This window comes from Paenibacillus sp. DP01 (assembly GCF_044784315.1).
GTDB classification, from domain to species: domain Bacteria; phylum Bacillota; class Bacilli; order Paenibacillales; family Paenibacillaceae; genus Paenibacillus; species Paenibacillus polymyxa.
The window spans coordinates 4,911,346-4,969,016 of sequence record NZ_CP173059.1 but is presented as its reverse complement, the minus strand read 5'-3'; the positions used below and the strand labels follow the sequence as shown (position 1 = coordinate 4,969,016).

Genomic DNA, 57,671 nt, shown 5'->3' with positions numbered 1-57,671 from the left:
TCCGGGACATCTTAGAGCAAGTCAAGCGGCAGATCGAAGCGGAGGCCGGGGTACTGCATGGAAGCTGACCGACAGCCGTCTGTTCAAGAACAAGGCACAGCGGCGCCTTTCAAGCGCCAAACCGCTTACGCCGCCTGGAAAGCGTTCCGCTGGCTGATGTCCTATGTAAGCCGTCACAAAGGCTGGATGATCGTCGGTGTCTTGTCCGCGATTGCCGCCGCCGTTATTGAGATATGGACGGGAAGTTTGATCGAGCAGCTGACCACCCAGGCCGAGAAGGGGGCGGGGCCAATCGTTCTGCAAATCGTGTACGCGGTCTTTGTGGTCATCTTGATCGGTGTGCCGGCGAAGTTTTTCATGAGCTTCGGCGTGGAGCGAAGCAGCGCCTCTGCGGTGCAGGATATCCGCAACCATGTCATGCGTCATATCGGTAAACTCCCGGTCTCCTATTTAGAAAAGCAGCACTCCGGCGACGTATTGTCGCGGATCAACAACGACCTGCAGCTCATCCAGCAGTTTATGATTCGGGACCTCGCCCAGTGGTTTTATCATCCGCTGTTGTTCATCGGCTGTTTCGCTTATTTGCTCTACCTCCAATGGGAGCTGATGCTGTACAGCCTGCTGTTATTTCCCGTAGCGCTGCTGGTTTCCCAATGGATCGGCAAGCAGTTGGAGCGGTTGACGGAGGAAGCCCAGACGAACATGGGCCGAATGAACGTCAACCTCCAGGATACGCTTGGGGGCATGCCTATTGTAAAAAGCTACCTGCTATCCGGCATGTTATCTCGCTCCTACCAAGTGCTGCTGCAATTGACGGCCCAAAAAAAGCTGGCCGTGAAAAAGCGGGAAGCCTGGGTCAACCCGCTGCTTTCCACGTTGATGATCAGCCCGATCATTTTCGCCGTCAGTTACGGAAGCTATTTGATCTACAAAGGGCAGCTAGGAGCGGGAGAGCTGATCGCCTTCCTGTACTTGCTGAATCTGTGTCTGGAACCGCTGGAGCATATTCCCGAGCTCATCACGCGGACGTTCGAAATGACCGGTGCCCTGAGAAGGGTCTCCGAAATCGTCGAGCAGCCGACCGAAATGGAAAATGGTCGTTCGCTTCCGAAAGCGAGCGCCGCCCCCATCGAGTTTCAGAACGTAACCTTCGGGTATGAGGAGAGCTCCCCGATCCTGCGGAATGTTAGCTTCTCGGTGCCGGAAGGGAAGACGATCGCGCTTGTCGGAGCGAGCGGCGGAGGGAAGAGCACGGTATTTAAGCTTGTATGCGGCTTTTATCCGCTTGCGGAGGACCAGGGCGAGATCCGCGTGTTCGGCAGCCTGATCCACGGCGCCGATCCGGAGCAGCTTCGGTCGCATTTTTCCGTGGTAACCCAGGATTCATATTTGTTTAGCGGCACGATCGCTGAAAATATCGGCTACGGGCGGGAAGTAGCGTCGATGGACGAGATTATCGAAGCCGCCAAAGCCGCTCAGGCGCATTCCTTCATTATGCAGCTTCCCGACGGCTACCAGACGTATGTCGGAGAGCGCGGAGGCTTTTTGTCCGGCGGGCAGCGCCAGCGCATTGCAATGGCCCGGGCTTTTCTGAAGGATGCTCCCGTTCTGCTACTGGACGAGCCAACGTCGGCTCTTGATCCGGAGTCGGAAAGCGCGGTTCAGGAAGCGCTGGGCGTATTGATGAAGCAGAGAACGACGATGATTATTGCCCACCGGCTTTCTACAGTACAAAACGCCGACGAAATTTGGGTCATGGAACAGGGGAGTATTGTTGAAAAGGGCACTCATGAACAATTGCTGAAGATGAAGGGACTGTACGCCCAGTCGTACTATCAGGAATTTACCGAGTCTGCCGAACGCAGGGAGGTGGCGTACACATGAAAAAGGGCGGATGGCTCTCGCAAGTGAAAGAACTAAGCTACTTGCTGATGTTTATGAACCGCAAGCGCAAAACCCAGTACGCCATTGGCCTGGCAGTGACGGCGCTCACCCAGACATTGTTCCTGATCGCCTTCAGCTTGGTCGTACATAACTTGGTTGATTTCGCCGTGTCCCGAGATACGTCCCTGATAGTGGAAGCCTTTATTATTTTGGGCGCGGCCTTGTTCCTGGAAAATGTGATTTCTCCCTGGTTCATTTACTTATACCAGCGTAGTGTCGAGCTGACTGTGCTGAATATCCGCGAACGTCTTTATGAAAAGCTGTGCCGGGTGCGGCCGAGATTCCTGGAGCAGACGCACCATGGGGACTTGCTGTCGCGGGTGAACAATGACGTAACGACCGTTGAGTTTACATTCTCGCAGGTTTACTTTGTTTTGCTGCTTCAAGTTGTCTTTTGCATCGGCTCCATTGTCTCCATGGTGTTGATCGATTGGCGGTTTGCCGGTGTATCCTTCGTCATTCTGCTGCTGTCCTCCGTGGTCAGCCTGAAATTTGCGCGGGATATTCGCGCCTTGTCCGAACAAGGCTTGCAAACGCTCGGTAAAATGACCGAAAAATTCAAAGATTTTATGGGCGGCATTCAAATTGTGAAGCTGTTCCGCATCCGCACGATTTACGGCCAGTACGAGGCGTTGAACGAACAAATGACGCAGACGCTTCGGCAAACCGCGCAGAAGAACGGCATGCAGGCTGCGGTGAATCATTTTATCAGCTACGTCACGTTCTGCGGCATCATCGTCATCGGCAGTCTTCTTTATGCCTACGGACTGATGGGAATGGGAAGCGTCGCCGCCCTGGCGGTTCTGCAAGTGAATCTGACGCACGCCTTGTTGAACTTGGGGACGGTTCTGTCGATGACCCAAAATTCGCTCGCGGGCGCTCACCGGATTCAAGAAGTACTAAGAGAGGAAGAGGAACCGGAGCGTTTGGGATCTCCTCACAGCGAGCTCGTGTCGGAGGCTGCGGTGGAGTTTCGCGATGTGGAATTTTCCTATCAGGCGGATAAAAAGGTGCTTGTCGACATCTCCATGCAGGTGTTTCCCGGACAGGTCGCCGCTATCGTGGGGGCCAGCGGCAGCGGCAAAAGTACGCTGATCAAGCTGCTGCTCGGCTTTTATCCTGTGGACAGCGGAGAAATCCTGCTCCAAGGCAAACCGTTCGGCCATTACACGCTGGACGAAATCCGCAGGCAGATTGCATACGTTCCGCAGGAGCCGTTCTTGTTTACCGGCACAATTGAGGAAAACATCCGCTACGGCAACCTGGATGCAACGGATGAAGAAGTGATCGAAGCGGCCAAAGCGGCGTACGCTCATCATTTCATTCAGGAACTTCCTGAACAGTATAAAACGCCGGTGGGAGAGAGAGGAGCGTCGTTGTCGGGCGGACAAAGGCAGCGAATTGCGATCGCACGGGCGATTCTCAAAAATGCCCCGATTCTGCTGCTGGACGAAGCGACTTCCGCGCTGGATAACGAATCCCAGCATTGGGTACAGCAGGCCCTGAACGTATTGATGAAAGGGCGCACCACCATCCTGATCGCCCACCGTCTCAGCACCGTGGAACATGCGGATTTGATTACCGTCATGAACCAAGGGACGGTCGTCGAGCGGGGCTGCCATCAGGACCTGATTGCGCTCGGAGGTTATTACGCCCGGCTGTACGGCTAGACCCGCTTTACGGCGGGCGGCTTCTTGCTCGCGAATGCGACAGAGTCTTTTAGCAATCCAAGGTATTACTTTATAACCGGTAGTTACCAGAAAACGCAGACACGAAAAAGGAGGAAGAGTCCGAAGGAGCCGTTCCGGGAATGGCCTGCGCGGTTCTTCTAAGAGTGACTAAGTGACATCTAGGTACAAAGCCTATCTATAAAGAATCTCTAAACCGGGAGTGTGTCGATGTGAGAGAGGATACCAACGAGCAATATGGATTAACGCAAGCCCAGCGCCGAATATGGTTCATGGAAATTATGAATCCGGGAACGTCCATCACGATGCTTTCCGCGACCTACCAGATTACGGGCGAGATCAACACACAGCTTCTGAAGCAAGCGGCGGCAGAGATCGTCAAAACCTATGACGTTTTCCGAATCCGCATTAGCGGGGATTTGCAAAATCCAACGCAGTGGTTCGAAGAGCCGGAGAATGTCCAAGCTAGGATAAGCCGCCTCGAAATAGGCACAACCGAACAATTCTATGCTTGGGTGAAAGAAGTAAGCGAAAAACCGGCCAGCGTGTTCGACGAACACCTCTACCAATTTACGATTATCCATTTTGCGAACGGCCAAGTATGGCTCAATTTGACGGTAAATCATATTATTGCCGACGGCTTGTCCGTCAATGCTTTGCTGCATGCGGTGATGGAAAAATACCTGGAACTGCGCAAAGGCATCTCCAGCAGTTACCAGCCCCCTTCCTATCTAGATTATATTTCCTCGGAGCGTGAATATGAGCAATCGCAGCGTTATCAAAAAGGCAAGGAATACTGGCTGACAAAGTACAACACTTTGCCTGAAACGACCGGCATTAAATCGTATCCGCCATTCTCGATCGGCAGCGAATCCAATAAACTGTCCATCACTTTGGACGGTTCCCGGTATGAACGCATTCTGGCCTTCAGCGAACAATATCAGGTCAGCTTATATACGTTATTTCTGTCCGCCATGTACGCCTTATTGTACAAGCTGACCGACAGCACCGATGTTCCGGTCGGCACGGTTTTCGCCAATCGCACCAGCAAGAAGGAAAAAGAAACGATCGGCATGTTCGTCAGCACCGTGGCTACGCGGATTCGTCTGAATCCAGACAGGAACGTGCTTTCCTTGATCCAAACGGTTTCCAAGGAAAATACGGCGGATCTGCGGTATCAGAAATACCCTTATAACCAATTGATCCAGGATTTACGCGAACAACACGGCCGCAACGATCTTTCGGGGCTGTTCCGCACGTCTCTGGAATATCTGCCTTTGAAAATCGTGGAGTACGAAGAAATCAAGGTACGCCTGGAGGCTCACTTCGCTAGGCACGAGATGGACGATTTGCTGCTGCGCTTCGACCATATGCTGAATGAAGGCCATGTAATTCTCCATGCTTCCTATCGTACGGGTCTGTTCGAGACGGCCGAGATTGATCGGATTATGGAACAGTATGTAACCGTTCTGGACCAGTTTCTTCAGAGTCCCGAACTGCCGGTACGCGAGATTTCTCTGCTGAGCGATGAGGAGAGACACCGCATTCTCAATGTTTTTAACCCGCCGGTGGCAGGGCTGAGCGAGGGAGAAGCGTTTCATCGGTATGTTGAAAATTTTGCTCGGGAAATTCCAAATCATCCGGCAGTCGTCTACATGGACAAACAGCTGACCTACGGCGAATTGAACGAACGCGCCGAGCGGCTGGCTTCTCTCCTTCGCGAACAGGGCGTGGGAAGGGAGACGATTACGGGGATCTGGGCGGAGCGTTCGGTGGAACTGCTGGTCGGGGTGCTCGCCGTTTGGAAAGCCGGCGGAGCCTATGTACCGCTGGACCCCGATTATCCGGCGGAGCGGATTGAGTACATGCTCAGCGATAGCGATGCATCGGTGCTGCTTACGCAGCGTCATCTGTTGGAGCGGGCCGGAGGTTGGTTGGCCGATGACCAGCTGAAGCTTCAAGCTGTCTATGCCATGGACGATGAACAGATTTATAACGGGGATGCCTTAGCCGTGGAATTTGAATCTGCCGACAGCGCCCCGCAAGACTTGGCTTATGTGATTTACACCTCGGGTACGACGGGACGCCCGAAAGGCGTCATGATTGAGCACGGTAGTCTCGTGAATACGGCGGATGCGTACCGTCGCGAGTACCGGTTGGATCAGTTTCCGGTGCGGCTGCTGCAGCTGGCCAGCTTCTCGTTTGACGTGTTCGTCGGAGACATTGCGCGGACGCTGTATAACGGAGGCACGATGGTGATTGTGCCGAAGGATGACCGGATTGATCCGAACCTCTTATACGGCTGGATTCGGGACCAAAACATTACGGTATTCGAATCGACGCCTGCGCTCATCCTGCCATTCATGCAGCATATTTATGAAGAAGGGCTGGACGTTAGCTCCATGCAGTTGCTGATTACCAGCTCGGATGCTTGCAGTGTCACCGATTACCGATTGCTGCAGGAAAGATTCGGCGGACAATTCCGCATCATCAACAGCTATGGAGTTACCGAAGCGGCCATTGACAGCAGCTTTTACGGTGAGCCGCTGGATAAGCTGCCGCCGTCGGGTCATGTGCCGATCGGCAAAGCTTGGCTGAACGCCCGGTTTTACATTGTCGATGCTGCGTTAAAGCCGGTTCCTGTAGGGGTTCCGGGCGAGCTTGTCATCGGCGGCGCCGGGGTGGCGCGCGGGTACTGGAACCGTCCGGATCTAACCGCCGAGAAGTTTGCGGACAGCCCGTTTGTGCCGGGCGAACGTCTGTACCGGACAGGCGATTTGGCCCGCTGGCTAGAAGACGGGAACGTGGACTTCATCGGCCGGATCGACTATCAGGTGAAAATTCGCGGGTTCCGGATCGAACTCGGCGAAATTGAAACGGCCCTGCTGCGTTTCCCGGGCGTCAAGCAGGCTGTGGTGACCGACCGTACGGATGAGCAGGGACAAAAGTATTTGTGCGGTTACGTGGGGGCGGATGCTTCCTTGCAGCTGAGCGATCTGCTGTCCCAATTGAAGCAAGAGCTGCCGGCTCATATGGTCCCGGCCCGGCTGGTGTCTCTTGATAAGCTTCCGCTCACGCCGAACGGCAAAATTGACCGTAAAGCGCTGCCTGAACCGACCGGAGAGGTAGAAGTAGGCCGTGAGTATGTGGCTCCTCGCACAACGCTGGAAACAAGACTTGCTCTCATTTGGCAGCAGGTGCTGGGTATTGCGCGAGTAGGAGTTCAAGACGATTTCTTTGACTTGGGTGGTCATTCCTTGCGGGCCTCCACGCTGGTTTCCAAGATTCGGAAAGAGCTGCAAGTCGAGGTTCCGCTGCGGGAAGTTTTCCGCTACACCACGATCGAACAGCTGGCCCAAAGAATCGGCGGTTTAAGGCAGCAGGAGACGTATGAGATTACAAAGGCGGCTGAGGCCGAGTACTATCCGGTTTCATCCGAGCAAAAGCGTCTGTACGTCCTGCGCCAGCTTGACGGGGCCGAGCGCAGCTACAATATGTCGGCGGCGCTTCTTCTCGAAGGCAAGCTGGACCGCACGCGCGTCGAGCACGCGTTCCGGGCGCTGATTCAGCGCCATGAGACGCTGCGTACCGGGATTGAGCAGGTTCAAGGCGAGCTTGTCCAGCGCATCTATGACGGGTTGGATTTTGCTGTAGATTATTTCCAAGCGAGCGAGCGGGAAGTGGAGCAAGTGGTGGAAGCTTACTATCACCCGTTTGATCTGACTAAGCCGCCACTTCTCCGCATCGGTCTGATCGAAGTCGCCGAGGATCGCCACATTCTGCTGTTCGATATGCACCATATTGTCTCGGACGGCATTTCGACAGCGCTGCTCTTCGACGAGTTCAGCCGCCTGTATCGGGGCGAGGAGCTGGCCCCGCTGCGCATTCAATACAAAGATTATGCCGTTTGGCAGCATTCCGAAGCTTACGGGCAGATGCTCCAGCCGCAGAAGGAGTATTGGCTAGAACAGCTGTCGGGCGAGCTGCCGGTCTTGGAGCTACCGACGGACTTCCCGCGGCCTGCGGTGCAAAGCTTTGACGGCCGAACCGTGAAGTTTTATATCGAGAAAGATCGGACGGAGAAGCTGAAAGAACTAGCGGCACGGACAGGGACGACCCTGTACATGGTGCTGCTGTCGGCTTACACCATCCTTATGCATAAATATTCGGGTCAGGAAGATCTGATCGTAGGAACGCCGATTGCCGGAAGAACGCAGGAAGAAGTGCAGCCGATCGTAGGGATGTTTATCAACACTCTGGCCATTCGCAGCCGTCCGGAGCGTTCCAAGCCGTACCTTTCGTACCTGGAAGAAATCAAGGACATCACGCTCGGGGCTTTCGAACACCAAAATTATTTGTTCGAAGACTTGGTAGAAAGTCTTCACATTCCGCGCGCGACCGGCCGGAATCCGCTCTTTGACACGTTCTTCTCCCTACAAAATACGGAGAACGAGCAAATTGTCATCGAGGGGCTGGAGCAATCGTTTTATCCGCTGGAAAACCGAACATCCAAGTTCGAGCTGCTCTTGGACATTTCGGAGATGGACGGTCAGCTCGAATGTCGGTTGGAGTACGCTACGGCTTTGTATAAACAGGAGACCGCGGAGCGGTTCGCCAGACATTATGACAAGCTGCTCGAAACCATCGCAGCAGCGCCGGACGGGGATATTGCCTCGCTGGAAATGCTCACGGAGGAGGAAATCCGCGAGCTGATGCGCGGTTTCAACGATTCAGAGGCGGACTACCCGCGGCAGCAGACGATTCACGGCTTGTTCGAAGAGCAGGCGGAGCTTTACCCGGACAACGTGGCCGCCGTCATGAACGAGCGGCAGCTGACCTACCGCGAGCTGAACGAGCGATCCAACCGCCTTGCGCGGAAGCTGCGGGAGACGGGAGTAGAAGCGGACCAGCTGGTAGCGATTCTGGCCGAACGCTCGCTCGATATGGTCGTCGGCATTCTGGCGATTCTCAAAGCAGGCGGAGCATACGTGCCTGTCGATCCCGACTACCCGGAGGAGCGCATCCGCTTCATGATCGAGGATTCGGGTGCGCCGTTATTGCTGATTCAAAAGCATCTGCACGAGAAGACCGACTTCGTAGGAACGCGCCTCGAATTGGACGATTTCGTTTGGGGCGACAGAGGGGCGGACTCCGAAGGTGCGCTGGACGCTTCGAACCTGGAGCCGATTTCCGGGCCGCTCAACCTGGCTTATGTCATCTACACGTCGGGAACGACCGGCAGACCAAAAGGAACGCTGATCGAGCATAAGAACGTCGTGCGCCTCCTGTTCAATGACAAAAACCTGTTCGACTTCGGGCCGTCCGACACGTGGACGCTGTTCCACTCGTTCTGCTTCGATTTCTCCGTTTGGGAAATGTACGGAGCGCTGCTGTACGGAGGCAAGCTGGTCATCGTACCGTCGTTCACGGCGAAAAATCCGGCCGATTTCCTGGCGCTGCTGGGCCGCGAACAGGTTACCATTTTGAACCAGACGCCAACGTACTTCTACCAGCTGCTGCGCGAGGTCTTGACGGACCATCCGTACGATTTGCGGATTCGCAACGTAATCTTCGGGGGCGAAGCGCTGAGTCCGCTGCTGCTCAAGGGCTTCAAGACGAAGTACCCGGAGACGAAGCTGATCAATATGTACGGCATTACCGAGACGACTGTTCACGTGACGTATAAGGAAATAACGTGGGTCGAAATGGAGGCGGCGAAGAGCAATATCGGCAAGCCGATCCCGACGCTGAGGGTGTACGTCCTTGATGAAAACCGTCGGCCTGTGCCGATCGGTGTAGCGGGCGAAATGTACGTGGCCGGGGAAGGCCTTGCGAGAGGATACCTGAACCGCCCGGATCTGACGGCGGAGAAGTTCGTCGATTCCCCGTTTGCGGAGGGGGAGAAACTGTACCGCTCGGGCGACTTGGCGGCTTGGCTGCCGGACGGCAACATCGAATACCTGGGCCGGATCGATCATCAGGTGAAAATCCGCGGGTACCGAATCGAGCTGGACGAAATCGAGACGCAGCTGCTGAACGTCGAGGGCGTGGAAGAAGCGGTGGTGCTTGCCCGTCAGGACGGCGGGGGCGAGAAGGCGCTTGTCGCCTACTTTGTGGCGGATCGGACACTGACGGTCAGCGAAATGAGAACCTCGCTGGCCCAGGGAATGCCGGGGTACATGATCCCGTCGTACTTCGTGCAGCTGGAGCGCATGCCGCTGACGGCCAACGGCAAAGTAGACCGCAAAGCGCTGCCGGAACCGCAAGGCAGCTTGCAGACGGGCGTCGAATATGTAGCACCGCGTAACCGGATGGAGTCCCAGCTTGTGAAGATCTGGGAGGAAGTGCTGGGCTACTCCGGCATTGGAGTCCTGGACAATTTCTTCGAGCTCGGAGGCCACTCCTTGCGGGCGACGAACCTTGTCAGCAAGATTCAGAAGGAAATGAACGTCGAACTTCCGCTGCGCGATGTGTTCCGCTATACGACGGTAGAGTCGATGGCTGGGGCTATTGCCAGCTTGGAAGAAACGCGGCACAGCTCAATTCCGAAAGCGGAAGAGAAAGCGTACTATCCGGTTTCCTCCGCGCAAAAAAGGCTGTACGTCCTGCACCAGCTGGATGGCTCGGAGCTGAATTACAACCTCCCAAGTGCCTTGCAGTTGGAAGGGGCTTTGAACGAGGCCAAAGTGGAAAAGGCGCTGACTACTTTGGTGGCCCGGCATGATATGCTGCGCACCGGTTTTGAAATCGTGAATGGGGAGCCGGTTCAGCGTATTCATCCGCTCGTAGCTTTCAAGGTCGAAAAGCTTCAAGCAAGCGAAGATCAGGTTGCGGCCATTCTTGAAGGCTTCATTCAGCCTTTTGACTTGACCCAGCCGCCTTTGCTGCGCGCCCTGCTGATCGAACTGGAGAAAGAGAAATTCCTGCTCGCACTGGATATTCATCATATTGGTTCCGACGGCCTTTCCATGGACGTGCTGCTGCGCGAATTCGTGCGGCTTTACAATGGGGAAGAATTGCCGGAGCTGCGGATTCAATACAAGGATTACGCCGTTTGGCAGCAATCCGAGGAGCAGCGCCAGCGCATCAAACGGCAGGAGGAATACTGGCGTGGGGTATTCAGCTCCGAGCTTCCGGTTCTTGAGCTGCCTCTCGACTTCTCCCGCCCGGCCGTGCAGCAGTTTGACGGTCAAACGCTCACGTTTACGCTGGATGCGGAGAAAAGCGAAGCTCTCAAACGGCTTGCCGGCGATTCAGGGGCGACGCTGTACATGCTTCTGCTGGCTGCGTACTCCGTATTGCTTCATAAATACGCGGGACAGGAAGATATAGTGGTCGGCACTCCGATTGCCGCCCGTTCTCACGCCGACCTGCAGCCGATTATCGGTATGTTCGTCAATACGCTGGCCCTTCGCTTGGGTCCGGCGGCGGAGCGGACGTTCCTGGATTACTTGCAGGAAGTGAAGGAAACAACGCTTGGAGCCTACGAGCACCAAGACTATCCGTTCGAGGAGCTGGTGGAAGCTCTTCAGGTGAGCCGGGATTTAAGCCGGAATCCTCTGTTTGACACCATGTTTTCTTTGCAAAAGCACGAAAGCTTGGATTTAACCCTGGAAGGCTTGCAATGGTCGCTGTTCGACATCGAGGAAAAGACGGCAAAGTTTGACCTTAGCTTTGATATCGTGGAAGCCGATAACGAACTGGTTTGCAAGATCGAGTACGCTACCTCGTTGTTTAGACAGGAAACGGTGGTACGGCTGGCAGGTCATTACGAGCAGCTTTTGACGTCGATCCTGGCTCAGCCGGGTGCGCGGATTTCGGATTTGGATGTCTTGACGGACAGTGAAAAACATGATTTGCTGGTCGGGTTTGACGTGTCGTCTTCGGCTCTTGCGAAGCAACCCGCCGCAGAGGGTACAGGTTTGGAAGCGGATGAGTCGTGGAGAGAGAGAACGTTCCACGAGCTGTTCGAGGAGCAGGCGGAGCGCACTCCGGAAGCGCTGGCGGTTGTCTACGAAGACAGCAAGCTGACGTATGCGGAGCTGAACGCCAAAGCGAATCGTCTGGCGTATGCACTGCGGGCGCGCGGGGTGAAGCCGGAGCAGGTGGTCGGCATTCTGGCCGATCGTTCGGCGGAGCTGTTGATCGGGGTGCTCGCCGTATGGAAAGCGGGCGGCGCTTATGTGCCGCTCGACCCGGACTATCCGGCGGAGCGGATCGAGTATATGCTCGCGGACAGCGGGGCGTCGGTGCTGCTTACGCAGACCCGCCTGCTGGAGCAGACGGAAGCTTGGCGCAGCGACGGAGCTCTAGTGCTGCAAACGGTGCTTGCGCTTGACGACGCCGCGACGTACAGCCTCGGAGCGGCGGAAGCGGCTGTGGGTGTACAATCTTTGGGCGAAGCAGGCGCAGAGGCGGAGGCTTTGGCGCAAGCGGCTGCTGCCGAAACGTCCGCCACGGCAGAAGCCGAGAAGAACGTACTAGCGGCAGATCTCGCATCGAATCCGGCGAATGTGAACAAGCCGCGCGATTTGGCTTACGTCATCTACACCTCCGGTACGACGGGCAAGCCGAAGGGCGTGATGATCGAGCACCGCAGCCTGGTGAACACGGCGGCGGGCTACCGGCGGGAATACCGGTTGGATCAGTTCCCGGTGCGGCTGCTGCAGCTGGCAAGCTTCTCGTTCGACGTGTTCGTCGGCGACATTGCGCGGACGCTGTACAACGGCGGCACCATGGTCATCGTGCCGAAGGACGACCGGATTGATCCAACCCGCCTCTACGGCTGGATTCGCGACTACGCCGTGACGGTGTTCGAATCGACGCCGGCGCTGATCGTGCCGTTCATGGAGCATGTGCATGCCGAGGATCTGGACCTCAGCTCGATTCAGCTGCTGATCACAAGCTCGGATGCGTGCAGCGTAGCGGATTACCGCACCTTGCAGGAGCGCTTCGGCTCGCAGTTCCGTATTATTAACAGCTACGGCGTAACGGAAGCGGCGATTGACTCCAGCTTCTATGACGAGCCTCTGGAAAAGCTGCCGAAGACGGGCAGCGTGCCGATCGGGAAAGCGTGGCTGAACGCCAAGTTCTACATCGTGGATGCGCATCTGAAGCCGGTGCCGGTCGGGGTGCTAGGCGAGCTGGTCATCGGCGGAGTCGGAGTGGCGCGCGGGTACTTGAACCGTCCGGAGCTGACGGAAGAGAAGTTCGTAGACAGCCCGTTCGCCGCGGGCGAGCGGCTGTACCGCACGGGAGACTTGGCGCGGTGGATGGAAGACGGGAACGTGGACTTCATCGGCCGGATCGACAACCAGGTGAAAATCCGGGGGTACCGGATTGAGACGGGTGAAGTCGAAGCGAAGCTGCTGAGTGTAGGTGGCGTGAAGGAAGCGGTCGTCATCGTCAGGGAAGATCAAGAAGGTCAGAAAGCTTTGTGCGCTTATTATACAGCGGAAGAAGACTTGACGGCGGCGGACCTGAAGCGGGCGATTGCCAGCGAGCTGCCGGGGTACATGATCCCGTCGTACTTCGTGGAGCTGGAGTGCCTGCCTCTAACGCCGAACGGAAAGATCGACCGGAAGGCGCTGCCGGCACCGGAAGGGGGAGCAGGCGGAGGCCGCGAATACGTGGCGCCGCGCACCGAACTGGAGGCGAAGCTGGCCGCCATTTGGCAGGATGTGCTTGTTCGGGAGAAGGCGGTAGGCGTAACGGACAACTTCTTCGACCTCGGCGGGCACTCCCTGCGGGCGACGACGCTGGTCAGCAAAATGCATAAGGAGCTAGGCGTTGAATTCCCGCTTCGCGACGTATTCCGCTACTCGACGGTTGAAGAAATGGCCGCGGCTATGGAGCGGCTGGAGATCGGCTCGTTCACGGCTATTCCGGCTGCGGAACCTAGCGAGTATTATCCGCTCTCTTCCGCTCAGAAACGTCTCTATATCTTGAACCAGCTGGAAGGAGCCGAGCTGAGCTACAACATACCGGGAGCTATGCTGCTCGAAGGGGAGCTCGACCGGCAGCGGTTTGAAGAAGCGTTCCGCGGGCTCGTAGCTCGTCATGAAACGCTGCGTACCGGCTTTGAGATGGTAAAAGGCGAAGCGGTTCAGCGGATTTACGAAGAAGCCGCCTTCCAGGTGGAATATGTGCAGATCAGCGAGGAGCAGGCAGAAGAAACGGTGCGCCAATTCGTTCGTCCGTTTGATCTAGCGAAGCCGCCACTTCTGCGGGTAGGCCTTGCTGAACTGGCGCCGGACCGGCACATTCTAATGTTCGATACGCATCATATCGTATCTGACGGCGTTTCGGTTGACGTACTGATCGAAGAGTTCGTCCGCTTGTACAGCGGGGAGCAGTTGGAGCCGCTCCGCATTCAGTACAAAGATTATGCGGTATGGCAGCAATCGGACGAGCAGAAAGCTCAGCTTGCCAAGCAGGAAGCCTACTGGCTCGACATGTTCCGCGGAGAACTGCCGGTTTTGGAATTGCCGACGGACTATCCGCGCCCGGCTATGCAGAGCTACGAGGGCCGCACGCTGCAATTGTTTATGGATAGCGAGAAAAGCGAGGGTCTGAAACGGCTTGCAGCCGAGAACGGCGCAACGCTTTACATGGTTCTGCTTGCTGGTTATACAATGTTATTGCATAAGTATACAGGGCAAGAAGACGTGGTGGTCGGTACGCCGATTGCGGGAAGAAATCACAGCGACGTTCAGCCGCTGATCGGGATGTTCGTCAATACCCTGGCCATCCGCAGTTATCCGGCTGCCGGTAAGACGTTCCTTGACTACTTGAAGGAAATCAAGGAGACGACGCTGGGCGCTTTTGAACATCAGAATTATCCGTTTGAGGAACTGGTGGATAAGGTGAATGTGGCTCGCGATTTAAGCCGCAATCCGCTGTTCGATACGATGTTTGCTTTGCAGAATACAGAGAATTTGGAAATCCAGCTCCCCGGACTCCATTTGTCGACGTATGCCAGCGAAGAAATTGTTTCTAAATTCGATCTCAGCTTGGACGTCACAGAGATCGAGGAAGGCTTGGAATATCTGTTTGAATACGCCACTGCTCTTTATAAAACTGAAACAGTGGAAAAATTGGCCGCTCACTACTTGCAGCTGCTTGAATCCATTCTCGGCAACCCGTCGGCGACGATTGCCGAGCTGGGCATTTTGACACCGTCGGAAAAAGAGCAAATTCTTGGCGCGTTTAACCCGGCGCAGCCGGAAGCGGCTCCTGCGGCCGCGTTCCACCGGCTGTTCGAGGAACAGGCGGAGCGCACGCCGGAAGCGGCGGCCGTCGTGTACGAGAACGACCGGCTGACGTATGCGGAGCTGAACGAGCGGGCGAACCGCTTGGCGGCTACGCTGCGCACAAGCGGCATCGGCCGGGAGACGATCGTCGGCATTCTCGCCGAGCGTTCGGTGGACTTGCTGGTGGCCGTGCTGGCCGTCTGGAAAGCAGGCGGGGCGTATGTGCCGCTCGACCCGGATTACCCGGCGGAGCGCGTGCGGTTCATGCTCGAAGACAGCGGAGCGAAGGTGCTGCTGACGCAAACGGCGCTGCGAGAGCGCGCCGAAGCCTGGCTCGGCGAAGAGGAGCTGGCGCTGGCGGCGGTGCTGTACCTGGACGACGAAACTTCGTACAGCGAGGAGCGGATGAATGCCGACAGCTTCCATGAAGCCCGTTCGGAGGATCTGGCGTACGTGATCTATACGTCGGGAACGACGGGCAAGCCGAAGGGCGTGATGATCGAGCACCGCAGCCTGGTGAATACGGCGGCGGGCTACCGGCGGGAATACCAGTTGGATCAGTTCCCGGTGCGGCTGTTGCAGCTCGCAAGCTTCTCTTTTGACGTGTTCGTGGGAGATATCGCGCGGACGCTGTACAACGGCGGCACGATGGTGATTGTGCCGAAGGACGACCGGATTGATCCGTCTCGTCTGCACCATTGGATTGAGCAGGAGCGGGTCACCATCTTCGAATCGACGCCGGCGCTGATCGTGCCGTTCCTGGAGTACGTGCACGAGCATCAACTGGATATGAGCGGGATGGAGCTGTTGATCACGAGCTCGGACAGCTGCAGCGTGGCGGATTACCGGACCTTGCAGGAACGCTTCGGCTCGTTGTTCCGGATCATCAACGCATACGGCGTGACGGAAGCGGCGATCGACTCCAGCTTCTACGACGAGGAGCTGGCGAAGCTGCCGCAGACAGGCAATGTGCCGATCGGCAAAGCGTGGCTGAACGCCAAGTTCTACATCGTGGATGCGCATCTGAATCCGGTGCCGGTCGGGGTGCTGGGCGAGCTGGTCATCGGCGGAGTCGGAGTGGCGCGCGGGTACTTGAACCGTCCGGAGCTGACGGAAGAGAAGTTCGTAGACAGCCCGTTCGCCGCGGGCGAGCGGCTGTACCGCACGGGAGACTTGGCGCGGTGGATGGAAGACGGGAACGTGGACTTCATCGGCCGGATCGACAACCAGGTGAAAATCCGGGGGTACCGGATTGAGACAGGCGAAGTCGAAGCGAAGCTGCTGAGTGTAGATGGCGTGAAGGAAGCGGTCGTCGTCGTCAGGGAAGATCAAGAAGGTCAGAAAGCTTTGTGCGCTTATTATACAGCGGAAGAAGGCTTGACAGCGGCGGATCTGAAGCGGGCGATTGCCAGCGAGCTGCCGGGGTACATGATCCCGTCGTACTTCGTGGAGCTGGAGCGCCTGCCTCTGACGCCGAACGGAAAGATCGACCGGAAGGCGCTGCCGGCACCGGAAGGGGGGGCAGGAGGCCGCGAATACGTGGCGCCGCGCACCGAACTGGAGGCGAAGCTGGCCGCCATTTGGCAGGATGTGCTTGTTCGGGAGAAGGCGGTAGGCGTAACGGACAACTTCTTCGACCTCGGCGGACACTCCCTGCGGGCGACGACGCTGGTCAGCAAAATGCATAAGGAGCTAGGCGTTGAATTCCCGCTTCGCGACGTATTCCGCTACTCGACGGTTGAAGAAATGGCCGCGGCTATGGAGCGGCTGGAGATCGGCTCGTTCACGGCTATTCCGGCTGCGGAACCTAGCGAGTATTATCCGCTCTCTTCCGCTCAGAAACGTCTCTATATCTTGAACCAGCTGGAAGGAGCCGAGCTGAGCTACAACATACCGGGAGCTATGCTGCTCGAAGGGGAGCTCGACCGGCAGCGGTTTGAAGAAGCGTTCCGCGGGCTCGTAGCTCGTCATGAAACGCTGCGTACCGGCTTTGAGATGGTAAAAGGCGAAGCGGTTCAGCGGATTTACGAAGAAGCCGCCTTCCAGGTGGAATATGTGCAGATCAGCGAGGAGCAGGCAGAAGAAACGGTGCGCCAATTCGTTCGTCCGTTTGATCTAGCGAAGCCGCCACTTCTGCGGGTAGGCCTTGCTGAACTGGCGCCGGACCGGCACATTCTAATGTTCGATACGCATCATATCGTATCTGACGGCGTTTCGGTTGACGTACTGATCGAAGAGTTCGTCCGCTTGTACAGCGGGGAGCAGTTGGAGCCGCTCCGCATTCAGTACAAAGATTATGCGGTATGGCAGCAATCGGACGAGCAGAAAGCTCAGCTTGCCAAGCAGGAAGCCTACTGGCTCGACATGTTCCGCGGAGAACTGCCGGTTTTGGAATTGCCGACGGACTATCCGCGCCCGGCTATGCAGAGCTACGAGGGCCGCACGCTGCAATTGTTTATGGATAGCGAGAAAAGCGAGGGTCTGAAACGGCTTGCAGCCGAGAACGGCGCAACGCTTTACATGGTTCTGCTTGCTGGTTATACAATGTTATTGCATAAGTATACAGGGCAAGAAGACGTGGTGGTCGGTACGCCGATTGCGGGAAGAAATCACAGCGACGTTCAGCCGCTGATCGGGATGTTCGTCAATACCCTGGCCATCCGCAGTTATCCGGCTGCCGGTAAGACGTTCCTTGACTACTTGAAGGAAATCAAGGAGACGACGCTGGGCGCTTTTGAACATCAGAATTATCCGTTTGAGGAACTGGTGGATAAGGTGAATGTGGCTCGCGATTTAAGCCGCAATCCGCTGTTCGATACGATGTTTGCTTTGCAGAATACAGAGAATTTGGAAATCCAGCTCCCCGGACTCCATTTGTCGACGTATGCCAGCGAAGAAATTGTTTCTAAATTCGATCTCAGCTTGGACGTCACAGAGATCGAGGAAGGCTTGGAATATCTGTTTGAATACGCCACTGCTCTTTATAAAACCGAAACGGTGGAGAAATTGGCCGCTCACTACTTGCAGTTGCTTGAATCCATTCTCCGTAACCCGTCGGCGACGATTGCCGAGCTGGGCATTTTGACACCGGCGGAAAAAGATCAAATTCTCGGCGCGTTTAACCCGGCGCAGCCGGAAGCGGCTCCTGCGGCGGCGTTCCACCAGCTGTTTGAGGAACAGGCGAAGCGCACGCCGGAAACGGCAGCTGTCGTGTACGAGAATGACCGGCTGACGTATGCAGAGCTGAACGAGCGGGCGAACCGCTTGGCGGCCACGCTGCGCACAAGCGGCATCGGCCGGGAGACGATCGTCGGCATTCTCGCCGAGCGTTCGGTGGACTTGCTGGTGGCCGTGCTGGCCGTCTGGAAAGCGGGCGGGGCGTATGTGCCGCTCGACCCGGATTACCCGGCGGAGCGCGTGCGGTTCATGCTCGAAGACAGCGGAGCGAAGGTGCTGCTGACGCAAACGCTGCTGCGAGAGCGCGCCGAAGCCTGGCTCGACGAAGAGGAGCTGGGGCTGGCGGCGGTGCTGTACCTGGACGACGAAGCGTCGTACAGCGAGGAGCGGGCGAATGCGCCGCTGGAAGCGGATGATCACTTGCACGAATGCCGTCCGGAGGACCTGGCGTACGTGATCTACACGTCGGGAACGACGGGCAAGCCAAAGGGCGTGATGATCGAGCACCGCAGCCTGGTGAACACGGCGGCGGGCTACCGGCGGGAATACCGGTTGAATCAGTTCCCGGTGCGGCTGCTGCAGCTCGCAAGCTTCTCGTTTGACGTGTTCGTGGGAGATATCGCGCGGACGCTGTACAACGGAGGCACGATGGTGATTGTGCCGAAGGACGACCGGATCGATCCGTCTCGTCTGCACTACTGGATCAGCCAGCAGCAAGTGACGATCTTCGAATCGACGCCGGCGCTGATCGTGCCGTTCCTGGAGTACGTGCACGAGCATCAACTGGATATGAGCGGGATGGAGCTGTTGATCACGAGCTCGGACAGCTGCAGCGTGGCGGATTACCGGACCTTGCAGGAACGCTTCGGCTCGTTGTTCCGGATCATCAACGCATACGGCGTGACGGAAGCGGCGATCGACTCCAGCTTCTACGACGAGGAGCTGGCGAAGCTGCCGCAGACAGGCAATGTGCCGATCGGCAAAGCGTGGCTGAACGCCAAGTTCTACATCGTGGATGCGCATCTGAATCCGGTGCCGGTCGGGGTGCTGGGCGAGCTGGTCATCGGCGGAGTCGGAGTGGCGCGCGGGTACTTGAACCGTCCGGAGCTGACGGAAGAGAAGTTCGTAGACAGTCCGTTCGCCGCGGGCGAGCGGTTGTACCGCACGGGAGACTTGGCGCGGTGGATGGAAGACGGCAACGTGGACTTCATCGGCCGGATCGACAACCAGGCGAAAATCCGGGGGTACCGGATCGAGACGGGCGAGATCGAGTCGCAGCTGCTGCGGGTGGAAGGCGTGCGCGAAGCGGTGGTGCTGGTTCGAAGTGACGCGAACGGGCAGAAAGCGCTGTGCGCGTACTACACAACGGATGGCGAACTGACGGTGGCAGACCTGAAACGGGCGATCTCCAGCGAGCTGCCGGGGTACATGATCCCGTCGTACTTCGTCGAGCTGGAGCGCCTGCCTCTGACGCCGAACGGGAAAATCGACCGGAAGGCGCTGCCGGCGCCGGAAGGGGGAGCAAGCGCAGGCCGCGAATACGTGGCGCCGCGCACCGAACTGGAGGCGAAACTGGTCGCCATCTGGCAGGGCGTGCTCGGGCCGGTCACGATTGGCGTGACGGACAACTTCTTCGACCTCGGCGGGCACTCCCTGCGGGCGACGACGCTAGTCAGCAAGGTGCACAAGGAACTGAGTGTGGACCTGCCACTGCGCGATGTGTTCCGGCACTCGACCATCGAAGCGATGGCCGAGGCGATCAGCCAATTGGAGCGGCAAGAACACCTCTCCATTCCGGTTCTGGATAAGAGGGATTACTATCCGCTTTCCTCCGTGCAAAAACGGCTGTACATCCAGCAGCAGATGGAAGGCGCCGAGCTTAGCTACAACATGTCCGGCATGACGGTTCTCGTCGGGCGCTTGGAACGGAATCAATTCGAGGCGGCGCTCAATGGATTGATAGCTCGTCACGAAATTTTGCGAACCGGCTTCGAAATGGTCGACGGCGAACCGGTACAACGGATTTATCCGGACTTGAAGTTTGCCGTCGAGTATACGAAAGCGACGGAAAGTGAAACGAAGAGCATCGTAGACGGCTTTGTGCGCGTCTTTGATTTGGAGCGGCCGCCGCTGCTGCGTGTGGGCTTAGTCGAATGGGAAGCGGAACGGCATCTACTCATGCTGGACATTCATCATATCGTCACGGATGGCATGTCGATGGGCATCTTCGTCGAAGAGCTGCTGCGCCTGTATAACGGTGAGACTCTGGAACCGCTTCGGATTCAATACAAGGAATTCGCCGCTTGGCAGCAGTCAGAACCTGTAAAAGAGCGGCTGAAACGTCAGGAAGCCTACTGGCTGGACGTGCTGGAAGGCGAACTGCCGACGCTTGAACTGCCTACGGACTTTGTCAGACCTGCCGCTCGCAGCTTTGAGGGAGATGTGCTGCCTTTCAGCATCGACAAGCAGATGACCGACAGCTTGCAGCGCATCGCCGATGAGAACGGTGCCACCCTTTATATGGTGTTATTGGCGGCCTATTCAATCCTGCTCAGCAAGTACTCGGGACAAGAAGACTTCATTGTAGGCATGCCGGTTTCGGGCCGCACACATGCCGACCTGGAGCCGCTCATCGGAATGTTTGTCAACACTTTGGCGATTCGCCATTATCCGTCCGGGGAGAAGGCGTTCCTCGCTTACTTGAACGAAGTCAAAGAAACGATGCTGGGGGCCTACGACCACCAGGATTATCCGTTCGAGGAGCTTGTGAAAAAGCTGCAGGCGCCGCGAGATCAAAGCCGCAATCCTGTATTCGATGTCATGTTTGCTTTGGAAACCAAGGAAGATAACGTTCAAAGCTTCGGGGATATCAAGATCGAATCTTATCCGGAAACTCATACGGTTTCCCAATTTGATCTTACCTTGGTCATTTCGTTGCTGGATGAGGGAATGAACGGGCAGTTTGAATATGCCACCAAGTTGTTTACGCGCAATCTGATCGACAATTTCGCTCAGGACCTGCTCGTAATCATCACCCAAATTTGCGAACAGCCTTCGGTGCTGTTGAAGGATATTTCCCTGAACGGGCAATTCGAACAGGAGCAAGATGTGCTAGAGGCCATTGATATTATTTTCTAATCCCTTACCCGGCTTGGGTGTATGCCGTATTTCTCTCGGCACGCATCCTGCCGGGTGTTTTTTTAAAAATGAAAAAGAAAAATCCACCACAGGAATCTGACGTCAAGTGCCACTGAGTAACTATTTCGATTTATTGGAAAATCGACAAAACACAACAGAAATCGTAGTTTACCTTTGGTATACTAAGAATCAAACCATTTAAACAGAGATAATTCCACCATAAAATCCGAATACCCGAAAAACGAAAAGAAGTAATTGCCGATCATTGCAGACGAGTTTAATTTTTTGACTATGACACCAGAAGAACAACAAAAGGCACACGAAGACTACAGGAAGAAATACAGATATCTAAAACGTGCGCCGCGGCTACTCGTTTACTACTAACTTGGAAGGATGTGCCGAATAGCTATTGGGCAGCGCGCGACATCGCAGCTGCTGCGATGTCTCTCAATAGCGCAACAAAAAACGAGTAGCAACCGAGAGTCGACAATATGACGTTTTTAAGAGGGGCTACCGCTATGTACTCGGTAGCCCCTCTTGTGAGCAAAAAGCCATTAATGTGTCATTCAATCGGGAAACTGTACCTGTCACTTAGAGCATCTTTCCTCAACTCGAATTTCTTCATCATAAAAGAAACGCCCAAGTGGAGAGCAACAAATCACCTGTAACCCCACTTACAGTTATTTCTTTCTAAGTATTACTCCAATAACCCCAGTTCCTTTTATACATTTGATCAGACTCTCCTAATACATGTCCATATATTGTTAATTTTGTGCCTAGGGGGACCAGATTGTATAATTCCATGACATCGTGGTTCCGCATTCGAATACAACCATGGCTCTGATGCTGTCCAATAGAATATGGTAGGCTTACCACAAAAAAACACTTTCAAGGTTGTGCCATATCTTACGACATGGTGCATTTTCTTGAAGGTGTTTTTCAGTCTCGCTCTATTTATTTTAAAAAGACAGCACTTCGGCATATGATCAGCCTTTCATGCCCTCGGAAAGTTAAGGATTATCATCCGGCGGTAAAGGGAATGAAGCTCGAATATAAGTTGTTGGAGCTATTTTTTGATGAACAGGCAACAACCGTTCATGTAGGTTCTTCTGGGATAACGATTTATAAAGTATAGATATAGCTGCAGCGGCTATCTGCTCAGATGGTATATCGATGGCCGTAATGGGTGGTGTAGAATACTGGGTAGCGTCTGGTCCGGTCATCCCGATCGATATGATAGCAACTTCCTCAGGGATTTTAATTTTCAAACGGTTAAATTCATGGATCATTCCCATAACGATAGTATCCGATTCACAGAATATCGTTTTAGGTCTATCCGTCATTTGAAGATATCTCTCTGCAGCTGTAACTCCTCCGGCAAGCGAATTCGGTGCTGTTATAATGTGTGATTGATCAACCACAATATGCTGCTTCCTGCACTCTTCAAGAAAAGCATTTATACGCTGGTTGGAAGCAACATAAGGACTTTCCACTGCGACTACTCCGATATGTTGTACCGACTGCTTAGTAAGCAAAGAAACCGCCTCTATTGCAACTTCGCCAGAGTCAACATAAACTGTGGAGAATTTTTTAGACTGGCGATTAATCAAAACGATTGGCATGCGGGGCGACAATGACTCCAAATACGCCAGATCTGCCTCGGAAGTAGCACCAATAATAATTCCATTATACGTATTATTCATGATCTCTTTAGCGTCTTTGGCGATTTGATCGTTCGTATAAATACGTATAACAAGCTCGAAATCAAATTGTTTTTTTTCTATTTCGGATTGAATCCCTGCCAACAATGCCGCCAGCATGTTCGTCCGGGCATCTAATGTCCAATATAAGGCAATGATCGGCTTGGCCCGATCTAAATTGCGCAGACGTCTTGCACTAACATTCGGCTGATATCCCAATTCATCTATGGCTTTCATGACTTTATTGTAGGTTGTCGAGGGAATACTTCGTTCCTTAGATTTGCCGTTAATGACAATGGAAACTGTCGAAACAGATACCTCAGCCAACTTAGCAACATCTTTCAGTGTAACCATCTTAGGTCTCCAATCTAATAACTAATTGGTCATACTTTCCTTAAATATAATCATAATCTAATTTTCTGTAAATGTGAACAATTGTGAAAAATAGAACATGTCCTTGATTTGCTCATTTTATTGATATAAAATGAATTTGTCAACGAGTACAACGTTATACTAAAACGTTGTACTCAACTTAATTTCAAAATGTGTCCGAAACCTTAGAAAGGAGAAGCGTGAATGCCTTATGTGTAGTGGATAGATAAGAATATTGATTTTTAAGTACAACGTTGTACTTACTGTGTAATCGTAATTATTGTTATGTTTCGGCAAATCCAAGGAATATAACGGTGATCTCTTTGGATGATTAAAAATATGATTCCGTAATATTAAAAAGAGAAGATGAGGTAGATGGCATACAATATCTCGGTTATTCATGGAGATGGTATTGGCAAAGAAATCGTTGACCAAGCGATCAAAGTAATGAATGAAGTCGGCAACGTATTTCATCATACCTTTCATTTTGAAAGATGTGAAGCCGGAACCGAGGCCGTTCAAAAATACGGTGAACCCCTTCCTGATAAGAGCCTAAGGCAATGTCAAGAAAGCGACGCGATATTACTCGGAAGCCTGTGGCTCGACAAGTATCCGGAATTGCCACAAGAAAAGCGTCCAAGCTATGTTCTTTCTCTACTTAGGAAAAAGCTAGAGCTTAAGATAAATCTTCGGCCGATCTCCGTGTATAAATCATTGGCGGAATTGAGCCCACTGAAAAACAGTATCATTGGCGAGGGATTTAATATTCTTATGCTTCGTGATCTGGCCGGCGGCATGCTCATGTCCCAAAGATACCGAGGAATCGGGGATTATGGCAAAGAAGCATTCGATAAAGAGTACTATAACGAAGAAATGATCAAAGCGAATGCTTGCGCTGCGTTTGAAATTGCTCGTGGGCGCAGCAAGAAGGTCACAAGTTTGGATAAGGCGGTCATCCTGGAAAGTTCGAAGTTGTGGCGTGAGGTTGTCCAAGAGGTTAGTGCAGATTATCGGGATGTAGCTCTGGTGAATCAGTACATTGATGATGCAGCCGCGCAGGTCATTACCGATCCTCATAACTATGACGTTATTCTAACGTCTGGCATGTTCGGAGATATCCTTTCGGATGAAATATCCGCATTGGCAGGAACACCGAATGTACTTCCGTCAGCGGAGCTCAATCGCCAGGGCAAAGGTCTGTTTACACCTAACCAAATACACAATAAAGATTATTCCATTGTAGGCAAGGATATCGCTAATCCAATCGGATCTATTTTATCCGGTGCGATGATGCTACGTTTTGCTTTTGGTTTGGAAGAAGAAAGCCAAGCCATCGAGGGAGCGGTTAAACGGGTACTAGATGAAAAATACGCAACAAAGGACATTTGCTTACCGGGAAGTAAACGGATTGGGACAAGCGAAATGGGGTCTATCATATCCGAAAAGATAAGAGAAATTGGGAAGGAGCTAGTTTGATATGACGATGATCGAATCCATTTTGAACGAAAAGTCCGGAGTAACCACAGTTATTGAACCGAACTATATCGTTTTAAGTGACAGTTTACCATTAGAAATTGTAAATGAATTAGAAAATATAAAGCGGCTTGAAGCGCCTGAGCGGGTGATCGTAATGCTCTATTTTGACACTCCCGCTGGGAATTTCATATCAGCTGAAATACAGAAAAAACTCATCCAGTTTGCTCGCAAGCACGAACTGAAATTTGTCCAATCCCAAGGCATCGAATATCACATTCTGCTGAATCAATATGTAAAACCTGGTGACATCGTTGTTTCTTCAGGTAAGCATAACAGCATTTTCGGTGTAAAGCAGGCTCTCGGAATACATGTGAATCCATCCGAATTGCTTCATGTGTGCACAAACGGCAAGATGAATATAGTGGTTCCGGAAACCGTGTACATCGAACTTACGGGCCAACTAAAATCAGAAGCGTCCATCAAAGACTTCGTAATCTCCTTTTTAGCATCAAATGAACTTAAATACGCTGGCAAAGCCATCGAATTTTATGGAGAGGGCTTAAATTCCTTATCCCCGAAAGAAACAACAGATCTTTGCCAATTGGCTTCGAGAAGCGGTGCTGTGACAGCATTTCTTCATATGGATTTTCAAGGACCGGGCCAAGAAAGCTATGATTTAGGAGATGTGCAACCCATGGTTGCTCTGCCGGGGTCGATCCATCAATCGCAACCTGCGGCTGAATTGGCAGGTACTCCATTATCGGCTTGTTTCATCGGCGGATGCACAGGAGGCAGTATTGAGGATTTGAGAACAGCCGCAGCGATTTTGAAAGGAAAACGGATTCCCATAAATATGCGGTTATCGATTGGACCACAAACTAATGAAGTTTACAAGCAGGCTATTTCCGAAGGGTTAATTCAGACCTTTATCGATAGTGGTGCGCAAATTTTGAGCACAGGCTGTGCCAGCTGTGTGACAACGTCAAAAGGTGTTATTGCCGAAGGCGAAACGATGCTATCGGCTAGTTGCTGGAATTATAAGGGATGCAACGGCTCAAAGGACTCGCTGGTTTACCTCGCTTCCGCAGAATCCGTCGCTAACTCCGCGTTGAAGGGCTGTATCACATTAAATTCGAAGGGATGAGAAGATTTATATGGAAAAGAAATTTAACGGAAAGTTATGGAAACTCCCAGATGATGTCGATACAGATACTATTATTGCAGGCCGGCACGGAGTTATTCTCGATAAAAAGGAAATGGGCTCGCACTGTCTTGAAACCCTTCGCCCCGAATTTGCATCCCAGGTACAACCGGGAGACATTATTGTAGCTGGCAAAAATTTTGGCTGCGGATCATCGCGGGAAATGGCCGCCGAAGCGATCAATGTACATGGTGTTTACTGCATCATCGCTAAATCCTTTGCCCGCATTTTCTTTAGAAATGCGATCAATAACGGCATGCTACTGATTGAAAATGCAGAAATACCTGAGCACTGCGAAGAAGGGGACATCCTGACCGTCGAAGTGAACCAGTCAGTTACCGTCAACGGCAAGAGCTTCAGCATTCCCAAGGTGTCCAATAATTTGTTTGAAATTATTCAAGATGGCGGACTAATCCCCAATATCATTAAACGCATGGAAAAAGCCGAGGCAGAAGGGAGATAACAAAACAATGGGACATACACTGGCTGAAAAACTATTAATGAAAAATACGGGAGAACAAAGTCTGGCCCCTGGTGACATGGTAATCGCTCGGCCCGATCGATATATGATCCATGATATTTATACCTCGTTCCTGAAGCGCGCGTTAAAGGATATGCATGTGACCAAAGCGATCTACCCGGACCGCGGAGTAATCATCTTTGACCATTTGATGCCGACCAACCAGGCGGATACCGATCCTGCCCATTTTGTGGATGGACTTGAGCTGGCTGAAAAATTTCAAATTAAAAATGTTCATAAGGGCGAGGGAATCTGCCACTCTCTGATGCATGAACTAAGATACGCAAGACCAGGTGAAATCGTCGTAGCGACAGATAGCCATACAACGACCTATGGCGGGGCAGGTTGTTTCTGTACTGGCATTGGACATACCGAAATGGCAGCAGTTGTGGCAACGGGCGAGATCTGGCTCAAAGTTCCTTCGGCCATCAAGATTGTGCTTGATGGTGAGTTTCCGAAAGGTGTCGGAGCAAAAGATATTATTTTAAGAATCCTTGGTGACATCAAATCGGACGGCGGTCAGTACAAGTCGATGGAATTTACAGGAGCTGCCGTGCGCAGCATGAGTATGCAGTCACGATTCACTATAGCCAACATGGCTTTGGAAGCCGGTGCAAAGGTAGGATTATTCGAAGCAGATGAAAAAACAGCCGAGTATTATGACATGGACTATAATGATATTTCCTGGCTGAAAGTAGACGAAGACGCCAAGTATGAACAAGTTCTTCATTATGATGTCAGTAAGCTTGAGCCCCAATTGTCATGTCCACAAGGCGTTGATAATGTTCATCCTATTTCCGAAATCGAAGGAACGAAACTGAATCAGGTTTATATTGGTTCTTGCACCAACGGTAGCATTGAAGATATGGAGATGGCAGCTAAAATTCTTGAAGGTAAAAAAATTGCTCCTTTCCTGAAAATGATTGTGATTCCGGCAACCATCAATATTTACAAAGAAGCGATGGAACGCGGTTATATTCAAACCTTCATCGATGCCGGTGCCAGTGTATCGCACCCTTGCTGCGGATTATGTTGCGGGCAACCCTATGGTCTAATGAGCGACGATGAGGTGGTACTAGGTACTAACAATCGCAACTTTATCGGTAGGATGGGAACCAAGAAGTCGCTAATTTATTTGTCTTCCCCGGCAGTGGCCGCGGCATCCGCCTTAACGGGGGTCATCACTCATCCAGCTAAACAATTTGCGCTATAACAATAATCAGATGGGAGTTTACTATGGATAAGCAAATTGGGGTTACCGCCATTCCGCCGAAGTCAAATTTCATAGCTCAATTAAAAAAAATAAAGATTTCAGGCTTGTCGTTAAAATACTATATTCCCTTTTCTATCATCATATTGCTTGCGGTCTATACCGGGAATTTGAATAAAGATATTATCGGTTCAATTGCATTTCTCTTGATGGCTGGTGGTTTGTTTTCATATGTTGGAGGCGTCATTCCCATTTTCGGCAGTTGGATGGGAGGGGCGATCCTCCTGCCGTTATTCGGTGGCTCAGCACTCGTGTATTTTGGTCTGATTCCGGATTACGTACAGACGAATATTTCGGGTTTGATCGGATCGGGCTTTGTTAATTTATTTTTGTCGGCAATCATCATCGGTTCGATCCTTAGTATGGATCGGAAGGTGCTCGTCTCCATCTCATTACGGCTATTACCGTGCATTATTGGTGCTCTGGCCTTTGTATTCATCTTCTTAGTTCTAGGATCGCTCTTAACAGGCTCAACGTTGCTGGAAGGTCTGTTTATGATCGGTTTGCCGAATTATTCTGGAGGCTCTTCTGGTGCAATCGCCGTTGTTCCGTCCATTTACAGCCCAATTTTTCACAAGCCGGCAGGAACTTTTTCGGGGCAGTTCCTAGTATACATGAACATTTCGAACCTGATTTGCGTCATTTTCGCTGGCTTGTTGCATAAACTTGGTAAGCGTTATCCTTCGCTAACAGGTAATGGCGAATTGCTGAAGAATGTGCGCAAAAGTGCAGACCAACCTGCACAAGAAAAAGCTAAAGTCTCGAGTGATTTGAAAAAAGATATTACAAAGTTAGGTACAGGGTTGTTTGTTTCGGTTGTTTTTATAATCGCCGGTAACATTTTGCAGAGCATTATACCACAGCTTAACTTTATAGCCTGGGCTGTAATTTTGGTCATTATCGTGAAAGCAACAGGCTTTTTGGATGATACCTTGTGCCAATCTAGTGACTATTGGCAAGGATTTATGGTTCGAAACTTTTTACCGTTCCTGATCACGGGGATTGGGATTGCATCGCTTGATTTGAGCCAAGTGTCCTCCTATTTTACAGTTTCGAATTTTATCATTATCATTTTTGGGGTTATCGGTTCTGTGGTAGGTTCATTAATCGTCGGCAAGTTTATGAAATTCCACCCCATTGATTCGATGATCGCCGTAGGTCTTAATTTAGGAAATCTGGGAGGAACCGGCGCTATCGGGGTATTATCAACTTCAGAGCGGATGGGGATGATGCCATTTGCAACGATCGCCAACCGGATCGGCGGAGCCATAATGGTTATTGTTATCAGTTTGCTGTTGCCATACTTTTTATAATGCACAAATTAAAAATGTTTCCGCTATTCGGCTGACATTGGACGATATATGGGCAGTATTAATGTGAAAATGTTCACAATTTACTGCCCGATAATAACGCATTTCCATTTTCCATTATAAGGCCAATCACCGAAAGGAGTTTTCAACCTTGAATAAAATCGTAGTTTATCAAGCTCGTCCTGACGAAGCGGCATACTTCAAAAAATTTGGGAATGAGTTTGATTTGGATATCAAATATGTGAATCAAGAGTTAAATGCCGAGACCGCAATTCAAGCGCAAGACGCTGAGGCTGTAACGATACAAGGGAGCAATAAAGCGGATCGAGCAACTTTGCAAGCTTTAAGTAAGGTTGGGGTCAAGTATCTCGCTTTAAGAAGCGCCGGATACAATTATATAGATAGAGCTGCAGCTAAAGAGTATGGCATTCGCTTTTCTAATGTTACCTACTCGCCCAATAGTGTCGCGGATTTTACTACGATGTTAATTCTAATGTGTGAACGTAAAGCACAACAAATTTTAGCGCGAGGCGCCGTACAGGATTACACTTTGGCAGGTATTCAAGGTAGAGAAATCAGAAACTTAACAGTGGGGATTATAGGTACTGGCCAGATCGGAGCTACTGTTGCCAGAAATCTTTCTGGATTTGGATGTAACATTATAGGTTACGATATTTACGAAAATGATAATCTAAAGGATTTGATAGAGTATGTTTCGCTGGAAAAGCTAATCTCCACTAGTGATGTGATCAGCCTGCATGCACCATTATTCGACAGCAACTACCATATGATTAATCGGGAAAGCATCGCTAAAATGAAGGATGGCGTCTGCATCGTGAATTGTGGGCGGGGACCACTAATTGATACCGAAGCGCTGATTCATGGCATTGAGACAGGCAAAGTAGGGGCTGCAGGACTGGATGTCATAGAAGATGAATTGGGAATATTTCATGAGGATCACCGTTTGAATGTTCTGAACAATCACCAACTGGCTATTTTAAAATCATTTCCCAATGTCATTGTAACGCCACATATGGCATTTTATACTGATCAAGCGGTGAGTGATATGGTAGAAATTGCGCTAAAATCGCTCAACTCTTTTATGAATAATGGCACGAGTCAGTGGGAAATCAAGAGTTAGTTATCTTGACTCAAGTGGTCATTTTCATTTTGGGTAGTACCAGCGCCGTTGATACCACTCGCAAATGTGTGGGTTAAACTAGGGATTTATTAAACACCTAATTATATTCAAGCTACGCATCGGTGATCGCCAGCTTTGAATAGACTTTCAGCGATTTTCTTTACGGACGGAGCATGGCTGAATCAATGCATCAAAAAAAGCAGCCACTACAGGCTGCTTTTATATTACAGGCTAATTGCTCGTGTCTTTACCTAAAATTCAATATCTATTCAGAACTCGTTAAGCCACGCTCCATTTTGCCATCGTTAGTAAAATTGACGTTGTTGGAACGCCAAGTGCAATTAAACATGTTCCCATTTGAATATCCATCCGCTTTTTTCATGCTTTTTAGTGATTATGAACTGGAGCTTCTATCTGTAGGTAAGTTCAACTGAAATATAAATGTGTTATTGGTGTGATTGAGCGTTAAGGTGCCTTGATGTAACTCAACAATATTCCTTGCTATGGAAAGTCCTAGCCCTGCTCCTGTTTGGATACCTTCGCTGCTTCTTGAGTGGTCAACTTTATAAAAACGGTCAAACAGCTTCTCTTTTTGATCTTGCGTGAGAGGAATTCCTTCATTTTCGACCTCAATCGTAATTTGCTCAGGAGTTGCTTGTAGTCGAATGCAAATGCGTCCCGGCTTTAAGGAATATTTTAAGGCGTTCATGAGAAGATTATCGATTGCTCTGGCCATTTTATCGCTGTCAACGGAGGTAATGATCGAGGAGTCACCGATATCCTTTACGATATATACACCGTTTTCTTGAGCAATGGGTTCGAACTCGAACAACAATTGATCCAAAAGTTGAAATAAATTGATCCTTCTCAGATTTAAATGGGTATCGACCGAAGTGAGCCGTGTATATTCAAACAAGTCATCCAGCAACTTCTTCAAATGAATCGCTTTGTTATAGGTGTTCTGAACAAAGCGCGTATATTCATCTTTATCTTGATATGAGTCTGTTCTTAAAAGCTCGATATAGCCGATAATGCTGGTCAGAGGCGTACGCAAGTCATGTGAAATACCAGTGATCAGCTCCATCTTGGATTTTTCTATTTCACGTTCTTTTACAATCTGCTGCTCTAAACGTTCGGTCATTCGATTGATGTTGTGCGCGACCCGTCCAAGTTCATCTTGCCGAACCACAGGTACCCGATAATGTAAATTGCCTTCAGAAATAAATTGAAGCCCTTGCTCCAATGTAATTAAGTCTCTAACGATTCGTCGTGTCAAAACTAAAAAAGTAAAGATAAACGTAACCATAAACAAGGGGGTAAGAAGATAAGGAAAAAAATTGCGAAACCAATGCCATTCCATGACATTGCTAATTTTCAGGAAAAGTAAAATGAGAATATCATTTATAGCAATAGCGATAATGAGACTCAGCACCATCCTGATTAAAATGTTGACCTGGATGCGTTTTTTTCGTTTTGGCTTTTGTATATGTTCATTCAATTTTGTAGCCAACTCCCCACACCGTTTTAATATATTGTGGATTTCTTGGGAATTGCTCTAATTTTTCTCGTAAATTACGAATATGAACCATCACCGTATTGTCAGAGAACCCGTATGGCGCTTTCCATACATTTTCGTAAATGTGCTCTGAACTAAAAACCTGTCCAGGGTGGCTGGCAAGCAAGATCAGGATAGAAAACTCTAGAGGAGTCAGCGAAATTTCATTCCCCTTTAACTTTACCGAATGTTTACTCTTATCAATCACCAGGTCCTTAATAAGGATAAGCGAATTAAATTCTTCTTTTCCTATTAATGACTGACGCCGTAGCTGCGCTTTTACGCGAGCAAGCAATTCTAACGGATTAAACGGTTTGATCATGTAGTCATCGGCCCCGGTAGTCAGCCCATTGATTTTATCAATATCTTCTTCTTTGGCTGATAGCATGATAATCGGAATATTCGAGATTTCCCTTATTTTAAGACATGCTTTGATCCCGTCCATTCGTGGCATCATGACATCTAGGATAACCAGATGAATTGATGTTTTCTTTATAGCATTCAGAGCTTCCTCCCCGTCAGCCGCTTCAATCACCTGGTATCCTTCATTGCGTAGATATACATGAATGACATCTCGAATTTCGGAGTCATCATCCACAACAAGGATTGTATTCATTACTGACTGCTCCTTTTTTAAAAATTGGTAGATTTAAGAGATTTAAGGTGCCATATTAAATTGTTATCCATAATTAGCCCACGTTCATTCCACCGTTTACATCGTTTCCCTTTTACGACAAACGTAAACGAAAGCAGGAGGGATATTGAGAGGCACCCAATCAATTTTTTCGATGATAAATTTTTCGGAAAGCTGCTTTTTCATTTGAAGTGAATATTGAAAGGCGATAAATAGGCCTCCAGGTTTGAGAGCTTTATAAATCTGTTCAACCAAAGTATCTCTCAATTCACGCTCAAAATTAAAAAAAGGTAGCCCGCTAAAAATACAATCCAACTGTTGAATGTTCTCTTGCTTCATTGCGTCTACTAAACGTGCAGCGTTCGGATGACAGGAGAAGTCTGGATATTCTGTCTGTAAATTATTCCTCATCGTCTCATCCATCTCAAATAATAACACTTTTGTTGCCTCACTTACCTGGGTATTGATACAACGTGTGATGGCACCAGTACCCGAACCGAGCTCTGCGACTGCCCTAACCTCGTTCCAAGGCGCTTGTTTAACCATTTTGGTCGCCAGAAACCGGGAGCTTGGTATAACACTTCCCACATTTTTTGGACTGTGAATAAAGCTTCGCAAAAATAAAAGATTTTCATTGAGTTTCAACCGATTATCCTCCATTACGGTTTATATACACAAATCATATTGAAAAAAACTAAGGAATTTATGAGTATATTTCTAAAGAAAATCTAAAGAATTCATCTATGGAAGGCTTAAAGTCTATGTCATCCAACCCAAAAAGCCTTACCAATCAAGTTGGTAAGGCTTTTTTATAAGAAGAAACAGTTAATTACTTTAGAATTTCTTTAGAAATATCCCTATAATCTCCTAAGATTTTTATACTAATATACTCTCATCGACATAACGAGGAGGTTAGAACATGATTAGCGATATTGTCTTACAGCTAGTCGATCATTATGGATATTTGTTTTTTTTCCTAGCCTTCTGCCTAGGCCCATTTGGGATTCCGGTTCCTAATGAGTTAACTATACTAACAGGTGGAATTTTGAGTAACAACGGAGTTTTAAACCCGTGGATTGTATATATGGTTATTCTCGCTGGTTTGTTTGTAGCAATTACATTTGCTTATTTTGCAGGCAGAATTTTTGGAGAGAAATTCAAACCAAAGTTTCAAAACAACCGTCATTTCTTGAAAGCAGAGAAACTTTTTGAACAACACGGAGATATTGCAATGTGTCTTGGAATGTTAATTCCAGTCGTTCGGTATATTCTGCCTGTGTTTGTTGGTCTCAACGGTGTCTCGTACAAGAAGTTTGCTTTGATTTCGTATTTGAGCGCGTTTGCTTGGACCACTACATTCTTTGCTTTTGGCAAATTCTTTGGACATCATATATTAAATTTGCTAGATACAATCGATCCTAAATTAGCCGTGGCTGCCCTAATAATAGCCGTTGGCACTTTTATCATAACGAAGTGGTTCAAGTTGATCTTTACTGCATGAGACGATGAATGAAATAAATAAGACAACACGGTTTGATTTTTTGAAACGATATAAGGAGAACTGTAATCAATGAAAAAAGTAATCTATCCCTATACCGATCAATATATCGTAGGCTCCAAAATTGTTCGTGATTCTTTGATTCAGTTAGGTGTTGAAGAGATGCAGATTTCGGATACAGGAATTCCTATTCGGCCGCAATTTTCTCAGTCCATGGAAAGAGTGAAAACGGCAAAGAAGCATGGTTTAGATCCTTATATGCCTACTGTGCTTGTGATGGGAGGAGGTTGCGGCATGATTGGCGATGGAAGCTCTACGATTCAGGAATTTGATCAATTGCCTCAACCTGTACAATTCATCATTGTTTGTGGGCATAATGAAAAGCTTCGAATTAAATTGAGTGAGAAGCTGAAAGGTTCCAAACATCGCATCCATTTAACAGGTTATATTCATTATGTTCATGAATTAATGGCCGTATCTGACATTATGATTACTAAGCCAGGAGGAGTTACGACTTTTGAGGCGATTGCTATGGAGCTGCCGATGCTACTTTGTAAGCCAATTCCTGGTCAAGAACAGGATAATGCCGATTTTTAGTTCGCTCCGGTGTAGCCATTCATGCAGAGACATCTCGGGATTTAACAAAGCAGCTATCGAAATTGCTAAATGATGCAAAACTTCTTCAGGAAATGAAGACAAATACTAAACGGTTCCATCCTAAAGAGTCCGCGTTTGCGTCATTAGAAGTTATTTTTGGAATTGTGAAAATGAACAATAGAGTCAATGGAATAAATATATGCTCCTAAAGAAAGACAAGCATTGATTCATTACTGTTAAAAAGGAGCAGGATTATGGAGCAGACATTCATAATTATCATCAGTGGATTACTCATCTACACGATTATTCCAACCCTTATGGTTCGACTATTTGGAATCGGGGTTTATAAAAGAGGAACGAGCAAGCAGCCCATTGCTTTGACCTTTGATGACGGTCCAGACCCAGAATATACGCCTCTTTTGCTTGATTTATTAAAGAAGCACAATATAAAGGTAACCTTTTTTGTCCTTGGTCGAAAAGCAGAGCAATATCCCGATCTAATCCAACGAATGCACAATGAGGGACATCTTGTTGGAATCCACAATTACGTGCATTGGTCCAATGCCTTGATGAGTCCTAAGAGGGTCCGTGAGCAGGTTAACAAAACGGCCAACGTCATTGATCGTATTATTGGGAAAAGAACCTTTTACTATCGGCCCCCATGGGGAGTTATCAACCTGTTTGACTTTTTTTTGATGAGGCAATTTCGTATGATTCTTTGGTCTGTTATTGTAGGTGATTGGAAAAGCTCTGGCGGCAAGCAAAAAATTAAGCAAAGGCTGCTGTCCAAGCTAAAGGGGGGAGCTGTCATTGTCCTTCATGATAGTGGACAGACGTTCGGAGCAGACAGGGAGGCACCTGCATATATGTTGGAGGCACTAAATGAATTTATCACTGAAGCATTATATACAGGGTATTCCTTTCATAGAGTAGATGCTGATCGTTAAACTGGCTAAGTACATGAGTTCGAGAAAAATTGAATCGAAAGGTTCTAAAATAAAACTTAAGCCAGGAACACATTTTGTTCGGGCTTAAGTTTTTTTACTTAGGTCTTTGATGAGGACCATAGGGGTGTCAGACATTTTCCATATTTTAATACAAGCCTTTTATGACAAAGTATCCCTCATTGCGCAAATATGCATGAAAAACGTCTTGAATCTCTGAATCGTCAGCTACAACAAGTATTGTATCCATTACATGGCACCTCTTTTTTTGCGACAGATATATACAAAAGCAGGAGGGAAATGCAGTCCAGCTGGCCGATGTCATCGTGATTTAATTTTTTAACTAATTGGCAAGCATTAGAATGGCACACGAAATCCGGGTATTCTGCCACTTTTGTTGATCCAGTTAATTGTGTCTTCATGCAACGTGTGATAGCACCTGTACCTGACCCAAGCTCTGCAACTGTCTTTACCTCATCCCAGGGTACAGACTCAACCACTTTAGCTGCCAAAAATCGAGAGCTAGGTATGAGGCTTCCCACTCGTTGTGGATTTGTGAGGAAACCTTGCAAAAAAAGTAGATATTCTTTGAAATTCATTTGTTTCTTCTCCATGATTTATTTTCTCCCTATTTTTTTCGTTTCGATATAAAAATAGTAACGAAAAAATCTAAGGATTTTACGAGGATATATCTAAAGAAAATCTGAAGAAAGAAACCCTGATATACGCTCGACGGGCTCTATAAAACTTAAGGAAATCTAAACATAATAGAGTTTAATGTTTAATTTGTCGAGTTTTTATGTAAACGCTATCATTATATAATTTTACTTAGAAAGGAGGTGAAAGTAAGAAAACACGGAATATGGTACACATAAGCGATGTACTGCAACAGAGAATCGAATGAAAAGCAGGTGTAGAATGCAAATATAAAAATTTCAGGAGGTAAAGTATGATTAAATTTAGTAAGAAAATGTTAACGGTAGTTCTTGCAGCTTCCATGAGTTTTGGGGTGTTTGCAACAACCTCAAGTGCAGCGACAGACTATTGGCAAAATTGGACCGATGGTGGTGGGACGGTCAATGCTGTTAATGGATCAGGCGGTAATTACAGCGTAACATGGAAGGATACCGGGAATTTTGTTGTCGGTAAAGGCTGGACTACTGGATCGCCCAACAGAACGATTAACTACAATGCCGGTGTCTGGGCGCCGTCTGGTAATGGATATTTGGCTCTCTACGGGTGGACGAGAAACTCACTTATCGAATACTACGTCGTGGATAGCTGGGGAACTTATCGACCTACCGGAACGTATAAAGGTACGGTGACCAGTGATGGAGGCACATATGACATCTACACAACAATGCGATACGACGCACCTTCCATTGAAGGCCAAAAAACGACGTTTATTCAGTACTGGAGTGTTCGACAGACGAAAAGACCGACCGGGGGCAACTCCACGATCACTTTCAGCAACCACGTGAACGCATGGGCGAGCAAAGGAATGCATCTGGGGAACAACTGGTCTTACCAAGTGTTAGCAACAGAAGGATATCAGAGTAGTGGAAGCTCTAACGTAACGGTGTGGTAACCACTCAACTGCAAACGGTTCAACGAACGGGAGCGATTGGCATTTCGTCACGGGGAAAGCAGGATGAGGGCTTAAAACCGTATTACAACATAAACAGGGAAATAACGCCGGAGACAAATACTTATCTGGAAACTGTATACGAAAACCCAACGAATTAGGAATTTGCGATATGTCTGGCAATGTAAAGGAATGGTGTTGGGATTGTTACGGAGACTAAAGGGATACGGTAGTTAATGAAACAGCGACAGTTGAGGACGAGTTCTCGTCCACGGCTGTCGCTGTTTTATGTATGGGTTAACATAATACCTAAGGTTGTCGAAAAGATGAGGAGGGGGTATAGTTTATATGTATGTATTTTGCTCGGGAAGAGGTTTATATGGCAACAATTCATGATGTGGCGTTAAAAGCGGGCGTGTCGGTCACTACAGTATCTCGTGTAATGAATAACCGGGGCTATATCAGCGAAGCTACACGCAAAAAAGTGTTCGATGCAATGGAAGAGCTTAATTATCAACCAAATGAAATAGCACGGTCCCTGCTACGCAAGCAGTCCAATATCATCGGTCTTATTATTCCCAATGTCTCTCATCCTTTCTTTAGTGAGCTTGCTAATCAGGTGGAGTATTATGCCTATCAGCAGGGGTGCAAGGTTCTACTCTGCAATTCGCATATGGACCCTGTGAAGGAAAAAGTATATATCGATATGTTAAAACGAAACCGGGTAGACGGCATCATTATGGGTAGCCATACCTTGGAAGTAGAAGAGTACCGACATTTGAATTCACCAATTGTGACATTTGACAGACAGATTGATCCACAAATCCCGTACATATCTTCGGACAATTATCGCGGAGGTGAGCTGGCTACGGAACTGCTCATTCGCAAAGGGTGCCGGAAAATTGCGCATATATGTGGAAATCTGGAGCTGAACATGCTGTCCAATGAGCGGACCACAGCTTTCCGGGATGTCGTGAACAGGAATAGTGTCGAGCATGTAATCGTTCAAACAGACCTGAATGTGTTCGACCAAAAGGAGTACGAGCGATTGATTTCCAAACTCGTTCATGAACATCCAGATGTGGATGGGGTGTTTGCAACAAGCGATATTATTGCAGCCTTTGCGCTGAAAGAATATATCCGCGCCGGACGGCATGTACCGGAGAATGTGCGTATTGTAGGCTTCGATGACGTGAGCGCTGCTTCCTGGCTGACGCCTGAACTTACATCGGTAAGACAGCCAATTGCAGAGATCGGCAGGTTGGCGGTCGAGCTGATTCGTAGACAGGCAGAGGGAGAGCAGGTACAGCCTGTTAATCGGCTGCCTGTTGAACTGATTGAGCGTGCAACGACCTGAATGAAATCTGTTCCTCTAACAAGGGGAACAGATTTTTTTTAGAGAATGTTAAAGGTTTAACATGTCAAACGATTGACATAGAATGATTCTTTGACATATAATCCGTTTGTAAGCGTTTTATTTAAGCGTTCAGAGCCATTACAGAAATAGGGGGATGACAACAGTGAGGAAATTCAAAAGAGTTCAATGGATGGTAATGCTGCTTCTTTTGGTTATGGTGGTGTCTGCATGCGGCGGCTCCGGAGGAGAAGGCAATTCAGCTTCTGGAGAGGGATCAGCGGATTCAGGAAATGTGAAAATTACACTTTTGAACTCTAAGGGTGAAATCCTTTCACAACTTGAGGATGCCGCCAAGGCGTTCCAGAAAGACAATCCCGGCATTACTGTTGAAATCCAGCCGGTTCCGGCCGGTGGATCGCCTTTTGAGCGTGCCTCTGCATTGTATGCATCCGGAAACCCGCCGACCATGATCATGCTTGATACAGGTGATGTGGAGAAATTCAAGGATCGTATCCTCGATCTAAGCGGAGAAAAGTGGAATGCGGACACTGTTGAAAACGCTACCACAACGACGACGTTTGACGGTAAAAATTACGCGTTTCCGCTGGCTGTTGAAGGCTACGGATTCATCTATAACAAAGCGGTTGTTGATAAAGCGGTAGGCGGAAGCTTTGACCCCACCACAATTAAAACCCGAAATGATCTTGAAAAGCTGTTTCAGCAAATCGAGGCATCTGGGAAGAAAGCATTGGTGATTTCACCAATGGATTGGTCCCTAGGCGCTCATTATTTGCCACTTGCTTATGCAGGCCAGAACAAAGACATGGCTGAAGTGGACAAATTTATGGCATCACTGAAAGCGGGCCAGGCTAACTTGGCTACCAATCCAGTATTTAACGGACTTATGGATACATTCGACGTCATGATGAAATACAATATCGATCAGGCTTCCCCACTGGCAGGCGCTTATGAGCGTGGACCAGAACTGCTTGGCAAAGGCGAAGTTGGTGTTTGGTTCATGGGCAACTGGGCATGGCCGCAAATCAGCGGTTTTGATACGGCTAACAAAGAATATGGTTTCTTGCCTGTACCCATCAGCAACAATGCTGATGACTACGGTAATCAGGAAATTTCATCCGCTGTTTCCAAGCGTATTGTCATTGACAAGGAGAAGAGTACGCCGGAGCAGCAAGAGGCAGCGAAGAAGTTCCTGAGCTGGATTGTCTATGATGCGAAAGGTCAGGATTTCCTCGTAAACAAAGCGAACATTATCCCAGCGTTCAAAAATATTACACTGCCTGCGGCCGATCCACTTGGCAAATCCATTCAGGATTATATTGCAAAAGGCAAGTCAGAGCAGTCGATGAGCTTGCTGCCGGCCGATCACTGGTCTAAGCTAGGATCTTCCATGCAAAAATATCTGGCGAAGCAGGGCGATCGCGCAACACTGGCTAAGGAAATCGAAAACTACTGGAAAAGCGTAAAATAAGGCTTATTTCAAATTACCCGGAAATAGAGAGAGAAATCCGAAACAAAGAGAGGGATCACCATGATTGCGGAAAAAGGAGTATGGAACCGGCTACGGTCACGGCTGCTGTTCACCGGACCAACCTTGTTTGCCTTCATAACGGTAATGATCATTCCATTTTTGTACGGCATTTATTTGACGTTCACAAACTGGGATGGTATTTCCACGACACTAACGCTGGTTGGCATCCAAAACTATCTGGCCGTTTTTCGGGATATTGAGTTTTGGAAATCGTTCGCCTTGACGCTCAAATATGTATTTTATACCGTTGTTCTTATCAATGTCATCGCTTTTATGCTGGCTTATGTGCTGACTAAAGGGTTAAAAGGACAGAGTATTTTCCGGGCAGGATTTTTCCTGCCCAACCTTGTCGGCGGTATTGTACTCGGTTTTATCTGGCAATTCATCTTCAACAACGTGCTGGTCTATTTGGGGCAACATGCCGATATTCAGGCGCTCAGCACGACTTGGCTGGCTGATCCTGACAAAGCGTTCTGGACACTCGTGATTGTAACCGTGTGGCAGAACGCGGGTTACATGATGGTCATTTATATTGCAGGATTGACGGGTGTACCGAATGATATTATGGAGGCTGCAAGCATTGACGGGGCGAACAGTTGGACCAGACTGCGGAAAATGGTGCTGCCCTTGATGGTTCCTTCTTTCATCGTATGTATATTTTTGTCCCTGCAGCGTGGGTTTATGGTCTATGACGTCAACCTCGCACTTACGAAAGGCGGGCCGTTCAGTAGTACTCAAATGGTGTCGATGCATGTGTATGAAAAGGCATTCCTTTCCCGTGATTATGGTGTAGGGCAGGCAGAGGCATTCGTACTGTTCCTGATGGTTGCTCTCATCACTCTGCTCCAGGTTTATTTTAGCAAGAAGTTGGAGGTGGAGGCGTAATGGCAAGCAAAAAAATCGCTTCCTCCATGATCAAATTCATTGTGCTAACAGTCCTACTCATATTATTCATCGTACCGTTCGTCTTTCTGCTGATCAATTCGTTCAAGGAAAATATAGCGATTACCTCAAATCCGTTATCGCTTCCAGAGAGCTTCAATATGACCAACTATATGAATGCATTTGATAAAATGAATTATATCACTGCATTCACTAACTCATTGGTCATAACGGTGTTAAGTGTCTTGTTTATCTCCCTGTTCGCGGCGATGACGGCTCATTATTTTGTCAGAAACAATACCAAGTTCAACCAATATACATTTATGCTGATGGTAGCTTCCATGATTATTCCATTCCAGGCCATCATGATTCCATTGGTGAAAATTTACGGCTCACTTGATCTGCTGAACAGCAAATGGTCGCTGATTTACATGTATATCGGTTTTGGTAGCTCGCTGGCCGTCTTCATTTATCATGGATTCGTAAAGAGTATTCCGAAGGAACTGGAGGAAGCGGCGCTGATTGACGGCTGCACGCGAATTCAAACCTTCTTCCGCATCGTGTTTCCGGTATTGATGCCTACGACGGCCACTATTTCCATTCTCAATGTACTGTGGATCTGGAATGATTTTCTGCTGCCTTCGCTCATTCTGGTCGATCCTGAGCAAAGGACGCTTCCGCTGTCCACGTACAACTTTTATGGAACCTACACAGTGGATTATGGGCCATTGATGGCAAGTTTGGTCCTAACCATATTTCCGATCATTATCATCTATCTGTTTGCCCAAAAATATATTATTCAGGGTGTTATGCAAGGTTCGATTAAATAACTGTAGGAGTAGGATGCCTTATCAAACATACTAGAGTGTATACGAGAGAAAATGCTGATCAATTTATTTCCCAATCCAAGCATATGCTTCGGCCGGATTATCGGCTGAACTATCATTTAATGGCTGAATTTGGCTGGATGAATGATCCGAACGGTTTCATTCAATATAACGGGCAGTATCACTTGTTCTATCAACATTATCCGTATAAATCGGTGTGGGGACCGATGCACTGGGGACACGCAGTCAGCCGCGATCTTATGAAGTGGGACTATCTACCGGTTGCTTTGGCTCCGGACGGTGAGTTCGACCAGGATGGCTGCTTCTCCGGCAGTGCGGTTGAGCAGGACGGGAAGCTTGTCCTGATGTATACCGGACATGTTGTAACCGGGCCCGACAAAGATCAGGATTACAAGCAGTCACAGGGAATTGCAGTATCAGAAGACGGAGTGACATTCGAAAAGTGGGAGGGCAACCCGGTCATCGGTTATGACGCCATACCGGACAGGGTCAGCCGCAAAGATTTTCGTGATCCCAAGGTGTTCAGGCACGAAGATCAATACTACGTCGTGCTTGGTTCTAATGACGCCCAAGGGAACGGGCTTGTACTGCTTTACCGATCTAAAGACTTGAGAAACTGGACGTATGTCAATGTGCTGGCTGTGAGTGACGGACGCTACGGCGATAATTGGGAGTGTCCGGATTTGTTCCCGCTCGGCGATCGGCACGTATTCATGCTATCTCCACAGCGCATGCCTGCCCAGGGGGAAGCTTACCGTAATCTGCATTCCACCATGTATGGTATAGGTGATTTCAATGCCGTGAACGGAACATTTACGGCAGAGCGGTATGCTCAGGTAGATCACGGATTCGATTTCTATGCCCCGCAGTCAACCTTGGATGATCAAGGGCGGCGTATCATTATCGGATGGATGGATATGTGGGAGTCGGAGATGCCAACCCAGCAGGGGCATCATTGGGCTGGTGCGATGAGTCTTCCGCGGGAAGCGGTGATCGACCACGACAGACTGCTGTTCCGTCCGCTTGAAGAGGTGGAGAATTACCGATCCAATCTGTTCGAGCAGCATGATATCTTACTGACAGGCGAGCATATTATGGAAACGTCCGGAGATAGCTACGAACTGAAGGCGGTATTTGAGTTCGAGGCTGGTAATACTGATGAATTCGGCTTGAAGCTGAGAGTGGGCGACGAAGAGGAAACGGTACTGTCGTATCGTCCCGATGACGGTCTATTCCGTTTTAACCGTGAGCGTGCTGGTATCGGACCGGGCGGAGAGAGAAGAGTACCCTTGGGCTTACAAGAGGGACGTTTGGAGCTGCGTATTTTCGTCGATAAAAGCTCTGTGGAAATATTCATCGGTGACGGTGAATACGTCCTCACAGGAAGAGTGTATCCCGGAATGGAATCAACAGGTATTCGTGCGTTTGCGAGCGGAAAATGTACGATGGTCTCGTTCCAGAAATGGGATATTCTCACATAGAATCGCATGACAAACAGGAGCCTGACCGTTGATGGTCAGGCTCCTGTTTTTTGTGGCCATTTTGCTCGTGGGATTTTAGGCGCGCTTATTTTGCAGATAAGCATCAAGATAAGCATCAATTTTGATGAGGGCTTCTTCTGTACCGCCGGATTGCTGGAAGCTATTATTTATTTTTTGTACGCCCTCTTTATACGCTGCGTTTGACACGACCTCACGTACGGCATCTCTTAACGATTGTGCATTGATTTGATCTTTAGTTATTCGATAGCCAGCCTGAAGTTCAGTTAACCGCTGTGCGACCATGGGCTGATCTTTGTCCTGAGGCAGCACTACCAAGGGGACATTAAAGTGAATTCCTTCATTCACACTGTTCATTCCACCATGAGTAATAAATACATCTGTATGACGTAATACCTCCAATTGAGGTACATAGGGTGAGATGATAAAGTGCCCAGGGGCTGGATTAATTTTGGTAAAGTCAGCTTTTTCGCCAGCTGCAATCACGACGATGCCTTCAAAATCGGAAAAAGCCTCAATGCAGGTGTTAAAAAAGTCCTCAGTATGGTCTAGAACAGTTCCCATCGAAATATACAAAACCTTTTTACCCTGTAGTCTGTCTAGCGGGAATGAATTTTCTCTTTTGCGCTCCGGGAAGCTGGGGCCAATAAAAAGATGCTCGTCCCCAAATTGTTCACCATTCGGTTGAAAATATCTGCTCGTATATACGACATTCAAAGCTCCTGAATTGTTCATAAATTGAACCAGCTCTTTGGGAGCAACACCGAACCTTTCTTTCATGAGATGCAGTGAAGATGTGACTTGTTCATCAGGCTGAAACGGTACTTTAGCGTCGGAGCGGAAGAGATTGGCGGCCATCAGATGATTTGAAATGAGAAAAGATGGGGATGAAGAAATGCCTGGAATATTCAAATAATCTCTTACTAATTCACCAGCTCCGAATCGATCATAGAACACCAAGTCAAATTGAATACGCTCGGACAGCTCCTGAGTGATGGCTAAGATGTCCATCGAAGTCTGGATATGAATATTCAAAAATGCGTTCAGTCCTGCCGGAGTGTTGGTATCAATGGAAGCAGTCCTGACCAGATCAGGATGCAGGTGAACCTTCGCTCCAACTGCTTCGAGTCTATTCTTGTATTTCTCAGTTGTAATGTAATGAACCTGGTCCCCTCGTGCTGCAAAGGCTTGTGTGATCCCAAGCGTGGGGTTTACATGTCCTTCTGCCGGAAAATTAACCATTAATACATTTAACATCCATCCTTACTCCTTTCCTTCTCTTTCATTTAAGATGCAGTTTTAACTGAATCTCTCAATCCATAATAACAATAATATTTATTTTTTCAAATGATATCCTTTCATGATTGCGTTTTAAAACAGTCAATATAATTCAAAAGAATAAGACAAGGACATGTTGGCATGAAATGTGTATAACAAATATTTACCTCGTGCATAGTAAAGACGAACCTATTTAGCGAGGGAGGTTTTTTCTAAATGAATGTCCAAAGAGCACAAGAAATAGCGTCCTCTTCCATCATGGCAAATGTGTTGTGCGATGGGTTACCCATCTACATTCAGCATGTGAACGAACAACGTGAGACGGCACGGATCTATGCGCTGAACAATCCGGAAGAGGAACGGGAAGTGCCTTTGTACGCGTTAACAGAACGAGATCAAACCCTTGAATAGAAAGGAGCGACATGAAAAGTGAAACCCAATCAACAGAAAGAGATCGAGGCAGATCGTTTGAATTTTCGTGATGAGACGGACGATGTGGTCAGAGAAGTACCGGCCACAACAGATGCCAGCGAAGCTGTTGCAGCAATGACCTCGCACATCAATAAATATGATGTACCAGATGAGTTGGAAGAAGAATAGGGAGTGGACAAGCGCGCACAGGATAACCTGCTGCGTGCTTTTTATATGACGTATAATTGGATCGTATCGAACAAAAAGTATTCAATGCCCAAACGTACAAGTGAAGTTGCCCGTGTGTACGTTTTTTTCTTTTCGTTTTTTTGTAAAATAAGTTATACATGATTTGTGTTCAAACGAAATGGACCCGCTGCTCATAGCAGCATTGTCTCTAATAAGTTGAAAAGCATGAATTCAGAATTGTAGGAGGGAATTATGAACGATGAATTCAATGTACAGGTTCAAAATCTAGATCCGGAAATAAGTGCAGGTGAAGTTGAGAACAAGGACATTTCGAAAATATTAACTATTATATGGATTTTTATAATTTATAGTGAGTCTGTCATTCTTCAACATTTGTTCGGTGGTTTATATCTGCTGCAAATTTCCTTGTTTACTGTAATCATCATATTGCACATCCTCTTGTACTTGCATGCTCATAGAGTTGCAAAATATTTTTCATGGGCTTATTTTGTTGTACAAGGGGGCTTGATCTTTGCAAGTGCATTTCTTCTACCTGACAGTTTCTCCATAGTACTGGTGGGGCTAATGCCCGTTTTGGTGGGTCAGAGTATAGGTATTTATTATAAGCCGCTCAAGGTTATTCTTGTATTTTTGATCTCCTATGTGCTTTTTTGTGTGGCTGTGGTCTCTCACAATGAGGGCAGGCAATTTGTGTTGTTCATCCCGCTATTTTTTCTAATTGTCGTTGTTATAGTAGCTTATGCGGTTCTTTTTCTCAAACAAGTCAAAGCACGAATCCGCACGCAAAATGTTCTGAAAGAGCTTGAAGCCGCACATCAAAAGGTGGAAGAACTTACAATTGCCAATGAACGACAACGTATGGCTCGTGATCTGCATGATACGCTGGCTCAAGGGCTTGCTGGGCTAATCATGCAGCTTGAAGCCATTGATGCTCATCTGACAAAAGGAAGTACGCAAAGGGCTCAGGAGATCGTCCAACAATCGATGTCACAAGTGCGAAGAACATTGTCTGATTCGAGACGAGCTATAGACAATCTGCGTTCGAAAACCATCTCGGAGGTTGATTTTGCAGAGGCCGTGGAGGAAGAAATACAGCGATTTACTATGGCTACGAGCATTCGAGTAATACGCAACATCAAAATTAAAGCTTCCGTCCCCAGACTGTTGTTCGAACATGGATTGTTTATAATAAGCGAATGTTTAACCAATGTAGCGAAGCATTCACATGCGAATACCGTATGGATTCATATTTTAGATAACGAAGGCAAGATTGAAATCGAGATTCGCGATGATGGCAAAGGATTTGATAAGGATATTATTGCCAAGCAGACAGGACATTACGGAATTATAGGTATGCATGAACGTGTACGGATGCTGGGTGGAAACATAAATATCAACAGTATAGTTCAAGAAGGTACAGCTATAAAAATAGAGGCGCCTCTTACTAAAGGAGACCTATCATGAAATACAAGATTTTAATCGTCGATGATCATTGGGTCGTTAGAGAAGGGTTAAAGCTGGTGTTGGAGACCAATGACAGCTATGAAGTTATTGGTGAAGCCGGAGAAGGTACAACAGCTCTTAAACTGATCAAAGAACTCCAACCGGATGTCATATTGTTGGATTTATATATGCCACAAATGAGTGGTTTGGAAACTATGAAAGCCCTCAGAGAAAAACAAAATGAAACGCCAGTCATTATCCTGACTACCTATAACGAAGATGATCTCATGATTAAAGGACTTTCTTTAGGGGCAAAGGGATATTTGTTAAAAGATACCAGTCGGGAAAACTTATTTCGCACGATTGAGTCAGCACTTAGAGGCGAAACGTTGCTTCAGCCAGAAATAACAGCTAGGGTGTTCGCTGCAACGAATAAGAAAGAAGCCAAGCCAGAGCCGCACGAAAGCAGCTTAGTTCTTACTGATAAGGAAAGGCACATATTAAAGTCGGTTGCACACGGTTTTAAAAGCAAAGAAATTGCCTTTGATATGGGGATTTCCGAGCGTACCGTCAAAGCGCATTTAACGAATATTTATAACAAGCTTGGTGTTGATTCTAGATCCGAAGCCGTTGCTGTTTCGTTGGAGCGTGGTATTTTACAGCTTTAGAGATGTTAACTAAATATATGTTATTTCATTGCCCAGTCGTACATAAGGTGCTTGCCCCTTTGTACGATTTTTTTGTGTGTTCATTGTTATAACATGAAACAAGAAATGAAAAAGTTTACTTGACCCACGGGTTGCTGATAGCACCTTTAGAAGAGAGAATCAGGGAGGATGACATGAAGTTGAAGAGAAAAGGAATCAGGATCATGATTACAGGGATTGCATTAGCTATAGTAGCTTCCGGTTGCTCCAGTGCAACGGAGAACTCTGTAACACAAGCCAGTCACCCAGTAAAAGTAGAGAAGCTTGTAATGAAACCTTTGGCCAATGATTTTAATTTGGCAGGAACATTACAGGCAAGTAATGAAGCTAGTGTTTCCTTTGAAGCGGATGGACGTATATTGAACACTATGGTGGAGGTAGGGGACTCCGTAGAAAAAGGGAGCGTCCTTGCGAAGTTAGATACATCTGCCTACCAGTTGCAGCTGGATCGGGCCAAGGCAACCATGGAGAAGGCAAAGGCCGGTCTTAGCCAAGCGGAGGCTTCCATTCAATCGGCACAGGCTGGTATCCATAGTTCGCAATCCCAGGTCGATGCGGCCCAATCGAAATTGCAGGAATTGAACAATGGCGCCAAAAAACAGGAAATTGCCCAGTCACAAAATGCGGTTACTGCGGCAACCAATGCTTACAATAAGAAAAAGGCGGATGCCGCACGGACGCAGAGCCTGTTCCAGGCAGGCGCAGCATCATTGTCGGAAAATGAGAATGCACAGCTGGAATTAACGAATGCACAAAAAAGTTTAAGTGACGCACAAGAGCAGCTGTCTCTCTTGCTTGCAGGCGCCTCGCAGGAACAACGTACCCAGGCTTCAGCTGGTATAGAGCAGGCCAGAGCAGGGCTGGAGACCGCTATTGCTACGAAACAGCAAGGGCTAGCCAGTAAAGCTCAAGCGCAGGCTACCTATGAGGATGCATTGGCTGCTTATGAACAGTCATCCTTGTCACTTAAAAAAGCGACTTTAACCTCCCCGATCACTGGCGTGGTCATTGAAAAAAAAGTAGCCGATGGTCAACTGGGCTCCAGTGGAAGTGAGGCATTCATTGTCGGGAATATCAAGACCTTAAAAGTACTTCTGCCCGTACCGGACAGCGAAATCTTATCATGGAAGAAAAACCAAAAAGTAAATATTTCTCTCTATGATGAAATTAGAACAGGGACTGTTACTCAGATTTATCCATCCACGAATACCAAAACGGGCAGTATTAATGTGGAAGTCAGCATTCCTAATTCTGAACTGAATTGGAAACCTGGTCAAGTCATCAGCGCATCTAAAAGTGTGAATCAAGCGGAAGCACTGTTAGTGCCTGTGGAAGCCGTGATTAGCAATGGAAGTGACCCTTATATATTTAAAGCTGTGAATGGTAAGGCTGTTAAAACCACGATTAAAGTGGGAAAAGTGACGAATAATCAATTCGAAGTTCTCTCCGGACTACAGGCAGGCGATCAAATCGTTACACAAGGAGCAGGAACCTTATTTAATGGCGATTTAATTGGGAATGATGTGCTTGGGAAATCGGAGGAGTCGTCCGAATGATTAAATATATTGTTAAAAAGCAGAAAATTACGCTTATTTTCTTTGGCATGTGCATACTGCTAGGGCTCTTCAATTTTACATCATTACCCAAACAGGAGCAGCCTGATGTTATTCCTATGACAGCTAGTGTTACAACGATCTATCCGGGTGCCTCACCTGAAAGAATCGAGCAAACCATTACTAAGATCATGGAACAGAAAATTAAAGCAGTACAAGGTGTCAAAACGATTTCCTCTACTTCATCGAAAGGCCAATCCAGTATCATCATAGAAGCTTTGAATGATGCGGACCCGACCAAAGTATGGGCTGATCTTCGTACGAAGGTGCAGGATGCACAATCTGAGCTTCCAGAGGATGCGATGCAGCCTATGATCAATGATAGCATGACTAGCTCTTTCATTGGTTCATATGCGATTACTTCTGATAAGGTGGAGGATTTATATTCGTTAAATGAATTAATGAACAAATGGAAAGATCAATTAAAAACAGTCCCTGGTATTTCGCAGGTCAATATTCAAGGAGTACCCGAGCAAGAGGTACGAGTTAGTTTAGACACGCAAAAGATGCAACAATATAACCTCTCCTGGGAGCAGGTTGTCCAAGCGATCAAGGATGAGAATGATAGAGTACCTACAGGAAGTATGGATTTCAATGAGCGTACTTATCAGCTGACGGTAAATGCCTCAACGGACCCATCGATTCTGAATAACGTCCAGATTTCAAGCAATGACGATGGATTTCCGATATCTTTGAAGGATATAGGTACTGCCTCGCTTGTTTTTAAAAAAGCAGCTAGTTATACGTATGTGAATACCAAGCCTGCTATTTCGATCAGTGTAAGCGGGGATATAGGAACGGATGTGCCGACGGTATCCAAAGCAACAACAGCTAAAATCAATCAGCTTGCGAGCAGTTTGCCGAAGAATGTACATTTTGAACTGCTTTTTGCACAAAATGATCGAGTGAGTGATATATTTGGAAACCTGACCAAAGAGATGATTATTGCTATTTTATCGGTCATTGTGATATGTACTTTAGGTTTGAATTTGCTAACTTCTGCATTTGTAGCGTTGGCCATTCCTGTTTCCATCGCCATCGGCTTTATTTTCTTGCCCATGACAGGAACTACGCTGAATCAAATATCAGTCATCGGACTCATCATCGTGCTAGGGATATTGGTTGATGATGCGGTCGTGGTCAATGACAACATTGAACGCCGACGCTCTGAATTTGGGGAAAATGCTACGGAGGCAGCCGTTAAAGGAACCAAAGAGGTATCCTTATCGATCGTTACAGCTACGCTAGCTATGGTTGCAGCATTTGCCCCGCTGTTATTCCTGCCGGGTAATATCGGAGACTTTATTAAACCGATCCCTACCGTTATTTCGTTAACCATGCTGGCTTCCATGATTATGTCACTAACGATTATTCCTATTTTCCGCCAATGGTATGATCAACGTCGTAAAGGAAAAGAGAGGAACCAAACCGTTAAGCCACCTGGGCTTCTGGGGCATCAAATCCAGTCTCTATCCAATGTGTACTCTAAAAACTGGATGCCAAGAATACTACGGCGTCCACTTTTAACAGCGCTGGTTGGTCTTATGATTGGTACAGCCGCTTATGGACTACTTGCGGTTGTTCCCATTCAACTATTCCCAGAATCCGATCAAGCAGATGCCACCATCAGCGTAACGATGCCAGAAGGAACGTCGTTGCAGGCAACCAATCGGGTTATTAACGAGATTGGCATGTGGGTCAAAAAACAACCAGAAACAGAACGGTTGTCAGCAACGGCAGGTGGAGGAGCGCCTCAGATGTATAGCGATGTTGCAGGCGGTCACGGCTCCGGGGGAGCGGTCAACGGTCAACTTGCTATCGTTGGAAAAGAGGGGCTATTCGATCTCCAAAAAACAGTGGATAGCTGGACTCATACGCTTCAAGCCAAATATCCATCTGCATTGATCAGCATTCGGGTTCCTCAATTAGGTATCCCGGTCGGCAGTGCGGTGTCTATCCGTATGAAGGGAGAAGACATTGATAAACTGCAAAACATGACAGCTAAAGTCAAAGAAATGGTTGCGGCGACCCCCGGAGCTGTTGATGTGACCGATAATATGGGAATGCAAAGCTATAATCTGAATTTCCAAGTCAATCCACAAGCATTGGATAAATATCGGGTTAGCTATTCCAATTTGACACGTACGCTGCTGTTAATGGGTGACGGAGTTAATGTAACGGATTTTGATACAGGTAAGGAACTACTAGATATCAATATATACATGAATAAACCAAACGATGATCCTGAGGTATTGTTCCAGCAATTAAGTGTAACCAATGCGGCAAAAGAGCAAATTCCCTTATCCCAGTTAGTCACGATGAAACCGGACTTTTCCATTCAGCAAATCCACCGCTATGATTTGGAGCGGACAGTAACGATCTCAGCCAATGCAAATGGGCGTACGGCTACAGAACTCACTAATGACATCCGTAGCAAACTAACCCATACACAGTTTGAACCAGGCTATACCTGGGAGATGGGCGGAGAAACATCCGCGCAATCTGATATTTTTACAGATCTGGGCAAGTTAGCTATTATTGTTGTGTTTCTCATCCTGCTCTTGATCACGATGCAGTTTTACTCCGTCTCCACACCGCTCATTATTATGACCACTGTGTATCTGGCAGCGGCAGGCGGAATTCTTGGAAGCTTTATTTCAGGTATGCCAATTGGATTCATGAGTATTATGGGTATCATTTCACTGGCCGGTATCGTCGTGCGCAACGGTATTGTGTTGATAGAGTTTATTGAAGATGCGCGGCGTGAAGGAGCCGAACTGACAGACGCAATTCTTATGGCATGTTCTGCCCGTTTCCGTCCGATCTTGCTTACTTCGCTAACTGCGATTGTGGGTATGATCCCTATTGCCACAATAGGGGAAATCCTCTTCAAACCGTTGGCAACGACCATTATTTTTGGACTGATCTTTTCGACCATTTTAACCTTGTTTGTTGTTCCGACTCTGTATATGGTCGTAGCTCATCTGAAGCGGAAGCAGAAGCAGGAAAAGTCTATAAATACCGATAGCTCATTGACCATGTAGGTAAATACAGATAAGAATATACTGCAATTTTTCTTATAAATATGGATCGTACATGAGGCGAATGTCTTTATGTACGATCTTTTTATTTGTTGACAGAGTCAACAAATATCATTACTATAATTGTTGCAAAAGTCCACTAAATAGGGGGAGTTATGGTCAATATCGATGCTAATATCATAGCGGATATGAGGCGTTTTAATCGGTTCTATACGAATTTACTTGGTGTTTTAGACAGACATGTGCTGGATAGCGGATATTCCTTTACCGAGGCACGTGTCATTATAGAGATCGGGTTGATCGAACCGTGTATTGCGAATACTCTGGTCGAATCTCTTCAAATTGATCGCAGCTATATGAGCAGGATCATTGCTAAATTTTGCAAAGAGGGCTTTCTTGTTAAGGAAAATTCAACGTTGGATAATAGAACAAATCTAATTCGTCTGACACCCAAAGGAAAAACGTTCTACAACCAATTGAATGAAAGATCTGATGAACAAATTCTAAGATTAGTTCAAGGACTTTCAGAAGAAGAGATTACAGAATTACATGCATCTATGTTGTTAATTCAGAAGAAATTGGATATTTCGGAGAGGATACAGAATGATACGATTTGAATGCGACTATACCGAAGGTGCTCATGAGCGTATTTTAAAGCGACTACTGGAGACGAATGAGGAACAAACCCCAGGCTATGGTGTGGACGATCATTGTGAAAAAGCCAAATCTTATATTAAAAAAGCATGTGACTCCGAAAATGCGGATGTACACTTTTTGGTTGGAGGTACACAGACCAATACAACGGTCATTTCTTCAATTTTGCGTCCGCATCAAGGCGTCATTGCGGCAACTTCTGGGCATATTGCTGTGCATGAGACCGGAGCAATTGAGGCTACTGGACATAAAGTACTGACATTGCCAAGCGAGGATGGGAAAATCCGGGGTGAACAGGTAAAGGAACTGTACGACGCTCACTGGAGTGATTCTGCTCCTGAGCATTGTGTACAGCCCGGGATGGTTTATATTTCTCAACCTACCGAGAATGGAACGATTTATAGCCGATCCGAGCTGGAAGTGCTAAGTGGAGTGTGTCGTGAATGTGATTTACCACTGTTTATAGACGGGGCCCGTTTAGGCTATGGTTTGGTTGCAGAGGATAGTGATGCATCTTTGGCAGATATAGCCAAGCTGTGCGATGTATTTTATATTGGCGGCACTAAAATTGGAGCAATGATGGGCGAAGCCGTAGTTATCCTAAATGATGCTTTGAAACAAGATTTCAGATACATGATCAAGCAAAAAGGAGGGCTGCTGGCTAAGGGGAGAATGCTGGGCATTCAGTTTGAAACGCTGTTTGAAGACGGTTTATACTTTGAGATTTCCAAACACGCCATAGATATGGCCATGCTGCTGCAAAAAGGATTATCCGAGCAAGGATTTTCTTTCCAATATCATTCCACAACCAATCAGCAGTTTCCGATTATAGCAGATCGTATATTACAGGCATTGAGCGAAAAATATACTTACTCCTTTTGGGAAAAGGCTGATGATACCCATACTGCTGTTCGATTCTGCACTAGTTGGGCCACAAAGAAAGAAAATATTGAAATGCTGCTACAGGATATCAAAGCATTACAATAAAGATCATGGATAAACGATGAATATCATCTTGAAATTATAGAATGGATGATGTAATAGGCCATACTTCGTTGCATACATTGCAGCGAAATATGGCTTTTTTGTTGTGTAATTTGCTTAATTCAAGTGGCTTGTCTTTAGTTCCATGAAAGAGCAAGCAGATATAAAAATGGAAAAACAAGACAAGAGTGGATGTATAAAATTAACGCCTAATTATTTACACTGAATACCTATCGAACCTGTTTACGATATTGAAGAGGGGAGAGTCCGGTTATTTTTTTAAAGATTTTATTAAAATGGGAGGCATGACCGAAGCCGACATCCTCCGCAATGTGCTGGATTTTGTCTTTGGTGGTTCGCAGTCTGGTTTGAGCCGCCCTGACCCTCACTACGCGGATGTACTCGCTGAAATGAAAGCCAGTCAATTTTAGAAAGATGCGGCTTAGGTAAGCCGGACTAATAAAAAAGCAGGCGGCCACTTGTTCGAGAGTTAACGGCTCATTGAAATGGTCCTGAATAAAAGACGAGATTTCTGTGATTTTCTGATGCATGGGATGAGAGGAAACAAGTTCACTACGCTCGGCCGCTTCCGATCGGTGCACCAGGATAAGCATTTCCAGCAGCAAATGCTGTACACAGCGGTCATGCAGAGGCTGCTTATTCCTACATTCGGTATTCATTTGTAGGAACAGCCGTTCAACTTCGACTTGCTCTCTAGCCGGTAAGCGAAGCAACGCAGATTGCTGGTACGGCGGTAGATCCAGAATGTCATGATCCTGCTGCGGGAGAAACGTCGGGGAAAAATGAATCAAAATGCGTTCTGTTTCCTCCAATTGTGTACTGGCGGTAGAGTGTAAGTCATGAGGGAGGATGAATATCAGATCGCCCTTGCGAGCGGTGTATACCTTGCCGTTCATAAAGTAGATGCGTTCGCCCTGCAGCAAAAAATACAGCTCATAGTTGTCATGAACATGAGGTCTGGGCATAACGGTGAAGCCGGTACGGTAGATGTGATGAATGGAGAATTGTTGTTCTCCGATGACATATTTGTCTTCCTTCATTTCATTCATGTGCTTCTTCCTTTGCCAATTAAGATAAGTAAGCGCATTCATATATCCATAGTATATATGACACCTGCCCACGGTAAAAGCGGAAAAGATTGATGAAAGGAGGTGAAGACACTTCTGAACGTCTCGGATCATTCTTTTATAAAAGTATGCGCTGATGTGAAAGAAAATCTTAGGGAGGAAACAGAATATGAGCAAGCAGCGTACATGGAGAAAGGTGCTATGTAATGTGGTCGTGGGTTCAATGTTGTTGACCTTGTGCCCACCATTGATCCAGGCAGAGACTGCGGTAGGGACAGAGATGGGGAAAGTGGAGAAAGTAGAAAATATAGCGACGAATATTCCGGCGTTTCCGGGAGCTGAAGGCGGGGGTAAATATGTTACCGGTGGACGCGGAGGTGAAGTATACGAAGTTACCACGCTGGCAGACTACGGCAAAGGTGAGCAGGTGATCCCCGGATCTCTTCGTGCAGCGGTCAGCTCCGATAATCGGACGGTCGTATTCCGGGTGGGTGGAACCATTCATCTGAAGGAGCCACTTAAAATCCTGGGCAACAACCTGACGGTTGCAGGTCAGACAGCTCCTGGCGACGGCATAACTGTAAGCGATTACACAACAGGGATTGATGCAGATAACGTCATTCTCCGTTACCTGCGTTTTCGATTAACTGATCGTTACCCCAGTGAGGATGACGCGTTAGGAGCCAGGTACCATAAAAACATTATGATTGATCACTGTTCCTTTAGCTGGTCGGTGGATGAGGTACTAAGTCTGTACGATAACGTGAATACGACAGTACAATGGTCTATTGCATCCGAAAGTATGCTAATGACTACGCACCAGAAAGGCCGCCACGGCTATGGCGGTATATGGGGTGGTCGGAATTCCACCTATCATCATAACTTGCTGGCTCACAATGCAAGCCGCAATCCACGGTTCCCAACCGATAAAAAACAAATCGATGCTGTGGAAATGACTAATAACGTCATTTATAACTGGGGATTTTTCTCTTCCTACGGTGGCGGTGAAGGATCGTATAATGTGCTGAATAACTATTATAAGTTTGGCCCCAACACATATAAGGACGTGCGGAGTCAAATCTTTGTAGACGTGGGGAGTAAAAAATATAAAACACGCATTTATATTGGTGGCAACTACATGTACGGCAACGAATCGGTTACTCAAGACAACTGGCAGCTTGGAACATCCATTGGATCGATTATTGACCCTTCCACTCGTTTGGCAGAGCCGATTGAAGTCAGAGGGGAATACGACAACGGAATTTCACCAGATGCGTATGGACCATATCAGGCGACAGATGCACAGACCGCATATACTGAGGTGCTCGCCGGCTCAGGAGCCACGCTGCCAAGAAGAGATGCGGTGGACGCTCGAATTATGAATGATGTGAAGAATGGAACGGGTGCGTTTATCAACTCCCCGCGTGAAGCAGGCTGGATTTACGATGATTATAGCGTAACCACCACGGAGCTTACTGACAGCGATCATGATGGTATACCGGATGAATGGGAACGCGCTCATGGGCTGGACCCCAATAATGCAGATGACCGCAACGGTCAGGAGCTTGCCGGTACAGGCGAGTATGCTCATTTTGCCAAGGGCTATACGAATCTGGAAGTTTATTTAAATGATCTCATTGAGAAGCTGTCCAATGGCAGTGAGGTGGATAATCCGGAGGCCTTCGTTCAGGTATCGGATGAAGGTGGACGTTCACTGAAGCATAACGATATTTTGGAAGCCGGACGTGATGCGACCATAACTGCAACGGCCAAGGATCAAGATGGCATTGCTCACGTTGAATTTGTCATTGACGGTAAACTTGCTGGAAAAGTAGAGGGTGCGCCTTATCAAATCAGTTGGAATCATGTGACGGACGGCACCCATTACATTATTGCACGGGTGACAGACCGCAAGGGGACTGCTACATTTTCCAATCCTGTCACCATCCATGTCAACACGACTGCACCAACGGGGAACTGGCTCAGCGAAGAGGTTGGCTCTGATGGTAACGATGGCTATATCAAAGGGCATACTCAGGTATTAAAAGAAGATGCAAACGGCAGCAGTATCCGACTGAAATCGGCGGGGGATATTGACGGAAAAGCTGATCTTTTCCATTATGCTTATCAGAAATGGGAGGGAGACGGTGAAATTACAGCTCGTGTGGAGAAGATTACCCCTGTGGATGATAATGCCGAGGCAGGGGTAATGATTCGTGAATCGCTGAAGCCTGGATCAAAAATGGCCTTTATGTCTTTAGCATTTGTTAAATATGGTAAACAGGGGATTCTTATCAGTCGTGATCAAACAGATGGTAAAACCACGCGTGCGTCAATGGAGACGTTTATTCCAACGCCATATTCGGTTCGTCTGGTGCGACAGGGACAAAAGCTTACCGGATGGGTATCCGCAGACGGTGTGACGAACTGGGAGAAGGTTGGTGAAACCGTTATAGATTTGCCGGATCATCAACCGCTATTGTTCGGGTTAGCTACTGATGCATCCAAACAACAAAATGAAGTGTGGAATTACAATACGTCGGAATTCAGCAATGTTAAGGTCCGCAAGCTAACAGACTCAGGAGGAACTTCTCCCACCAGTGTGGTTGTATCGACCTATGGCCCTGCTGACTACACCTCTCTCCAGGCAGCTATTGATGCAGTCCCTGACAACAGCAACACAAGGACTGTTATCCATCTCAAAAACGGCACGTACCGTGAAAAAATAAAGGTGAATTCCTCCAAAAAAAATCTGAGTATTATCGGGGAAGATCGGGACAAAACGATCATTGCTTTTGATGATACGGCCAAGACCGTAGTGGACGGAAAAGAATTAGGAACGAGCAATAGCTATACTATGCGTGTGCAAAGTCCTGACTTTGTGTTGGAAAATGTGACGGTCGCCAACACAGAAGGGACCGGGCAGGTGCAGGCTGTAGCGTTATATGCCGAAGGTGATCGTGGAAAGTATCACAATGTCAAAATTACTGGCCTACAGGATACACTGCTCGTGAACCGTGGCAGACAATATTTTAAGGACAGTTACATCAGTGGCAGTGTAGATTTTATATTTGGCAATGCCCCTGCCGTGTTTGATAATTCGAT

Annotated in this window: 35 protein-coding genes and 3 pseudogenes (2 of these 38 only partly in view); 29 read left to right on the top strand and 9 right to left on the bottom strand. The window is 48.0% G+C overall.

What is annotated here, in order from left to right; genetic code table 11:
• The 4 genes from ACH59B_RS21935 to ACH59B_RS21920 form a co-directional block, all read left to right on the top strand.
• Window positions 1–68: the final stretch of an amino acid adenylation domain-containing protein gene (locus tag ACH59B_RS21935; RefSeq protein ID WP_103042596.1), read on the top strand. The gene continues 3,241 nt to the left of window position 1, outside the view; the window shows 68 of its 3,309 coding nt (coding positions 3,242–3,309); the start codon falls outside the window, past its left edge; it ends in the stop codon at window positions 66–68.
• Window positions 58–1,884, top strand: a complete 1,827-nt coding sequence (locus ACH59B_RS21930; protein WP_016818388.1) for an ABC transporter ATP-binding protein — start codon at window positions 58–60, stop codon at window positions 1,882–1,884. Before ACH59B_RS21935 ends, ACH59B_RS21930 begins: the two co-directional genes overlap by 11 nt.
• A complete protein-coding gene (locus ACH59B_RS21925; protein WP_029514286.1) occupies window positions 1,881–3,614 on the top strand; it encodes an ABC transporter ATP-binding protein in 1,734 nt (577 codons plus the stop codon). Before ACH59B_RS21930 ends, ACH59B_RS21925 begins: the two co-directional genes overlap by 4 nt.
• Window positions 3,615–3,844: 230 nt before the next feature.
• On the top strand, window positions 3,845–21,199 hold the full coding sequence (locus ACH59B_RS21920) for a non-ribosomal peptide synthase/polyketide synthase (protein WP_404302673.1): 17,355 nt from the start codon (window positions 3,845–3,847) through the stop codon (window positions 21,197–21,199).
• Between the two features lie 738 nt (window positions 21,200–21,937).
• Here the strand turns inward: ACH59B_RS21920 and ACH59B_RS21915 are convergent.
• Window positions 21,938–22,063 (bottom strand): annotated as a pseudogene (locus ACH59B_RS21915) (L,D-transpeptidase); the annotation flags it as partial.
• A gap of 146 nt (window positions 22,064–22,209) precedes the next feature.
• On the bottom strand, window positions 22,210–23,253 hold the full coding sequence (locus ACH59B_RS21910; protein ID WP_016820441.1) for a LacI family DNA-binding transcriptional regulator: 1,044 nt from the start codon (window positions 23,251–23,253) through the stop codon (window positions 22,210–22,212).
• A gap of 393 nt (window positions 23,254–23,646) precedes the next feature.
• Here ACH59B_RS21910 and leuB point away from each other — a divergent pair, with 393 nt between their 5' ends.
• The 6 genes from leuB to ACH59B_RS21880 all read left to right on the top strand — a co-directional run bounded on the left by leuB (window position 23,647) and on the right by ACH59B_RS21880 (window position 30,189).
• Complete coding sequence (gene leuB / locus ACH59B_RS21905; RefSeq protein ID WP_016820440.1) at window positions 23,647–24,747, top strand: 3-isopropylmalate dehydrogenase; 1,101 nt, start codon at window positions 23,647–23,649, stop codon at window positions 24,745–24,747.
• A 7-nt stretch (window positions 24,748–24,754) separates the two neighbouring features.
• Entirely contained in the window at window positions 24,755–25,891 is a 1,137-nt protein-coding gene (locus ACH59B_RS21900) for an aconitase family protein (protein WP_404302671.1), read from the top strand.
• A 10-nt stretch (window positions 25,892–25,901) separates the two neighbouring features.
• Window positions 25,902–26,411 carry a 3-isopropylmalate dehydratase small subunit gene (locus ACH59B_RS21895; RefSeq protein ID WP_016820438.1) on the top strand — a complete coding sequence of 170 codons (510 nt, stop codon included), beginning with the start codon at window positions 25,902–25,904 and terminating at the stop codon, window positions 26,409–26,411.
• Window positions 26,412–26,418: 7 nt separating this feature from the next.
• Window positions 26,419–27,681 (top strand): aconitase/3-isopropylmalate dehydratase large subunit family protein, encoded by a 1,263-nt coding sequence (locus tag ACH59B_RS21890; RefSeq protein ID WP_404302669.1) that lies wholly within the window; start codon window positions 26,419–26,421, stop codon window positions 27,679–27,681.
• Window positions 27,682–27,704: 23 nt separating this feature from the next.
• Window positions 27,705–29,051, top strand: a complete 1,347-nt coding sequence (locus ACH59B_RS21885; protein WP_167438557.1) for a 2-hydroxycarboxylate transporter family protein — start codon at window positions 27,705–27,707, stop codon at window positions 29,049–29,051.
• A 148-nt stretch (window positions 29,052–29,199) separates the two neighbouring features.
• On the top strand, window positions 29,200–30,189 hold the full coding sequence (locus ACH59B_RS21880) for a D-isomer specific 2-hydroxyacid dehydrogenase family protein (RefSeq protein ID WP_404302667.1): 990 nt from the start codon (window positions 29,200–29,202) through the stop codon (window positions 30,187–30,189).
• A gap of 274 nt (window positions 30,190–30,463) precedes the next feature.
• On the opposite strand, the pseudogene ACH59B_RS21875 reads toward ACH59B_RS21880, so the two are convergent.
• The 4 genes and pseudogenes from ACH59B_RS21875 to ACH59B_RS21860 form a co-directional block, all read right to left on the bottom strand.
• A pseudogene (locus ACH59B_RS21875) lies at window positions 30,464–30,568 on the bottom strand (beta-glucanase); the annotation flags it as partial.
• Between the two features lie 15 nt (window positions 30,569–30,583).
• Window positions 30,584–31,687 carry a cell wall metabolism sensor histidine kinase WalK gene (locus ACH59B_RS21870; RefSeq protein WP_016820434.1) on the bottom strand — a complete coding sequence of 368 codons (1,104 nt, stop codon included), beginning with the start codon at window positions 31,685–31,687 and terminating at the stop codon, window positions 30,584–30,586.
• A complete protein-coding gene (locus ACH59B_RS21865; protein WP_017425615.1) occupies window positions 31,680–32,360 on the bottom strand; it encodes a response regulator transcription factor in 681 nt (226 codons plus the stop codon). Before ACH59B_RS21865 ends, ACH59B_RS21870 begins: the two co-directional genes overlap by 8 nt.
• Before the next feature lie 96 nt (window positions 32,361–32,456).
• A complete protein-coding gene (locus ACH59B_RS21860; protein ID WP_016820432.1) occupies window positions 32,457–33,023 on the bottom strand; it encodes a class I SAM-dependent methyltransferase in 567 nt (188 codons plus the stop codon).
• A gap of 274 nt (window positions 33,024–33,297) precedes the next feature.
• Here ACH59B_RS21860 and ACH59B_RS21855 point away from each other — a divergent pair, with 274 nt between their 5' ends.
• The 3 genes from ACH59B_RS21855 (at window position 33,298) to ACH59B_RS21845 (ending at window position 35,420) form a co-directional block, all read left to right on the top strand.
• Window positions 33,298–33,879 carry a DedA family protein gene (locus tag ACH59B_RS21855; protein ID WP_045244974.1) on the top strand — a complete coding sequence of 194 codons (582 nt, stop codon included), beginning with the start codon at window positions 33,298–33,300 and terminating at the stop codon, window positions 33,877–33,879.
• Between the two features lie 69 nt (window positions 33,880–33,948).
• A complete protein-coding gene (locus tag ACH59B_RS21850; RefSeq protein ID WP_404302663.1) occupies window positions 33,949–34,473 on the top strand; it encodes a glycosyltransferase in 525 nt (174 codons plus the stop codon).
• 254 nt (window positions 34,474–34,727) lie between these two features.
• Complete coding sequence (locus ACH59B_RS21845; protein ID WP_404302661.1) at window positions 34,728–35,420, top strand: polysaccharide deacetylase family protein; 693 nt, start codon at window positions 34,728–34,730, stop codon at window positions 35,418–35,420.
• Window positions 35,421–35,641: 221 nt separating this feature from the next.
• Here ACH59B_RS21845 and ACH59B_RS21840 read toward each other — a convergent pair whose 3' ends face one another.
• Window positions 35,642–36,031 (bottom strand): hypothetical protein, encoded by a 390-nt coding sequence (locus ACH59B_RS21840; RefSeq protein WP_404302659.1) that lies wholly within the window; start codon window positions 36,029–36,031, stop codon window positions 35,642–35,644.
• Between the two features lie 335 nt (window positions 36,032–36,366).
• Between ACH59B_RS21840 and ACH59B_RS21835 the strand changes: the two genes are divergently transcribed.
• The 7 genes and pseudogenes from ACH59B_RS21835 to ACH59B_RS21805 all read left to right on the top strand — a co-directional run bounded on the left by ACH59B_RS21835 (window position 36,367) and on the right by ACH59B_RS21805 (window position 43,119).
• Entirely contained in the window at window positions 36,367–37,005 is a 639-nt protein-coding gene (locus tag ACH59B_RS21835; protein WP_016820426.1) for a glycoside hydrolase family 11 protein, read from the top strand.
• A gap of 112 nt (window positions 37,006–37,117) precedes the next feature.
• Window positions 37,118–37,222 (top strand): annotated as a pseudogene (locus tag ACH59B_RS21830) (SUMF1/EgtB/PvdO family nonheme iron enzyme); the annotation flags it as partial.
• Window positions 37,223–37,354: 132 nt separating this feature from the next.
• Window positions 37,355–38,359, top strand: a complete 1,005-nt coding sequence (locus ACH59B_RS21825; RefSeq protein WP_153794252.1) for a LacI family DNA-binding transcriptional regulator — start codon at window positions 37,355–37,357, stop codon at window positions 38,357–38,359.
• 163 nt (window positions 38,360–38,522) lie between these two features.
• Window positions 38,523–39,848: an ABC transporter substrate-binding protein gene (locus ACH59B_RS21820; RefSeq protein WP_404302657.1), complete on the top strand. Its 1,326-nt coding sequence runs from the start codon at window positions 38,523–38,525 to the stop codon at window positions 39,846–39,848.
• Window positions 39,849–39,908: 60 nt separating this feature from the next.
• Window positions 39,909–40,793, top strand: coding sequence for a carbohydrate ABC transporter permease (locus ACH59B_RS21815; RefSeq protein WP_017425609.1), 885 nt, complete (start codon window positions 39,909–39,911; stop codon window positions 40,791–40,793).
• Window positions 40,793–41,620, top strand: a complete 828-nt coding sequence (locus ACH59B_RS21810) for a carbohydrate ABC transporter permease (RefSeq protein WP_019688687.1) — start codon at window positions 40,793–40,795, stop codon at window positions 41,618–41,620. Before ACH59B_RS21815 ends, ACH59B_RS21810 begins: the two co-directional genes overlap by 1 nt.
• Window positions 41,621–41,655: 35 nt before the next feature.
• Window positions 41,656–43,119 carry a glycoside hydrolase family 32 protein gene (locus ACH59B_RS21805; RefSeq protein WP_016820421.1) on the top strand — a complete coding sequence of 488 codons (1,464 nt, stop codon included), beginning with the start codon at window positions 41,656–41,658 and terminating at the stop codon, window positions 43,117–43,119.
• A gap of 75 nt (window positions 43,120–43,194) precedes the next feature.
• On the opposite strand, the gene ACH59B_RS21800 is transcribed toward ACH59B_RS21805, so the two are convergent.
• Window positions 43,195–44,394 (bottom strand): macrolide family glycosyltransferase, encoded by a 1,200-nt coding sequence (locus ACH59B_RS21800; protein ID WP_404302654.1) that lies wholly within the window; start codon window positions 44,392–44,394, stop codon window positions 43,195–43,197.
• A gap of 237 nt (window positions 44,395–44,631) precedes the next feature.
• Between ACH59B_RS21800 and ACH59B_RS21795 the strand changes: the two genes are divergently transcribed.
• The 8 genes from ACH59B_RS21795 (at window position 44,632) to ACH59B_RS21760 (ending at window position 53,481) form a co-directional block, all read left to right on the top strand.
• Window positions 44,632–44,826, top strand: a complete 195-nt coding sequence (locus tag ACH59B_RS21795) for an H-type small acid-soluble spore protein (protein ID WP_016820419.1) — start codon at window positions 44,632–44,634, stop codon at window positions 44,824–44,826.
• An 18-nt stretch (window positions 44,827–44,844) separates the two neighbouring features.
• On the top strand, window positions 44,845–45,015 hold the full coding sequence (locus ACH59B_RS21790; RefSeq protein WP_180361612.1) for a hypothetical protein: 171 nt from the start codon (window positions 44,845–44,847) through the stop codon (window positions 45,013–45,015).
• A 252-nt stretch (window positions 45,016–45,267) separates the two neighbouring features.
• Window positions 45,268–46,500: a sensor histidine kinase gene (locus tag ACH59B_RS21785; RefSeq protein ID WP_016820418.1), complete on the top strand. Its 1,233-nt coding sequence runs from the start codon at window positions 45,268–45,270 to the stop codon at window positions 46,498–46,500.
• Complete coding sequence (locus tag ACH59B_RS21780; protein ID WP_404302651.1) at window positions 46,497–47,147, top strand: response regulator; 651 nt, start codon at window positions 46,497–46,499, stop codon at window positions 47,145–47,147. The genes ACH59B_RS21785 and ACH59B_RS21780 overlap by 4 nt, the downstream gene beginning before the upstream one ends.
• Before the next feature lie 173 nt (window positions 47,148–47,320).
• The gene (locus ACH59B_RS21775) at window positions 47,321–48,742 is read left to right on the top strand and encodes an efflux RND transporter periplasmic adaptor subunit (RefSeq protein ID WP_404302649.1); all 1,422 of its coding nucleotides are present in this window, start codon (window positions 47,321–47,323) and stop codon (window positions 48,740–48,742) included.
• Complete coding sequence (locus tag ACH59B_RS21770; protein ID WP_404302647.1) at window positions 48,739–51,843, top strand: efflux RND transporter permease subunit; 3,105 nt, start codon at window positions 48,739–48,741, stop codon at window positions 51,841–51,843. Before ACH59B_RS21775 ends, ACH59B_RS21770 begins: the two co-directional genes overlap by 4 nt.
• Window positions 51,844–51,995: 152 nt before the next feature.
• Complete coding sequence (locus tag ACH59B_RS21765) at window positions 51,996–52,457, top strand: MarR family winged helix-turn-helix transcriptional regulator (protein ID WP_016820414.1); 462 nt, start codon at window positions 51,996–51,998, stop codon at window positions 52,455–52,457.
• Entirely contained in the window at window positions 52,444–53,481 is a 1,038-nt protein-coding gene (locus tag ACH59B_RS21760; RefSeq protein WP_193190174.1) for a low specificity L-threonine aldolase, read from the top strand. Before ACH59B_RS21765 ends, ACH59B_RS21760 begins: the two co-directional genes overlap by 14 nt.
• 227 nt (window positions 53,482–53,708) lie before the next feature.
• Here the strand turns inward: ACH59B_RS21760 and ACH59B_RS21755 are convergent, their stop codons facing one another.
• Window positions 53,709–54,548 (bottom strand): AraC family transcriptional regulator, encoded by an 840-nt coding sequence (locus ACH59B_RS21755; RefSeq protein ID WP_016820412.1) that lies wholly within the window; start codon window positions 54,546–54,548, stop codon window positions 53,709–53,711.
• A 187-nt stretch (window positions 54,549–54,735) separates the two neighbouring features.
• Between ACH59B_RS21755 and ACH59B_RS21750 the strand changes: the two genes are divergently transcribed.
• Window positions 54,736–57,671, top strand: the 5' portion of a protein-coding gene (locus ACH59B_RS21750) for a pectinesterase family protein (RefSeq protein ID WP_044786310.1). It continues 382 nt past the right edge of the window; the window shows 2,936 of its 3,318 coding nt (coding positions 1–2,936); it begins with the start codon at window positions 54,736–54,738; the stop codon falls past the right edge of the window.

Bases quoted from the DNA above. Each gene is read 5' to 3' on its own strand.
- ACH59B_RS21755 (WP_016820412.1), bottom strand. From the start codon at position 54,548: ATGAATGAAATGAAGGAAGACAAATATGTCATCGGAGAACAACAATTC.
- ACH59B_RS21780 (WP_404302651.1), top strand. From the start codon at position 46,497: ATGAAATACAAGATTTTAATCGTCGATGATCATTGGGTCGTTAGAGAA.
- ACH59B_RS21760 (WP_193190174.1), top strand. From the start codon at position 52,444: ATGATACGATTTGAATGCGACTATACCGAAGGTGCTCATGAGCGTATT.
- ACH59B_RS21840 (WP_404302659.1), bottom strand. From the start codon at position 36,031: ATGGAGAAGAAACAAATGAATTTCAAAGAATATCTACTTTTTTTGCAA.
- ACH59B_RS21865 (WP_017425615.1), bottom strand. From the start codon at position 32,360: ATGAATACAATCCTTGTTGTGGATGATGACTCCGAAATTCGAGATGTC.
- ACH59B_RS21910 (WP_016820441.1), bottom strand. From the start codon at position 23,253: ATGGTTACACTGAAAGATGTTGCTAAGTTGGCTGAGGTATCTGTTTCG.
- ACH59B_RS21885 (WP_167438557.1), top strand. From the start codon at position 27,705: ATGGATAAGCAAATTGGGGTTACCGCCATTCCGCCGAAGTCAAATTTC.
- ACH59B_RS21785 (WP_016820418.1), top strand. From the start codon at position 45,268: ATGAACGATGAATTCAATGTACAGGTTCAAAATCTAGATCCGGAAATA.
- ACH59B_RS21845 (WP_404302661.1), top strand. From the start codon at position 34,728: ATGGAGCAGACATTCATAATTATCATCAGTGGATTACTCATCTACACG.
- ACH59B_RS21850 (WP_404302663.1), top strand. From the start codon at position 33,949: ATGAAAAAAGTAATCTATCCCTATACCGATCAATATATCGTAGGCTCC.
- ACH59B_RS21925 (WP_029514286.1), top strand. From the start codon at position 1,881: ATGAAAAAGGGCGGATGGCTCTCGCAAGTGAAAGAACTAAGCTACTTG.
- ACH59B_RS21930 (WP_016818388.1), top strand. From the start codon at position 58: ATGGAAGCTGACCGACAGCCGTCTGTTCAAGAACAAGGCACAGCGGCG.
- ACH59B_RS21895 (WP_016820438.1), top strand. From the start codon at position 25,902: ATGGAAAAGAAATTTAACGGAAAGTTATGGAAACTCCCAGATGATGTC.
- ACH59B_RS21770 (WP_404302647.1), top strand. From the start codon at position 48,739: ATGATTAAATATATTGTTAAAAAGCAGAAAATTACGCTTATTTTCTTT.
- ACH59B_RS21810 (WP_019688687.1), top strand. From the start codon at position 40,793: ATGGCAAGCAAAAAAATCGCTTCCTCCATGATCAAATTCATTGTGCTA.
- leuB (WP_016820440.1), top strand. From the start codon at position 23,647: ATGGCATACAATATCTCGGTTATTCATGGAGATGGTATTGGCAAAGAA.
- ACH59B_RS21795 (WP_016820419.1), top strand. From the start codon at position 44,632: ATGAATGTCCAAAGAGCACAAGAAATAGCGTCCTCTTCCATCATGGCA.
- ACH59B_RS21835 (WP_016820426.1), top strand. From the start codon at position 36,367: ATGATTAAATTTAGTAAGAAAATGTTAACGGTAGTTCTTGCAGCTTCC.
- ACH59B_RS21765 (WP_016820414.1), top strand. From the start codon at position 51,996: ATGGTCAATATCGATGCTAATATCATAGCGGATATGAGGCGTTTTAAT.
- ACH59B_RS21900 (WP_404302671.1), top strand. From the start codon at position 24,755: ATGATCGAATCCATTTTGAACGAAAAGTCCGGAGTAACCACAGTTATT.
- ACH59B_RS21800 (WP_404302654.1), bottom strand. From the start codon at position 44,394: ATGTTAAATGTATTAATGGTTAATTTTCCGGCAGAAGGACATGTAAAC.
- ACH59B_RS21815 (WP_017425609.1), top strand. From the start codon at position 39,909: ATGATTGCGGAAAAAGGAGTATGGAACCGGCTACGGTCACGGCTGCTG.
- ACH59B_RS21890 (WP_404302669.1), top strand. From the start codon at position 26,419: ATGGGACATACACTGGCTGAAAAACTATTAATGAAAAATACGGGAGAA.
- ACH59B_RS21855 (WP_045244974.1), top strand. From the start codon at position 33,298: ATGATTAGCGATATTGTCTTACAGCTAGTCGATCATTATGGATATTTG.
- ACH59B_RS21825 (WP_153794252.1), top strand. From the start codon at position 37,355: ATGTATTTTGCTCGGGAAGAGGTTTATATGGCAACAATTCATGATGTG.
- ACH59B_RS21775 (WP_404302649.1), top strand. From the start codon at position 47,321: ATGAAGTTGAAGAGAAAAGGAATCAGGATCATGATTACAGGGATTGCA.